Annotated in this window: 54 protein-coding genes, 1 tRNA gene and 1 pseudogene (1 of these 56 running past the window's edge); 29 read left to right on the top strand and 27 right to left on the bottom strand. The window is 70.6% G+C overall.

Annotated features, from left to right (window positions below):
* Positions 1-55, bottom strand: partial view of a DUF1972 domain-containing protein gene (locus MKL01_RS21575; RefSeq protein WP_243907229.1) — the 5' end (the start) only. The gene continues 1,133 nt to the left of window position 1, outside the view; only the first 55 of its 1,188 coding nucleotides appear in the window; the start codon lies at positions 53-55; its stop codon lies beyond the left edge, outside the window.
* 109 nt (positions 56-164) lie between these two features.
* Here MKL01_RS21575 and MKL01_RS21570 point away from each other — a divergent pair, with 109 nt between their 5' ends.
* The 3 genes from MKL01_RS21570 to MKL01_RS21560 all read left to right on the top strand — a co-directional run bounded on the left by MKL01_RS21570 (position 165) and on the right by MKL01_RS21560 (position 3,781).
* Positions 165-1,412, top strand: a complete 1,248-nt coding sequence (locus MKL01_RS21570; RefSeq protein WP_243907228.1) for a glycosyltransferase family 4 protein — start codon at positions 165-167, stop codon at positions 1,410-1,412.
* A 246-nt stretch (positions 1,413-1,658) separates the two neighbouring features.
* Positions 1,659-2,648, top strand: a complete 990-nt coding sequence (locus tag MKL01_RS21565) for a sterol desaturase family protein (RefSeq protein ID WP_243907282.1) — start codon at positions 1,659-1,661, stop codon at positions 2,646-2,648.
* Positions 2,649-2,650: 2 nt separating this feature from the next.
* Positions 2,651-3,781: a GNAT family N-acetyltransferase gene (locus MKL01_RS21560; protein ID WP_243907227.1), complete on the top strand. Its 1,131-nt coding sequence runs from the start codon at positions 2,651-2,653 to the stop codon at positions 3,779-3,781.
* 17 nt (positions 3,782-3,798) lie between these two features.
* On the opposite strand, the gene MKL01_RS21555 is transcribed toward MKL01_RS21560, so the two are convergent.
* Positions 3,799-5,136, bottom strand: coding sequence for a lipopolysaccharide biosynthesis protein (locus tag MKL01_RS21555; RefSeq protein ID WP_243907226.1), 1,338 nt, complete (start codon positions 5,134-5,136; stop codon positions 3,799-3,801).
* Positions 5,137-5,266: 130 nt separating this feature from the next.
* Complete coding sequence (locus tag MKL01_RS21550; RefSeq protein ID WP_243907225.1) at positions 5,267-6,397, bottom strand: aminotransferase class V-fold PLP-dependent enzyme; 1,131 nt, start codon at positions 6,395-6,397, stop codon at positions 5,267-5,269.
* A gap of 141 nt (positions 6,398-6,538) precedes the next feature.
* Here MKL01_RS21550 and glp point away from each other — a divergent pair, with 141 nt between their 5' ends.
* Positions 6,539-7,777 carry a gephyrin-like molybdotransferase Glp gene (gene glp / locus MKL01_RS21545; protein ID WP_243907224.1) on the top strand — a complete coding sequence of 413 codons (1,239 nt, stop codon included), beginning with the start codon at positions 6,539-6,541 and terminating at the stop codon, positions 7,775-7,777.
* 325 nt (positions 7,778-8,102) lie between these two features.
* Positions 8,103-8,975 carry a 4-(cytidine 5'-diphospho)-2-C-methyl-D-erythritol kinase gene (locus tag MKL01_RS21540; RefSeq protein WP_243907223.1) on the top strand — a complete coding sequence of 291 codons (873 nt, stop codon included), beginning with the start codon at positions 8,103-8,105 and terminating at the stop codon, positions 8,973-8,975.
* Between the two features lie 147 nt (positions 8,976-9,122).
* Here the strand turns inward: MKL01_RS21540 and MKL01_RS21535 are convergent, their stop codons facing one another.
* Complete coding sequence (locus tag MKL01_RS21535; RefSeq protein ID WP_243907222.1) at positions 9,123-10,940, bottom strand: chloride channel protein; 1,818 nt, start codon at positions 10,938-10,940, stop codon at positions 9,123-9,125.
* 136 nt (positions 10,941-11,076) lie between these two features.
* On the opposite strand from MKL01_RS21535, the gene MKL01_RS21530 reads away from it, so the two are divergent.
* Both MKL01_RS21530 and MKL01_RS21525 read left to right on the top strand, forming a co-directional pair.
* Positions 11,077-11,505 (top strand): MarR family winged helix-turn-helix transcriptional regulator, encoded by a 429-nt coding sequence (locus MKL01_RS21530; protein ID WP_243907221.1) that lies wholly within the window; start codon positions 11,077-11,079, stop codon positions 11,503-11,505.
* Positions 11,506-11,560: 55 nt separating this feature from the next.
* A pseudogene (locus MKL01_RS21525) lies at positions 11,561-12,220 on the top strand (protein-L-isoaspartate O-methyltransferase family protein); the annotation flags it as partial.
* A 219-nt stretch (positions 12,221-12,439) separates the two neighbouring features.
* On the opposite strand, the gene MKL01_RS21520 reads toward MKL01_RS21525, so the two are convergent.
* Positions 12,440-13,459 carry a polyprenyl synthetase family protein gene (locus tag MKL01_RS21520; RefSeq protein WP_243907220.1) on the bottom strand — a complete coding sequence of 340 codons (1,020 nt, stop codon included), beginning with the start codon at positions 13,457-13,459 and terminating at the stop codon, positions 12,440-12,442.
* A gap of 168 nt (positions 13,460-13,627) precedes the next feature.
* Here MKL01_RS21520 and MKL01_RS21515 point away from each other — a divergent pair, with 168 nt between their 5' ends.
* On the top strand, positions 13,628-13,852 hold the full coding sequence (locus tag MKL01_RS21515) for a DUF2007 domain-containing protein (RefSeq protein WP_243907219.1): 225 nt from the start codon (positions 13,628-13,630) through the stop codon (positions 13,850-13,852).
* Positions 13,849-14,595 carry a tRNA1(Val) (adenine(37)-N6)-methyltransferase gene (locus tag MKL01_RS21510; protein WP_243907218.1) on the top strand — a complete coding sequence of 249 codons (747 nt, stop codon included), beginning with the start codon at positions 13,849-13,851 and terminating at the stop codon, positions 14,593-14,595. The genes MKL01_RS21515 and MKL01_RS21510 overlap by 4 nt, the downstream gene beginning before the upstream one ends.
* Positions 14,596-14,604: 9 nt before the next feature.
* Here MKL01_RS21510 and MKL01_RS21505 read toward each other — a convergent pair whose 3' ends face one another.
* Positions 14,605-14,916: a hypothetical protein gene (locus MKL01_RS21505; protein ID WP_243907217.1), complete on the bottom strand. Its 312-nt coding sequence runs from the start codon at positions 14,914-14,916 to the stop codon at positions 14,605-14,607.
* 35 nt (positions 14,917-14,951) lie between these two features.
* Complete coding sequence (locus MKL01_RS21500; protein WP_243907216.1) at positions 14,952-15,638, bottom strand: trna delta -isopentenylpyrophosphate transferase; 687 nt, start codon at positions 15,636-15,638, stop codon at positions 14,952-14,954.
* A 960-nt stretch (positions 15,639-16,598) separates the two neighbouring features.
* On the opposite strand from MKL01_RS21500, the gene MKL01_RS21495 reads away from it, so the two are divergent.
* Entirely contained in the window at positions 16,599-16,997 is a 399-nt protein-coding gene (locus MKL01_RS21495; RefSeq protein ID WP_243907215.1) for a VOC family protein, read from the top strand.
* A 201-nt stretch (positions 16,998-17,198) separates the two neighbouring features.
* On the opposite strand, the gene MKL01_RS21490 is transcribed toward MKL01_RS21495, so the two are convergent.
* Positions 17,199-17,519, bottom strand: coding sequence for a hypothetical protein (locus MKL01_RS21490; RefSeq protein WP_409566299.1), 321 nt, complete (start codon positions 17,517-17,519; stop codon positions 17,199-17,201).
* 227 nt (positions 17,520-17,746) lie between these two features.
* On the opposite strand from MKL01_RS21490, the gene MKL01_RS21485 reads away from it, so the two are divergent.
* The 3 genes from MKL01_RS21485 to MKL01_RS21475 are packed head-to-tail and all read left to right on the top strand — an operon-like array spanning position 17,747 to position 19,309.
* Positions 17,747-18,544: a heme ABC transporter permease gene (locus MKL01_RS21485; RefSeq protein WP_243907214.1), complete on the top strand. Its 798-nt coding sequence runs from the start codon at positions 17,747-17,749 to the stop codon at positions 18,542-18,544.
* Positions 18,545-18,554: 10 nt separating this feature from the next.
* A complete protein-coding gene (gene ccmD, locus MKL01_RS21480) occupies positions 18,555-18,698 on the top strand; it encodes a heme exporter protein CcmD (RefSeq protein ID WP_243907213.1) in 144 nt (47 codons plus the stop codon).
* Between the two features lie 2 nt (positions 18,699-18,700).
* Positions 18,701-19,309, top strand: a complete 609-nt coding sequence (locus MKL01_RS21475; RefSeq protein ID WP_243907281.1) for a DsbE family thiol:disulfide interchange protein — start codon at positions 18,701-18,703, stop codon at positions 19,307-19,309.
* 3 nt (positions 19,310-19,312) lie between these two features.
* On the opposite strand, the gene MKL01_RS21470 is transcribed toward MKL01_RS21475, so the two are convergent.
* Positions 19,313-19,927: a septation protein A gene (locus tag MKL01_RS21470; RefSeq protein WP_243907212.1), complete on the bottom strand. Its 615-nt coding sequence runs from the start codon at positions 19,925-19,927 to the stop codon at positions 19,313-19,315.
* Positions 19,928-20,014: 87 nt separating this feature from the next.
* Between MKL01_RS21470 and MKL01_RS21465 the strand changes: the two genes are divergently transcribed.
* Together MKL01_RS21465 and MKL01_RS21460 are read left to right on the top strand one after the other, a co-directional pair.
* Positions 20,015-20,275, top strand: a complete 261-nt coding sequence (locus MKL01_RS21465) for a type II toxin-antitoxin system VapB family antitoxin (protein ID WP_243907211.1) — start codon at positions 20,015-20,017, stop codon at positions 20,273-20,275.
* Positions 20,272-20,667 (top strand): type II toxin-antitoxin system VapC family toxin, encoded by a 396-nt coding sequence (locus MKL01_RS21460; RefSeq protein WP_243907210.1) that lies wholly within the window; start codon positions 20,272-20,274, stop codon positions 20,665-20,667. Before MKL01_RS21465 ends, MKL01_RS21460 begins: the two co-directional genes overlap by 4 nt.
* On the opposite strand, the gene ftsY is transcribed toward MKL01_RS21460, so the two are convergent.
* Complete coding sequence (gene ftsY, locus MKL01_RS21455; protein ID WP_243907209.1) at positions 20,664-22,004, bottom strand: signal recognition particle-docking protein FtsY; 1,341 nt, start codon at positions 22,002-22,004, stop codon at positions 20,664-20,666. The two genes, MKL01_RS21460 and ftsY, sit on opposite strands and share 4 nt — an antisense overlap.
* 57 nt (positions 22,005-22,061) lie before the next feature.
* Here ftsY and MKL01_RS21450 point away from each other — a divergent pair, with 57 nt between their 5' ends.
* A complete protein-coding gene (locus MKL01_RS21450; protein ID WP_243907208.1) occupies positions 22,062-22,763 on the top strand; it encodes an RluA family pseudouridine synthase in 702 nt (233 codons plus the stop codon).
* Here MKL01_RS21450 and mtaB read toward each other — a convergent pair.
* Positions 22,733-23,959 carry a tRNA (N(6)-L-threonylcarbamoyladenosine(37)-C(2))-methylthiotransferase MtaB gene (mtaB, locus tag MKL01_RS21445; RefSeq protein WP_243907207.1) on the bottom strand — a complete coding sequence of 409 codons (1,227 nt, stop codon included), beginning with the start codon at positions 23,957-23,959 and terminating at the stop codon, positions 22,733-22,735. The genes MKL01_RS21450 and mtaB overlap by 31 nt on opposite strands.
* Positions 23,959-24,846, bottom strand: coding sequence for a diaminopimelate epimerase (dapF, locus tag MKL01_RS21440; protein ID WP_243907206.1), 888 nt, complete (start codon positions 24,844-24,846; stop codon positions 23,959-23,961). The genes mtaB and dapF overlap by 1 nt, the downstream gene beginning before the upstream one ends.
* Positions 24,847-25,040: 194 nt before the next feature.
* Between dapF and MKL01_RS21435 the strand changes: the two genes are divergently transcribed.
* Positions 25,041-25,796 carry a GyrI-like domain-containing protein gene (locus MKL01_RS21435; RefSeq protein ID WP_243907205.1) on the top strand — a complete coding sequence of 252 codons (756 nt, stop codon included), beginning with the start codon at positions 25,041-25,043 and terminating at the stop codon, positions 25,794-25,796.
* 119 nt (positions 25,797-25,915) lie between these two features.
* Positions 25,916-26,677, top strand: a complete 762-nt coding sequence (gene nth / locus MKL01_RS21430) for an endonuclease III domain-containing protein (protein WP_243907204.1) — start codon at positions 25,916-25,918, stop codon at positions 26,675-26,677.
* A 15-nt stretch (positions 26,678-26,692) separates the two neighbouring features.
* On the opposite strand, the gene MKL01_RS21425 is transcribed toward nth, so the two are convergent.
* Positions 26,693-28,441 carry a di-heme-cytochrome C peroxidase gene (locus MKL01_RS21425; RefSeq protein ID WP_243907203.1) on the bottom strand — a complete coding sequence of 583 codons (1,749 nt, stop codon included), beginning with the start codon at positions 28,439-28,441 and terminating at the stop codon, positions 26,693-26,695.
* 264 nt (positions 28,442-28,705) lie between these two features.
* Here MKL01_RS21425 and trpS point away from each other — a divergent pair, with 264 nt between their 5' ends.
* Genes trpS through tam form a run of 3 tightly spaced genes read left to right on the top strand, consistent with a single transcriptional unit; the run spans position 28,706 to position 31,269 of the window.
* Positions 28,706-29,770, top strand: a complete 1,065-nt coding sequence (gene trpS, locus MKL01_RS21420; RefSeq protein WP_243907202.1) for a tryptophan--tRNA ligase — start codon at positions 28,706-28,708, stop codon at positions 29,768-29,770.
* On the top strand, positions 29,767-30,468 hold the full coding sequence (locus MKL01_RS21415) for a haloacid dehalogenase type II (RefSeq protein WP_243907201.1): 702 nt from the start codon (positions 29,767-29,769) through the stop codon (positions 30,466-30,468). Before trpS ends, MKL01_RS21415 begins: the two co-directional genes overlap by 4 nt.
* Before the next feature lie 21 nt (positions 30,469-30,489).
* Positions 30,490-31,269, top strand: coding sequence for a trans-aconitate 2-methyltransferase (tam, locus tag MKL01_RS21410; protein ID WP_243907200.1), 780 nt, complete (start codon positions 30,490-30,492; stop codon positions 31,267-31,269).
* Between the two features lie 11 nt (positions 31,270-31,280).
* On the opposite strand, the gene MKL01_RS21405 is transcribed toward tam, so the two are convergent.
* The 9 genes from MKL01_RS21405 to MKL01_RS21365 form a co-directional block, all read right to left on the bottom strand.
* Complete coding sequence (locus MKL01_RS21405; RefSeq protein ID WP_243907199.1) at positions 31,281-31,934, bottom strand: pyridoxamine 5'-phosphate oxidase family protein; 654 nt, start codon at positions 31,932-31,934, stop codon at positions 31,281-31,283.
* Between the two features lie 412 nt (positions 31,935-32,346).
* Positions 32,347-33,366, bottom strand: a complete 1,020-nt coding sequence (gene ilvC, locus MKL01_RS21400; protein ID WP_147854888.1) for a ketol-acid reductoisomerase — start codon at positions 33,364-33,366, stop codon at positions 32,347-32,349.
* A 22-nt stretch (positions 33,367-33,388) separates the two neighbouring features.
* A complete protein-coding gene (locus tag MKL01_RS21395; protein WP_243907198.1) occupies positions 33,389-34,027 on the bottom strand; it encodes a TetR/AcrR family transcriptional regulator C-terminal domain-containing protein in 639 nt (212 codons plus the stop codon).
* 84 nt (positions 34,028-34,111) lie between these two features.
* Positions 34,112-34,756 carry a glutathione S-transferase family protein gene (locus tag MKL01_RS21390; RefSeq protein ID WP_243907197.1) on the bottom strand — a complete coding sequence of 215 codons (645 nt, stop codon included), beginning with the start codon at positions 34,754-34,756 and terminating at the stop codon, positions 34,112-34,114.
* A 46-nt stretch (positions 34,757-34,802) separates the two neighbouring features.
* Positions 34,803-35,162 carry a type II toxin-antitoxin system PemK/MazF family toxin gene (locus tag MKL01_RS21385; protein WP_243907196.1) on the bottom strand — a complete coding sequence of 120 codons (360 nt, stop codon included), beginning with the start codon at positions 35,160-35,162 and terminating at the stop codon, positions 34,803-34,805.
* Positions 35,140-35,436, bottom strand: coding sequence for a MazF family transcriptional regulator (locus MKL01_RS21380; protein ID WP_243907195.1), 297 nt, complete (start codon positions 35,434-35,436; stop codon positions 35,140-35,142). The genes MKL01_RS21385 and MKL01_RS21380 overlap by 23 nt, the downstream gene beginning before the upstream one ends.
* 53 nt (positions 35,437-35,489) lie before the next feature.
* Positions 35,490-36,032, bottom strand: coding sequence for an acetolactate synthase small subunit (gene ilvN, locus MKL01_RS21375; RefSeq protein ID WP_243907194.1), 543 nt, complete (start codon positions 36,030-36,032; stop codon positions 35,490-35,492).
* A gap of 80 nt (positions 36,033-36,112) precedes the next feature.
* On the bottom strand, positions 36,113-37,888 hold the full coding sequence (locus tag MKL01_RS21370) for an acetolactate synthase 3 large subunit (protein WP_243907193.1): 1,776 nt from the start codon (positions 37,886-37,888) through the stop codon (positions 36,113-36,115).
* Positions 37,889-38,473: 585 nt separating this feature from the next.
* A complete protein-coding gene (locus MKL01_RS21365; RefSeq protein ID WP_243907192.1) occupies positions 38,474-39,919 on the bottom strand; it encodes an amidase in 1,446 nt (481 codons plus the stop codon).
* Between the two features lie 654 nt (positions 39,920-40,573).
* Between MKL01_RS21365 and MKL01_RS21360 the strand changes: the two genes are divergently transcribed.
* The gene (locus MKL01_RS21360; RefSeq protein ID WP_243907191.1) at positions 40,574-41,455 is read left to right on the top strand and encodes a hypothetical protein; all 882 of its coding nucleotides are present in this window, start codon (positions 40,574-40,576) and stop codon (positions 41,453-41,455) included.
* Positions 41,456-41,618: 163 nt separating this feature from the next.
* Here MKL01_RS21360 and pyrC read toward each other — a convergent pair whose 3' ends face one another.
* The 3 genes from pyrC to aroQ all read right to left on the bottom strand — a co-directional run bounded on the left by pyrC (position 41,619) and on the right by aroQ (position 43,982).
* The gene (pyrC, locus tag MKL01_RS21355) at positions 41,619-42,665 is read right to left on the bottom strand and encodes a dihydroorotase (RefSeq protein WP_243907190.1); all 1,047 of its coding nucleotides are present in this window, start codon (positions 42,663-42,665) and stop codon (positions 41,619-41,621) included.
* A gap of 4 nt (positions 42,666-42,669) precedes the next feature.
* Positions 42,670-43,371, bottom strand: a complete 702-nt coding sequence (locus MKL01_RS21350; protein ID WP_243907189.1) for an orotate phosphoribosyltransferase — start codon at positions 43,369-43,371, stop codon at positions 42,670-42,672.
* A 143-nt stretch (positions 43,372-43,514) separates the two neighbouring features.
* Positions 43,515-43,982: a type II 3-dehydroquinate dehydratase gene (gene aroQ, locus MKL01_RS21345; protein WP_243907188.1), complete on the bottom strand. Its 468-nt coding sequence runs from the start codon at positions 43,980-43,982 to the stop codon at positions 43,515-43,517.
* A 176-nt stretch (positions 43,983-44,158) separates the two neighbouring features.
* Between aroQ and MKL01_RS21340 the strand changes: the two genes are divergently transcribed.
* The 5 genes from MKL01_RS21340 (at position 44,159) to MKL01_RS21320 (ending at position 49,487) form a co-directional block, all read left to right on the top strand.
* A complete protein-coding gene (locus tag MKL01_RS21340) occupies positions 44,159-45,001 on the top strand; it encodes a 3-keto-5-aminohexanoate cleavage protein (RefSeq protein ID WP_243907187.1) in 843 nt (280 codons plus the stop codon).
* A gap of 238 nt (positions 45,002-45,239) precedes the next feature.
* Positions 45,240-45,313 (top strand) — tRNA-Gly (locus MKL01_RS21335).
* Between the two features lie 68 nt (positions 45,314-45,381).
* Positions 45,382-45,669 carry an MTH1187 family thiamine-binding protein gene (locus MKL01_RS21330; protein WP_243907186.1) on the top strand — a complete coding sequence of 96 codons (288 nt, stop codon included), beginning with the start codon at positions 45,382-45,384 and terminating at the stop codon, positions 45,667-45,669.
* A gap of 92 nt (positions 45,670-45,761) precedes the next feature.
* Entirely contained in the window at positions 45,762-48,080 is a 2,319-nt protein-coding gene (locus MKL01_RS21325; protein WP_243907185.1) for an FdhF/YdeP family oxidoreductase, read from the top strand.
* Positions 48,081-48,125: 45 nt separating this feature from the next.
* A complete protein-coding gene (locus tag MKL01_RS21320) occupies positions 48,126-49,487 on the top strand; it encodes a pentapeptide repeat-containing protein (RefSeq protein ID WP_243907184.1) in 1,362 nt (453 codons plus the stop codon).
* Between the two features lie 9 nt (positions 49,488-49,496).
* On the opposite strand, the gene MKL01_RS21315 is transcribed toward MKL01_RS21320, so the two are convergent.
* Positions 49,497-49,967: a MarR family winged helix-turn-helix transcriptional regulator gene (locus MKL01_RS21315; RefSeq protein WP_243907183.1), complete on the bottom strand. Its 471-nt coding sequence runs from the start codon at positions 49,965-49,967 to the stop codon at positions 49,497-49,499.
* A gap of 140 nt (positions 49,968-50,107) precedes the next feature.
* Positions 50,108-51,541: an L-seryl-tRNA(Sec) selenium transferase gene (gene selA / locus MKL01_RS21310; RefSeq protein ID WP_243907182.1), complete on the bottom strand. Its 1,434-nt coding sequence runs from the start codon at positions 51,539-51,541 to the stop codon at positions 50,108-50,110.
* A gap of 194 nt (positions 51,542-51,735) precedes the next feature.
* Here selA and MKL01_RS21305 point away from each other — a divergent pair, with 194 nt between their 5' ends.
* Both MKL01_RS21305 and MKL01_RS21300 read left to right on the top strand, forming a co-directional pair.
* Positions 51,736-53,166, top strand: a complete 1,431-nt coding sequence (locus tag MKL01_RS21305) for a mannose-1-phosphate guanylyltransferase/mannose-6-phosphate isomerase (protein WP_243907181.1) — start codon at positions 51,736-51,738, stop codon at positions 53,164-53,166.
* Positions 53,167-53,303: 137 nt separating this feature from the next.
* A complete protein-coding gene (locus tag MKL01_RS21300) occupies positions 53,304-54,317 on the top strand; it encodes an SDR family oxidoreductase (RefSeq protein WP_243907180.1) in 1,014 nt (337 codons plus the stop codon).
* The last annotated feature ends 140 nt before the right edge of the window (positions 54,318-54,457 follow it).

Genomic DNA, 54,457 nt, shown 5'->3' with positions numbered 1-54,457 from the left:
CAGCGGGGATGCCCCGCGTCCCGAGAATAAGCAGGGAGGGTACACGGTCCGGCATCGTCCATCCTTCCCAATGTCCTGTTCATATTGTAAAGCGGAGCGAATAACCAATCAATGAATTCCGGTGCGCAATTTCAGGTTGCGAGAAGTTCACAGATTCAAGCCTCATGGTAGATAATTCGATACTGAGCTCGACTTACGTAGTGCCCGGGGCACCCCGTGCGAGACCCGCGGCGGCCGGTCCGTCCGATCGGGGCGCATCCGGACCGCGCATCACCTGCGTGCATCAGGGCTTCGAACTCTACGGTTCCGACCGATGCTTCGTCGAAACGGTCCGCACCATCCGGACAATCCATCCGACGGCGCAGATCGATATCGTCCTGCCCCGGGAGGGCCCGATCGTGGCGGCGCTGTCCCCCTTCGCGAGCCGCGTGGTGATCGAGCCGCTCTGGATCCTGCGGCGGAAGAACCTGGCACGCCTCGCGACCCGGGATCTCCTGCGGTTGCCCGCCGCATTGCTGCGCGCGTTCCGGCGCATCCGCGCGAGCGATCTCGTCTACATCAACACCACCGTGGTGGCCGACTATCTCCTGGCCGCGCGGCTTCGGCCGGGGCGCAGCCTCGTTCACGTCCACGAGCTTCCCGAAGGCGCCGTGCTGAAGCTCCTGCGCGCGCTGATCCGCTGGAGCGGCGCCGGCGTGGTGTTCAACTCCCGCGCCACCGAGCGGGTCTTCGCGCTGCCGGCGCACGTGCCGGCCCGGGTGGTCTACAACGGCATCGCCGGGCCGGCGGAGGCGAACCGGGCGGACTACGACGGCAGCCGCCCGCTCCGGATGCTGATGCTCGGGCGGATCAGCGGGATCAAGGGCCAGGACGTGCTGGTCGAAGCGCTGGCCTCGCTGCCGGAGGCGATGCGGCGGCGGATCGAACTCCGCATCGTCGGCGGCGCCTTCGAGGACGAGGCGCGGGAGCGTGCGCTGGCGGCGCGGATCGCCGGGGCGGGCCTGTCGGAGCACGTCAGCCTGGAGCCGTTCGTCCCCGATCCCGCGGCGCTCTACCGGTGGGCCGACGTGGTGACGATGCCCTCGCAGAAGCCCGAATCGCTCGGCCGGGTGGCGATCGAGGCCATGGCGTACGGCGTGCCGCCCCTGGTGACGGCCATCGGCGGGCTGCCGGAGGTCGTCGAGGACGGGAGGACCGGATGGATCGTGCCGCCCGGCGGTCCGAAGCCCCTCGCGGATGCCCTCGCGCGCATGATCGCCGACCCGGCCGCGTGGCGGGACTTCGGACGGGCGGCGCGGGAGCGCTACGAGCGCGTCTTCTCGGAGGCGTCCGCGGCGGACGGCATCGAAACCATGGTGCGGGCGACGCTGCGCCGCTCCCGGCCGGCGCCGGCCGCACGCCCCGCGGCGTGAGGATCCGTCGCCCGGAGGCGAATTCAGCGCGGAATCAGTTTTGCGTCTCAAGCCTGTAGTCTCAGGCACGGGTTTCTGGTCGAAAATACTTTCCGGTGGATATTTTTGATATCAAAAAGATCCGGAAAGCACGAATGGGAGAATTCGCCGGTCGTCGTGACCGGTCCCGGGTCGGCGGCGCCTGCGCCGCGCGCCTGGGGATCGGGACCGGCCCGGCGGAGGGCTTGACGAGGGGAACGCGTGTCGATGGAGATCGCCCAGTTCATCCAGCAGATCACCGAGCGGGTCTCGGCCGAGAACCTGTTCGCGGCGGGCCTGCTGTTCGCGACCGCGCTCGGCTGCGCCCTGATCGCGTATCTGCGGACGGCGGAGACCTATTCGTTCGCCGAGTTCTTCGAGTTCGCGCTCCCGCGTGAGGTGATCACGCACCCGTCCGCGCGGGCGGACCTGCTGTTCTACGTCACCCGCAAGGCGATCATGCCGTTCCTGCTGATCCCGGCGGGCGTGACCTTCGTGGTCGCGGTCGGCTACGCGACGAACCGGGTCCTGGGCGCGCTGTCGGGGATCGACCATCCGGTCCTCGGGTCGCCCGGACCCGTGACCATCGTGGTGTTCACCGCCACGATGCTGCTGGCCTACGACCTGTCCTACTACCTCTATCACACGGCCCAGCACCGGTTCCCGTTCCTGTGGGAACTCCACAAGGTGCACCACTCGGCGGAGGTCATGGTCGGCATCACCAAGGACCGGGTGCATCCGCTGGACGAGCTGATGAACCGCGCCTGGGACGGGGTGATCCCCGGAATCTGCTTCGGGATCTGGAGCCTCGTGGCCCTCGATCCGGTCGAGCTGACCGTGTTCGGGATCAATGTCTACATCATGCGCAACATCCTGATGATGGATTTCGTGCGGCACACGCACTTCAAGATCTCGTTCGGGCCGCTCAACAGCGTCGTGCTGTGCCCCCACTGGCACCAGCTCCACCACTCGACCGCCCCGCAGCACTACGACAAGAATTTCGGGCTGCTGTTCTCGTTCTGGGACCGGCTGTTCGGAACCCTGTGCGTTCCGGATCCGAACGAGGATTTCAAGTTCGGCCTGGTCGACCGGGACGTCGCCGACTACCAGTCCCTGTCGGGCCTCTACCTGCTGCCGCTGAAGAAGATGGGCCGCCGGATCACCCGGCAGGTCCGGCGCCTGCGCGGCGTGCCGGTCCAGTCCCGGCCGGGCGCGTGACCATGCCGCGCGAGCGTTTCGAGACGGTCGGCACCCCCGAGCGGCTGGCCGAGGTCGGTCCGGCCTGGACAGACCTGTGGACCCGCAGCGGCGCGCTGGTCTTCCAGAGCCACGCCTGGATCTCCGCCTGGTGGGCGAGCGCTTCCGACCGGGAGCGCCGCGCGCTCGCCATCGTGCTCGCGTGGCGGGGCGACACCCTCGTCGGCGTATTGCCCCTCGCCATCCTGCGCCGGAAGGGCTTCCGGGTGCTCGAATGGGCCGCCAAGGAGTGCTCGGATTTCGGGGACGCGCTGCTGGCTCCGGACGCCGATCGGGACCTACTGCGGCGGATGTGGCATCAGGCCGGCCGGGCCGGCGGCTTCGATCTCGCCTACCTGAACCGGCTGCTGCCGGACGCCGCGGCGCGGGCGCTGCTCGACCCCGCGGGCGGCGGGATCCGGCTGCGCCTGAACCATCGCGAGGAAGCGAACTGGCGCGTGCGCGGGCCCTGGAAGACCGGCCGGGCCTGGTTCGACGCGCAGTCGAAGAAAACCCGGCAGAACTATCGGCGCGGCCAGAAGGCCCTGGGTGAGCACGGGCCGCTGGCCTTCCGCCTGCTTGGTCCGGAGGAACCGCTCGCGCCGGTGCTCGAACGGCTGACCGCCTTCAAGCGGGCTTGGCTGGCGGCCCACGGACTCGCGTCCTCCGCGTTCTACGACGCGGGGTCCCGCGCGCTGCCCGCCATGGTGCAGGTGCTGGCCGAGACGGGGCTGCTGCACGTGTTCGTGCTGGAAAGCGGCGGCGCGGTCGTGGCGGTGTCGATCAACTTCGTCCAGGGCGGCACCATGATGGCGTTCGTCACCGCCTACGATCCGGCCGTCGAGCGCGGCTCCCCCGGCATGGTGCTGATGATGGACTACATCATGTGGTCGATCGACCGGGGGCTGCACACCGTGGACTTCCTCTGCGGCGACGAGGGCTTCAAGGGCCGCTTCGGCACGCAGAACCTGACCCTGGCCTCGATGACGGCCGCGCGCACGCCCCAGGGCGTCGCGGCGTCCGCGGTGGACCGCGCGCAGCACGCGCTGCGGCGGCGGTTCGGGCGGCATGCGGCCCCCGGGGAAGAGGCGACGGCGGCGGAGGCCCCGGCCTGACCGCAGGCCCGGGCGTCTCAGGCCGGGCGGGCGGGCCGCGCGCCGCGCGCGCTTCCGCGGAACGCCGCCACCGACCACGCCAGGGTGGCGATTTCGGAGGCGAGGAGGCCGAGGAGCGCGGTGGCGGGCGGCAGCAGCAGCAGGGCCGGCACCATGATGGCGAAGCCGAGGGCGGCGCTGGCCACCGCCCCCGCGGTGATCGTCCGGTAATCGGCCGAAGCCTCCAGGTAGGCGCGCGGGATCGCGTAGAGCAGCGAGACGGTCACCACGGCCCAGACGCCGAGCCCGATCCAGCCCATCGGCTCGCCCGCGAAACGCCCCTTGAACAGGATGGCCTCGACCAGAGGCAGGGCCGCCGCCATCGTGAGACCGTAGGCGATGCAGGCACAGCCCAGCACGGCGGCGTGCCGGATCACCAGGCGCCGCGCGGCCTGGATCTCGCCCGTTGCGAGCAGCCGGCTGATCTCCGGCAGGACCATGTTCATCAGCGCCGCCGTGGGAACGCGCAGCGGGGCGTAGAGGACGAGTGTCGCCGCGATGGGCGCGTAGGCGGCGGGGCCGGCCAGCAGGCCGAACAGCAGGGTCAGGCCCTGCCCCTGCACCGTGAGGCCGGTCACGCCGGCGAGCGACCACGCCAGCGTCCGCCAGATCGCCCGGTAGCGCGCCCGCGCCCTGGCGTGGAGCGAGAACCGGAGCCGTTCCCGGAGCGTCCCGTAGGCCACCGCGATGGCGGCGGCGTGCGCGAGGGCGATCGCCAGGAAGGCCCGGTCGAGCAGCGCCGTGCCCGCGCCGTTGAGCCCGCGCGCCAGGAAGAGGCCGCCGCAGACGGCGTAGACGAGGTCGCTCAGGAAGGCGATCCGCGGACGGCCGCGGGCCAGGAGCACGATCCGCAGGTAGCTGCGGAAGGCGAAGAGGCTCACGAAGGCCCCGGCCGCCAGGGCGCCGAGGCCGATCACCGGCACGAGCGCCGCGCAGACGCCGACGCCCATCAGGCCGGAGACCAGCACGGCGCCGGAGCCGAACATGACGTCGTAGCCCAGGGCGGCAGGCCGGCCGAGGCTGCGGGCGAGGTGGAGGGTGGCGGGGACCGCCACCAGGGCGCGGATATACGTGATGCCGACGGCACCCACGGCGAAGACGATCGCGAACAGCCCGTAATCGTGCGCGCCGAGTTCGCGCACCAGCAGGATGTTGAGCACGAAGTGGAACAGGCTCTGGATCAGCTCGCCGGAGAGGATGACGGCGAACCGTCCCGAGACGCGCGCCCGGATCGCCCGCACCAGCCGCGCACGGAACGAGCGACCGGGCTCCGGTGCGCGGAGGATCTCACCCGGAGGCTGCATCGGTCTCGACATGCCGTTTCCGATGACCTTCCTCGAACCCTGTGCCGGCGATGCCGACAATTATTCCGGGCGCGACATCAGCCTCAATGTCCGCACCCCGCCGGAACCGCTCAGCTTAAAGCTGCCGCATGTCCGCGATGTTTCATCTGCGTTCCTTGATGGCGCACCGGAGCGCCGCGATGCAGCGATCGAGATCGTCCTCGTCCACCCAGACATGGGGGCTGACACGCAGGGCGCCCGATCGTTCGCTGACGAACACGCCCCGCCGGGCCAAATCCTCCGCGAGGGCGTCGGGCAGCCCTCCAGGCAGCCGCAATCCGAGGATGTGGGGCGCCCGCAATGAACGCGGCGCGGCCGCGAGCCCCAGAGCCTCGGTCCCGGCGGCAAGCCGGTCCGTGAGCGCCCGCAGCCGAACGGTGACGGAGGGCAGGTCCCAGCCGGCGATCAGCTCCAGCCCGGCCGCTGCCATGGCCAGGGCGACGGGATCGTTCAGCTCCCCCCGGTCGTAACGGCGGGCCCCGGCGGCCGGCGGCCGATTGCCAACATTCTCCTCGATCGCAGCGCCGTCCTGCCGGTGGGGGGCCGCGTACAGGCAGGCGAACCCGTAGGGGCCGAGCGCCCATTTGTAGGTCGGAAAGGCGAGGAAGTCGGGCCGCCAGCGGGCCACGTCCACCGGGACGGCGCCCACCGCCTGCGTCGCGTCGATCACCAGGACGGCGCCCGCCGCGTGAACTGCCGGCGCGAGCCGGTCGAGGTCGATCAGGCCGCCGTCGGTCCAGTGCAGCGGCGTCAGGGTGGCGAGCGCGAGCGGCGCCGCGCCCGGACGGCCGATCGCGGCCAGCAGCGCCGCCGTCCAGTCGCCGTCGCCGGGCCGCGCGACCTCCTCGACGGTGAGGCCGTGGCGGGCCGCCAGGGCGTCGAAGGCGAAGCGCAGCGACGGGAACTCGTCGGCCACCCGCAGGAGGCGACCGCCCGGACTCGGGCGGAGGTTGCGCGCCGCGACCGCCATGGCGTGGCTCACCGAGCCGACGATCGCGACATCGTCGGCGGCCGCCCCGATGAGACCGGCGGCCGCGGCGCGGGCACGCTCGGCCAAGGCGGGAATTGCCGCCCGAGGGTGGTCCCAGGGCCGGCTCTTGACCCGGATACCGGTCTCGCCGGCGGCCCGGACGGCCCGCGGCAGCGGCGACCAGGCCGCCGCGTCGAGATAGCTGACATCCGCCGGCACCTCGAACAGGTGGCGCTGGCAGGGGAACGCGGCGGCGGTCGACATGGCAGGGCGGACCGTAGAGGATCGGGGCGGCCGGGGCCACGGTCCGGGGCTTGATCGCGCGGCTGCGATGCCGCAATCCGGCGCTCCACAGCCCGCGAGGCCGCCCGTGCCGACCCGCCTGCCCCCGATTTCGGCGCCGCCATGGGCCGTCTGAGCGCCGACTGCTTCGACGCCACGTCGACCCCGCTGCGGGTCGCCGACGCGGTGGCGCTGATCCGGGCGCGCCTGCCGGTCCTCTCCGGCATCGAGACGGTGCCGCTCGCGCGGGCGGACGGCCGCGTCCTCGCGGAGGACATCGTCGCGCCGATCGACCTGCCCCCCTTCGACAACGCGGCCGTGGACGGCTACGCCGTGCGGGCTTCGGATGTCGCGGCCTCGGGGGACACCCGCCTGGCGCTCGGCGGCCGGGTTCCGGCCGGCCAGCCGCCGGTCCCGGCGCGTCCGGGCGTGGCGGTTCGGATCTTCACCGGGGCACCGATGCCGGCGGGCACCGATGCGGTGGCCATGCAGGAGGACGTGCGGGTCGAGGGCGGGACCGTGGCGCTGCCGGCCGGTCTGGCACCCGGCGCCAACCGCCGCCGGGCCGGGGAGGACATGGCCCGCGGCAATGTCGCGCTCCGGGCCGGCACCCGGCTCGGGCCGCGCCAGCTCGCGCTGGCCGCCGCGCTCGGCCTCGCTGACCTGCGCCTGCGGACACCCCTCCGGGTGGCGCTGTTCTCCACCGGCGACGAGCTGACGCCGCCCGGACGGCCCCTGCCCCCAGCCGGCATCCACGACGCCAACCGACCGATGCTCGCCGCGCTCCTGAGGCGCCTGGGGGCCGAGCCCGTCGACCTCGGGATCCTGCGCGACACGCCGGGTCCCCTGCGCGCGCGCCTGCTCGCGGCCGCCGCGGAGCACGACCTGATCCTCACCTCCGGCGGCGTCTCGGTGGGCGAGGAGGATCACGTCCGTGCCGCCGTCGAAGCGGCCGGGGCGCTGACGCTGTGGCGTCTCGCGATCAAGCCGGGCCGGCCGGTGGCGCTGGGTCAGGTGGCCGGCACGGCCTTCGTCGGGCTGCCGGGCAACCCGGCCGCCGCCTACGTCACCGCCCTGGCGGTGCTGCGCCCCCTGGTCCTGCACCTGTCGGGCGCGCAGGATGCGACGCCGGCGCTGACCGTGCGAAGCGGCTTCGCACTGCAGAAGCGCCCGGGCCGGCGCGAGTACCTGCGCGTGTGCCTGCGACCGGCGGCCGACGGCCTGCCCGAGGCCGTTCCCGCGCCCGGGGGTGCCCTGTCGGGCCTCTCGGCGAGCGACGGGCTGGTCGAACTCGCCGAGGACCTGACGGAGGTCCGCATCGGGGACGCGCTCCCGTATGGGCCGCATGCGGCGTTCGACTGACCGCGGCTTCTCGGACGCCGGAGATCCGTGCCCGTCGACGGCACGCTCCGCCCGTATCGTCCTCCACGGACTGTACGCCGGACCGTCGACGAGGCCGTGCGGGACGGTCCACCGAGCGGCACCGCGACAGACGGCGACAGCGCTCGGTATAGTCGGGGCCGGCATCCGCATCGCCACCCGGCCCCCGACGCGGAACGCGGGCGATGACGCGCCCGTGTGCCCCGGCAAGTCACCGGGCGGCGATGGCCGACGCGCAGCGGGACTCCGCGGACGCAAGGCTGTAGAGCGTCCGCTCATCCCCGGCTCATCACCCGCCCGAGTTCCCGTGACCCGCCTCGCAGACCGCGCCCCCGCCAAGGTCAACCTGACGCTCCACATCCTCGGGCGCCGCGCGGCCGACGGTTACCACACCCTCGAGAGCCTGGTGGCCTTCGCGGGGGTCGCCGACCGGCTGACCCTCGATCCCGGCGCGCCGCTCGGTCTTACGGTCGGCGGTCCCACGGCCGGCCCGGCCGGCCCCACGGCCGACAACCTCGTCCTCCGGGCCGCCCGCGGGCTCGCAGCGCGGGTGCCGGATCTCCGCACGGGCGCCTTCCACCTCGTCAAGCGCCTGCCGGTCGCGGCCGGCATCGGCGGCGGTTCCTCCGATGCGGCCGCGGCCCTCCGGCTGCTCGCCCGCCTCAACGGGCTGCCCCTGGACCACGCGGCCGTCGTCGCCGCCGCCCGGGAGACCGGGGCCGACGTTCCGGTCTGCCTGGACCCGCGGGCCCGGATGATGCGCGGCGTCGGCGCCGAGACCGGCCCGGCGCTCGACCTCGCGCCCCTGCCGGCCGTGCTGATCAATCCCGGCGTCCCGGTGCCCACCGCGCCGGTATTCAAGGCGCTCGGCCTCGTGCCGGGCCAGAGCATCGACGGCGCCGCCCATCCGGCGATCGCCGCGGATCTCGACGGCGACACCCTGGTGGCCGCCATCGCCCCGGCCCGCAACGATCTCGAGACGCCGGCGCTGACGGTGGCGCCCGTGATCGGCGACGTCCTGGCGGCCCTGCGTGCGCAGGGATGCCGGCTCGCGCGGATGTCGGGCTCCGGCGCGACGGTGTTCGCGCTGTTCTCGGACCGGCGCGGCGCGGTGCGGGCCGCCGCGACCCTGCGCGCCGCCCATCCGGGCTGGTGGGTGGCGCCGACCTTCCTGCGCTGAGCCGTCCGGCGCGCAGCCGTCAGGCCGGCTCGGCCTCGTCGACCACGACGACGCCGGCCTGCGGGCCAAGCACGCGACCGGGCATGAGGCAGCCGGCGCCCGGCGCGAGCCGGGCGAGGGTGCGCCCCGGGACGCGACGCGCCCTGGTCAGGCGCCCGAGCCGGCGCGGCGTGCACTTCGGCGCCTCCTGAAGAACGCCCGGCGCTCGGCCTCGGCCTGCACGACCGTGGCGCGCACCTGCAACAGGTCCTTGCGGGTCAGCAGCCCGACCAGCCGGCCGCTCTGCGGATCCGTGACCGGCAGACGCCCCTGACCGGCCGCCAGCATCACGTCGATGGCGTGCGAGACCATGTCGCCCGGATGGACGATCGCGAGATCCGCGTCCGAGACGCGCTCGCCGAGGCTGCCCTCCGCTACGTCGCCGTTCCGCTCCTCGAGCGTCCAGCCGAGGGCGTCGCCGCGCGAGACCAGCCCGACGGGACGGCCGGTCCCGTCGACCACCGGGTAGGCGTGGTGCGCACCGGCCTCGATGGCGGCGAGCGCCGCGGCCAGCGGCAGGTCGGCGTCCAGGGTCTCGACCGCGCGGGTCATCACCCCCTCGACCCGGGTGAGGTCGTAGGGGTCGATGCCGTATTCGCGGGTCACGTGCTGGCCGCGCCGGGCGATCTTCTCCGTGAGGATCGAGCGCTTGAGGAGCAGCACGGTCACCGCGTAGGCCGCCATGGTGGCGGCCAGCAGCGGCGCCAGAGCGGCGACATCGCCGGTGATCTCGACGGCGAACACCACGCCGGTGAGCGGCGCCGGCAACGTGCCGCCGAGCATCGCGGCCATGCCGAGCAGGGCCCAGAAGCCGTGCGCGCCCGGGAGGACGAGACCGATCAGCCAGCCGATCGCGCCGCCGAGGATCAGCAGCGGCGCGAGCACGCCCCCCGACGTGCCCGACGACAGGGCGGCGAGCCAGATCACGGCCTTCACCACCAGGATCGTCACGACGGCGCCCGCCAGCATCCGGCCGGCGAGCAGGTCGTGGATCACGTCGTAGCCGACGCCGAGCGCCCGGGGCTCCGCGAGGCCGCCGAGCCCGACCACGACGGCGCCGAGGGCCGGCCACCACATCCAGTGCAGGGGAAGCCGGCCGAAGCCGTCCTCCAGGGCGTAGAGTGCGCGGGTGAGCGCGCCGGAGATCAATCCGCAGGCGATCCCGAGGGCCGCGCAGGCCGGCAGTCCCCACCAGGGCAGCGCCGGATTGTCGGCGAAGGGGAACAGCGGCCCGGCGCCGAACAGGGCCGGCCGCCAGCAGGCCGCCGTCACGGCCCCGACCGTCACCGGGACGAGGCTGCGCGGGCGCCACTCGAACAGCAGCACCTCGACGGCGAGCAGCACGGCCGCCACCGGCGTCCCGAAGATCGCCGTCATGCCGGCGGCGGCGCCGGCCACCAGCAGGGTCTTCCGCTCGGCGGCGCTCAGATGGAAGAACTGGGCGAAGAGCGAGCCGACCGCGCCCCCCGTGACGATGATCGGTCCCTCGGCGCCGAACGGGCCGCCGGTGCCGATCGCCACCGCCGACGACAGGGGCTTGAGCACGGCGACCTTGGGCGACATCCGGCTGCCGCCGATCAGGATCGCCTCCATCGCCTCCGGGATCCCGTGGCCGCGGATCTTCTCCGATCCGTAGCGGGCCATGACCCCGACGATCAGCGCGCCGATCGCCGGGATCGCGATCATCCGCGGTCCCGGCGTGGCACCGGCCAGCGACGTGAGGGCGGTATCGAGGCGGCCATGCCACGCGAGGTTGGTCACGAGGCCGATCAGCGTGAGCAGGATCCAGGCCGTGCCGCTCGCGGCGGTCCCGGTGACGATCGCCATGCCGCCCAGCGTCAGGACCCGCCGGTCCGCGCTGAAATCCCCCAACGCCCGGCGCAACGGTCGGTCACCCCCGCGCTCCATCCCGCTTCCGCCGCTCATCGAGGTCCTCGTCCCGCAAGTCTCCGATTTATGTCGTGATACGATATATTCCACAACAGTCCGGTCGCGGCGATCTGCCGGAGGCGCCCCGCGGGCGCAGCGTCGTTACGGCTCTGGGATCATCACGGAGGCGACCATGAAGGCCGACGCGGCGGAGACCGAAACGCTCACGCCCGAGCAATATGCGGCCCTGGCGGATTTCCGCTTCCGGCTCCGGCGCTTCCTCGCGTTCAGCGAGGCGGCGGCGGCGCGGGCGGGTCTGCCGCCGCAGCAGCATCAGGCCCTGCTGACCGTGGCCGGCCATGCCGGACGCGCGCCCGCGACCGTGGGCTTGCTGGCCGAGCAGTTGCTCATCGCACCCCACAGCGCCGCCGAGCTGGTGGCCCGCATGGTGGAGGCCGGATTGCTGTCCAAGGTCCGCGCCGCCGATGACCGGCGGCGGAGCGAGCTGTCGCTCACGCCCCGGGCCGAGGGGCTGCTGAGAACGCTGACGGCCGCCCATCTGGAGGAATTGCGCGGCCTAGCCCCTGCCCTGGCCGAGGCGCTGTCTCCCGCGGCGCATTGACGCAGGGCGGCGGCGATGGTTGGCTCGGCGGGCGAACGGTGGCGAGGACGGTGGGATGGCAGACCTTCAGGACACGGACGGCCGCAGCGCGAAGCTTCGTCGGTTCTACGCCGCGCTGGTGACCGGAGACGCGGCCGGGTCCGACGTCGCGGCCGCCTTCGCCGCTGTCCCGCGGGAACGGTTCGTCGGTCCGGGACCCTGGACGATCCGGGCGGCCGGCACGGGGCGGCCCCGGGAGACCGGCCCGTGCTACGTCGCGACGCCCGATGACGATCCCGCCTTCCTCTATCAGGACGTGCTGATCGCCCTGGATGCCGCGAAGGGCATCAATATCGGCCAGCCGAGCCTCCACGCCGTCTGCCTCGACGCCCTGGCGCCCGTGGCCGGAGAGCGGGTCGTCCAGGTCGGAGCCGGCAGCGGCTACTATACGGCCCTGCTGGCGCATCTGGTCGGGCCGGAGGGGCGGGTACAGGCCTTCGAGATCGATCCGGGCCTCGCGGCCCGAGCGGCGGCCAATCTCACGCCGTGGCCCTGGGCGCGGGTCGAGGCCCGGTCGGGCGTCGCGGAGCCGCTGCCGGAGACCGACGCGATCTACGTCAATGCCGGGACGTCGCGCCCGGCCAGGGCCTGGCTCGACGCCCTGCGGCCGGGGGGCCGGCTGCTGTTTCCGCTCCAGGGCGTCAGCCGCCGGGGCGGCATGCTGCTGATCCGCCGGGGCGCGGGTGACGCGGCGTGGCCGGCCCGGTTCGTCTCCCTGGCGAGCTTCATTCCCCTGCAGGACCTGCCGGACGAGGGGCGCGGCGAGTTATCCGAAGCCTTCGCACGGGGGATGCTCGGGGCGGTCCGCTCGATCCGCTTCGACGACCGCCGGATACGCGATGCTGGTACGACGGCGGCGACTGGTGGTTGTCGACGCAGGAGCCGTGAGACCGCCTCAGCGTGCCCGGGCCACACAGAACTCCACCGCCCCGATGAGCGCGGCCTTGACCGGCCCGTCCGGGAAGATGTCGAGGGCGGCGCGGGCCTGGGCGCCGTAATGGTGGGCGCGGGCGACCGTCTCCTCCAGGGCGCCGTGGCGCTGCAGCAGGTCGAGGGCGGTGCCGAGGTCGTCCTCGCCGATCTCGCCCTGCTGGAGCGTCCGCCGCCAGAAGCCGCGCTCGCCCTCGCTCGCGCGCCGGTGGGCCAGCACGATCGGCAGGGTGATCTTGCCCTCGCGGAAATCGTCGCCGACGTTCTTGCCGAGCTCCGCCGAGGTGCCGCCGTAGTCGAGCACGTCGTCGATCAGCTGGAAGGCGATGCCGAGGTTCATCCCGTAGGCCCGGGCGGCGGCCTGCTCGGCCTCCGGCCGGCCGGCCAGCACCGGCCCGACCTCGCAGGCGGCGGCGAACAATTCCGCGGTCTTGCCGCGGATCACCGCCAGGTAGGCGGCCTCGTCGGTATCCAGGTTCTTGGCGTTGGTGAGCTGCATCACCTCGCCCTCGGCGATCACCGTGGCGGCGGCCGACAGGATGTCGAGCGCCCGCAGGGAGCCGACCTCGACCATCATCCGGAAGGCCTGGCCGAGCAGGAAGTCGCCGACCAGAACCGAGGCCTCGTTGCCCCACTTGATCCGGGCGGCGACCCGGCCGCGGCGCATGTCGCTCTCATCGACCACGTCGTCGTGCAGGAGCGTCGCGGTGTGCATGAACTCGACGCTGGCGGCGAGCTTCACGTCGCCGTCGGTCCCGCCGGCGTAACCGCAGAGCTTCGCGCAGGCGAGCGTCAGGATCGGGCGCAGGCGCTTGCCGCCGCTGTCGATCAGGTGGTTGGCGACCTCGGGGATCATCGCCACGTCGGAGCCGGTGCGCGACAGGATCGTGGTGTTGACCCGCGCCATGCCGTCCGCCACCAGCGCGACGAGGTCGTTCAGCCCCGCCTCCGCCTCGGGCTTCGGATTCTCGATGGAGAGGGCCATACCCAAGATCCGCGACCTCCAGATCGATTGCACCGTGCGGGATGGGCGATCCCTTCGCACGCGCCCCGCGGCGCCGCAACATCGTGCCCCGGGCGATATGGGGTCTTGGCGCCGCGGATCTCACGCGACGAAACCGCCGATCGGAATCTTGGCCTGCGGAGGTCCGCGATGATCGAGCTGATCCGGGCCAACGACGTCGTGCTGATCGGGTTCGCCCGCTCGATCCTCGAGGCAGCGGAGATCCAGGTCCTCGTGGCGGACAGCCACATGAGCCTGATGGAGGGCTCGATCGGAGTCTTCGGCCAGCGGCTTCTGGTACCCCGCGACTGCGAGGCCCAGGCCCGACGCCTGCTGACCGATGCCGGGATCGCCCACGAACTGCGCCAGCCGTGACGCGGGAGGCGGATGCCTTCCTGGGGGGGCTCCTGCGCCTGCACCAGCCGCAGCGGGGGGCCCATCGGGCGGGGACCGACGCGGTGCTGCTCGCGCGGCTGCTGATGCCGGCCGTTGACGACCGTCTCTGCGATGTCGGCGCCGCGACGGGGGCCGTAGGGCTCGGATGCGCGGCGCTGGTGCCCGGGCTGCGGCCGACCCTGGTCGAGCGCGATCCCGGCCTTGCCGAGATGGCCCGGGCGAATGCCGCGCTCAACGGCATCGATGGGAGCGTGATCGAGGTCGATGTCCTGGCGTCCGCGGCCGAACGCCGCGCCGCCGGCCTGATCCCGGACGGCTTCGACGTCGTTCTGACCAACCCGCCTTTCTTCGTCGCGGGCGGCCATCGCGCCTCGCCCCACCCCGGCCGAGCCGCTGCCCATACGTTCGCGGAGGGTAGCCTCGACGGGTGGATCCGGGCCTGCACGGCGATCCTGCGGCCCGGCGGTCGGCTCGGATTGATCCACAGGGCGGACGCGCTGCCCGCCTGCCTCGACGCGCTCAGGGGCCGCTACGGCGGTCTCGCGATCCGACCCGTTCACGCCCGGGCCGAGACACCGGCGATCCGGATCCTGATCGACGCCACCAAAGGCAGCCGCGCGGTACCGAGCCTGCTGCCGCCGCTGGTGCTGCACGAGACGGACGGCAGCTTCACGCCGGAGGCCGCGGCGCTCCACGGCGGCCGGCCCTGGCCGCCGCGCTGACCTGACCGGTCACGCCGCCAGGGCGGCCGGGGCCTCGTCGCGGATGCCGAGGAAGCGCTCGACCTCCGCCAGATCCGGGAAGGCCAGGAATTCCGGCCGCAGCGGCTCTGGGAGGCCCTCGAAGTTCAGGCCGGGGAACGCGTCTGGATGCGGGTAGAGCTGCCAGGCGGCACCGGGCTCCAGGGGCGGGAACAGGATCGCCACCTTCTCGGCCCCGAGCCGCACGATCCGCGACGGGCTGTACGACAGGGTCTCGATGCTCCAGCCCCGGTGGTGATCCCGGCGGGCCTTCAGGGTACGGCGGCTCGTCGCGCGATGCATGGCGGTCTCCTGCGGGTGGGGATTGTTCGGAACGATCACGCGGCGCTGCGGCGGCCGGTGCGCTTGGGCCAGCCGAGCGCCACGAGGCGCGCCTTGGCATAGTCGCGGACCTCGTCGCGGGTGCCGGGCGGCATCGCCGCCAGGATCGCCTGGGTGGCGCCGTCGAGCATCAGGTCGGTGACCGCGTTGATGGTCTCGGCCGCGTCGATGCGGCGCTTCAGGTCGCCCTCGGCCTCGGTGACCTCGTCGAAGGCGGGCGCCTCCTCGAAATCCTCGTCGACCGCCCGGACGGCGGGCAGGTGGGCACGGAACTCGTCGGCCTCCTCCTCCGAGTAGACCAGGCCGTGAAGCTCGATCAGCTTGAGGATGACGCGGTCCTTCCCCCGCTTCTCGGCCATGGCGTAGACGTAGGCCGCCTGCTTGCCCGAGACGCGGTAGTTCACGTTGACCAGGGCTTCGCCCATCGACCACTCGACCCGGTCGGCGGCCGGCTTCGCCCCGGCCTTGGCTCCGGGCAGGCGCCCGGTCACCAGCAGCACGGCCTCGTCGCGCTCGGCCCGGATGACGGTCGGCGGCTCGAATACGATCCCGGCCTGGGCGGCGATCCGCTCCAGGGTCTTGTGGTAGATCACGGCCGTCCCCTGGACGCGCCAGACGTTGCCCCCGAAGGGCTCACCGTAGCGCACGAGGATGTCGGCGATCTGCTTGTCTGCGGTTCGCATGCGGGCTCGTTCCGGCGGGCGCGGTCAGCGTCATCCACAGGATTCTGTGGCCGCGCTGTTTGTTCCTGTTTTGTTTCATCGTATATGCGGGATCGTCGGGCCGTGCGCAAGGGTTTTGGCCGTCAGATCGCGTCGATTGCATGGGCCTGCGTCAGTGCGCGCAGGGGTATCGCATGCGCTCTGGGCGGGTTCGGTCGCGGGCGGGATCGGGGGACCGGTTTGGGTCTGCGGGCGGCGATGGAGCGGTCGTTCGGCTTTTTGCGTCCCGGTGCACGATGAGACATCGTCCGTGCCCGATCGCCCGTCCCTCCCGCCCACCCCCTCGTCCTGCGGCGCCCGCGTCAGAGGGCCTCGCAGGAGCCCTCCGCTCCGCGTCGGCAGCCCAGGATGAGGGCCACGATGTTCCCGCATCGTGTCCTGCAAGGCGCAAGACATCCTCCTCGCCCTTTCGGGGAGGAGCCGGAGGTGGGCCCGGTGCAGACGGGACCGCGATGTGGGTTCCTGCATCCCCCCGGGCCTGGACTTTCCCCGCAGAAGGAGGGGAAAGGCGCTGCGCGTTACGTGCTCGCCACCGGACAGCGCTGACTTGCGAACCCGCTGGGGATGAGGACGCGGGTGACAAAGCGGCGGATTCGCCCCTGCCCCGCCGTTATTGGGCGTGGAGCGGAGCAACCGAGGGTCTGAGCTCGATCCGCTTGTGCGGGAGGGGCCTGCTTGCGTCCCGTGTGAGCCGTCCGGGTCACCTTGCATGCACCGCCGAAGTGGACGCGCGTCATCGTTCGCGGCCCCCGAACGGACGTTGTCGTTGACAGTCAACCGCGCGCTGCCTACCCCGGCCATGGACGTGTAGAAGTCACAGCCCGGTCGGTAGTCCGGGTGGCTGAGCGCTCGTACATGGCGGCCGCCATCAGCGGCCGACTACCAGCGCGTCCTTTCCGATGAACAGGAAAGGTATGTCCGATGAAGCTCAACCACATCAATCTGACGAGCATCGACGTCCCGGCCGACGTCGCGATGTTCGAGACTTATTTCGGGCTGCGCACGTCGGTGATGCGTGGGAAGGCGCTGGCTGTCATGCAGGACGACGACGGCATGCTGCTGGTCCTGAACGACTTCGCCAAAAAACGAGGCAGCTTCGCCTACCCCGAGGACAGTGACGTCCATCACATCGGCTTCATCCAAGACAGCCGGGAGCAGGTCGATGCGCTGAACGCGCGCTTGAAGATCGACGGTTGGGACGTGCCGGAGCCGCGCGAGTACCACGGTGCCTGGACGTTCTACTTCAAGGCCAGGGGCGGCTATTTCGTCGAGGTCGCTACCCAGACCCAGCTCAGGAACGCTGATCCCACGGCTGCCTGACCGGTCCACCGCGACCCGTGGTGATCGCCCCGTACGCGACTCTCATCGAAGGTCCGCTTCCGCCTCATCGCGCGGCGGAAGCGGACCGGTGCAAACCTACACGTCCGGGACATGACCACGGCCGGATCGCCTGAACACCGCCCATAGAGCGACCGGCGCTGCCCGACCTCGGCCTAACCCCCGGGCCGCATCGACGCGCGGTCACGAAGCGGGACCGGCGGACCGCCCCGGGATCCCGATCCCGGCGAGATCGACGGACAAGGCCCACAACCGCCCAGCCTCCCCGGGATCCGCCGCATACGCCTTGACGCCCACGAACGGCTCGGCCGCCGCTTCCGCCCGCACGGCCACGTCGCAATCCTCGCAATGGAGGCCGCCGAGCCCGTCGAGCCGGGGCGAAGGCGCCGCCCACACCTGCGCGGCCGCGCCGTGGGCGGGGGTCTTGAAGGTCGGATCCGCGGGCGCCCCCTGGGCGCCGAGCCAGCCCTCCCCGATCATCTCGCGCAGATCATCCTGCTCCATGTGCTGCGGCTCTGGCTCGCCTCGGAGCGGCCGACCGGCTGCCGCGCTCCGAGGCGCACGTCGCCGAGATCGCGTATGCGGTTGGCTACGAATCCGAGGCCGCCTTCCGCACCGCCTTCCTCCGGCGGATGCTGTGCACCCCGGTGCAATAGCGGCGGACAAAGGCCGCATTGTTGCTGCACCGCACCCTGCGCTAGACCGCCGGGACGATGTCCGAGACAGACGCCATGACGCCCTCCCTCTGGACCCGCCTGTCGAACCCGAGCCACTTCATGCGGTGGTCGGGGGCGCTGGTGCCGTGGCTGGCGGCCCTGTCGCTCGGCGTTCTGGCGCTCGGCCTGTACCTGACCTTCTTCGCGGTGCCGCCGGACTATCAGCAGGGCGAGACCGTGCGGATCATGTACATCCACGTCCCGGCCGCCTGGCTCGGCGTGTTCTTCTACGGAGCCATGAGCGTGTCGGCGATCGGCACGCTGGTCTGGCGCCATCCCCTCGCCGACGTGGCCCAGCGCGCCGCAGCGCCGATCGGGGCGGCGTTCACGCTGATCTGCCTGGTCACCGGCTCGCTCTGGGGCAAGCCGATGTGGGGGACCTACTGGGTCTGGGACGCGCGGCTGACCTCGATGCTGGTGCTGCTGCTGATCTATTGCGGGATCATCGCCCTGTGGCGCACGCTGGACGATCCGAACCGGGCGGCGCGCGCGGTGGCGATCCTGACGCTGGTCGGCGCCGTGAACCTGCCGATCATCAAGTTCTCGGTGAATTGGTGGTCGACGCTGCACCAGCCGGCCTCGATCCTGCGCATGGGCGGCTCGTCCATCGACCCCTCGATGCTATACCCGCTGTTGATCATGATCGGCGCCGCGACGCTGGGCGGGACCACGCTGCACCTCTACGCGATGCGCACCGAGATCATGCGCCGCCGGGTGCGGACGCTCACGATCCGCGAAGCCGAACGCCTCGACAGGATCCAGCCCCGCCTCACGCCGCAGCCGACAGGGGTGCCGGCGGGGCAACCGGTTTAGGGGTGCCGCCATGGATCTCGGGTCTCACGGCGGCTTCATCGTGGCCGCCTACGTCTTCACCGCGGCGGTGATGGCCGCGCTCGTCGGCAACGCCGTCCGCGACCGGCGGGCGCAACTTCGAGCCCTCAAGGGCTTCGGGGAGGAGCGGCGGTGACGATGCACCCCGACGACGCGACCGGACGGCCGCCGCCGGTCCGCCGCTCGCTGCTGCTGATCGTGCCGGCGCTGGCGTTCGCGGCGCTGGCCGCGGTGCTGTTCCTGCGCCTGCGCTCGGGGGTCGACCCGGCCGCCCTGCCCTCCGCGATGATCGGCAAGCCGGTGCCGCGTTTCGACCTGCCGGCCGTGCCGGGGCTCGAGGCCGCGGGCGCCCCGGTGCCGGGGCTGTCCAGCGCCGACCTGAAGGGCCAGATCACCGTCGTCAACGTGTTCGCCTCCTGGTGCGCCCCCTGCCAGGTCGAGCACCCGATGCTGATGCGGCTCGCCCGGGAGCCCGGGATCCGGCTGGTGGGCATCGACTACAAGGAGCCGAGCCCGGAGGCGGGACAGCGGTTCCTGGCCCGGCACGGCGTCCCGTTCGGTGCGGTCGGAGCCGATGCCGACGGGCGCGCGGCGATCGATTTCGGCGTCTACGGCGTGCCCGAGACCTTCATCATCGGGCCGGACGGGGTGATCCGCGACAAGCTCGTGGGCATCCTCACGCCGGAGAACTTCGCGAGCGTGCTCGCCCGGATCCGCGCCGCCGGCAAGGTCGCGGCGGCGCAGTAGCGCCTACACGCCCGGCTGCGGGTCCTTGCGCTCGTAGCGGGTGAGGAGCGGCGTCTGCGCCAGGGCGAACAGCACGGTGATCGGCATGATGCCGAACACCTTGAAGTTGACCCAGAAATCCTCGGTCTGGGTCCGCCACACGACCTCGTTCAAGGCCGCCAGGACGAAGAAGAAGATCCCCCACCGGAAGGTGAGCTTGCGCCAGCCCTCCTCGGTGAGGCTGAACATCGAGTCGAGCACCACCGACAGGAGCGAGCGCCCGAACACGAGGCCGCCGAGCAGCACGGTGCCGAACAGCGCGTTCACGATGGTCGGCTTGACCATGATGAAGGTCTTGTCCTGCAGCGCCAGCGTCAGGCCGCCGAACACCACCACCACCACGCCCGACACCAGCGGCATGATGGGCAGGCGCCGGACCAGGACGTAGTGGATCGCCAGGGCCACCACGGTCGCCGCGATGAACAAGCCCGTGGCGACGAACAGCTTCCGGTCGGGCGCGACGCCGAAGCGTTCCGAATAGGCGTTGCCCAGGAAGAACAGGACCAGCGGCCCGAGTTCCAGCGCCAGTTTCACCAGGGGCGGAAGCTGGCGGCGCGGGGGGACGGATTCGATCTGCATGCGTGTCAGTTGGCTCGAATGCGGCGCTCGCGTTAGGCTGGGGCGCCGGACTGGATTCGTCGGGGTGTGTGTAACGCGGGGCGCGCGATGTCCATCACGATCGAGAATGCCGAGATCGAGGCGTTGCTGGCCGACCTCACGGAGACGACCCGGCGGACCGCGCCGGATCTGCTCCTCGACGTCCTGCGGCGGGAGCGCGCACGGGTGGAGGCGGATCGGGAGCGAGACCGCGCCGAAGCGGTCGCCTCGGGGCGATTGCTCCATGAGCGCACCTACGCAAGCCCGCTGGTCGATCCTCGGCCGATCAACGAGATTCTCGCTTACGACGAGAACGGACTGCCCGTGTGAGCGCCGTCGTCGTCGATAGTTCGGTCTACATCGCGATCCTAAATCAGGAATCGGATGCGGAGCGCCTCAGCTTTGCGATTCGCGACCACCGATATCCCTCGATGGCATCCGCCACGTATCTCGAGTGCGCCATCGTCATGTCGCGGTGGCGTGTCGGCCGGCTCGAACTCGACGACTGGCTCCTGCGCGAAACGATCACGGTCGTCCCCGTCGACCACGCCCTCGCGCAGGTCGCGGCCGACGTCTTTGCCCGCTACGGCAAGGGCCGGCACCCGGCCGGCCTCAACTTCGGCGATTGCTTCGCCTACGCGCTCGCCCGGTCGCTCAACGCGCCGCTCCTGTTCAAGGGCGATGACTTCGCCCGGACCGACGTGTTGCGCGCGGTCGCCTAGTCCTTGTCCAGCCCGGCGATCGCCCGGGCGAAATCGCGGGCCGCGAACGGCTCCAGATCCTCGACGCCCTCGCCGACGCCGATGAAATGCACCGGCAGGCCGAACTTCGCCGCCAGCGCCACCAGGATGCCGCCCCGGGCGGTGCCGTCGAGCTTGGTCATCACCAGCCCGGAGACCGGCGCGGCCTGCGAGAACAGCTCCACCTGCGACAGCGCGTTCTGCCCCACGGTGGCATCCAGCACGAGGATGGTGGCGTGCGGCGCCTCCGGATCCTGCTTGCGCAGCACCCGCACGATCTTCTCCAGCTCCGCCATCAGCCCGGCCTTGTTCTGGAGCCGGCCGGCGGTGTCGATCAGCAGTACGTCGGTCCCGGCGGCGCTCGCCTGTTTGAGCGCGTCGAAGGCGAGGCCGGCTGCATCCGCCCCCTGCGCGCCGCTCACCACCGGCGTGCCGGTGCGCGCACCCCAGACCTTGAGCTGGTCGATGGCCGCCGCCCGGAACGTGTCGCCGGCCGCCAGCATCACGGTGCGGCCCTCGGCCCGGAGCTTCGAGGCGAGCTTGCCGAGCGTCGTGGTCTTGCCGGCCCCGTTCACCCCGACGGTGAGGATCACGAACGGCCTCTTCGCGGCATCGACGGCGAGGGGCACCGCCACGGGTTCGAGGGCCCGCTCGACCTCGGTGGCCAGGATCGCCCGGACCTCGTCGGGCGAGATGCCCTTCTCGTAGCGGCCCTTGCCCACGGCTTCCGAGATCCGCATGGCGGTCTCCAAGCCGAAATCGGCCTGGATCAGCGCGTCCTCGAGGTCCTCCAGGGTGGTGGCGTCGAGCTTGCGCTTGGTGAACAGGCCGGTCACCCGCTCGGAGAGGGCCGAGGAGGTCCGCTTCATCCCGGAGGTGAGACGGCTCCACCAGCCCCGGGCTTCCGGCTCGCGGTCCGGCCCGGCGCCGGCGTCGTGGGCGAGCGCCGCGGCGCTGTCGAGGGGCTGGATGTCGGGGCCCGGCTCGACCACCGGCTCCCGGACCGCCTCGCCCGTATCGAGCGGGTCGGCGCCGTGCGCGGGATCGTCGCCGGCGGTGCCTGCGGGGGGGCGCTCGGGCTCACCCGCGATCGGGAGCAGATCCGCCCCCTCGACAACGTCGGCGACGGGCTCGCCGGTCTCCTCGGGCGGCAGCGGGATATGGGCGACATCCTCCGCGCCGGTGGCGAAGTCGGGCTCACCCTCGGACGGCGAGGCCGCCTCCGCGGGTCCTTCGACCTCGGGCTTGTCGCCGGCCTCGGGCTGTCCTTTCCGCCCGAACAGGCGTCCGAGCCAGCCGGGCTTCTCCTCGCTCGCCATGCAATCGCGTCCTCGACCCACCTTGCCCACCCGGCGTCGACCCTCTAGCCGATCCGGATGCCCAACGCCTTCGACATAGGCGCACGCCTGCTCTACCGCGATGCCCTGCTGCTCGTCATCGACAAGCCGGCGGGATTGCCGGTCCATCCCGGCCCCCGCGGCGGCGAGACGCTCACCGACCACCTCGACGCGCTCCGGTTCGGCCTCCCCCGGCGTCCGGAGGCCGCCCACCGTCTCGACCGGGACACCTCGGGCTGCCTCGCGCTGGGGCGCCACGCCAAGGCGCTGGCGCGGCTGGGCAAGCTCTTCGCCGGGAGCGCCGTCGACAAGACCTACTGGGCGGTCGTCGAGGGCGGCCCGTCCGAAGACGCCGGGCGCATCGATCTGCCCCTCGCCCGCCGCTCGGACGATCCGCGCTCCTGGTGGATGAAGGCCGATCCGTCCGGCGACCCGGCGCTCACCCACTGGCGGGTCCTCGGTCGCGCCGACGGGCTGAGCTGGCTGGAGCTGAAGCCGGTCACCGGCCGCACCCACCAGCTCCGGGTCCACTGCGCCGCCTCCGGCTGGCCGATCCGGGGCGACGCGATCTACGGCGGCGCCGGCCGCGGGAGCGCCCTGCACCTGCACGCGCGGAGGCTCTCGATCCCGCTCTACCCGAAGCGCGAGGCCGTCTCGGTGACGGCAGCGCCGCCGGCGCACGTCGCGGAGACGCTCGCCGCGATGGATCCTCAGGCCGCGATCAACAGCGCGCCGTCGTGAGCGGCGATGGCGACGTCGTGGAGCGTCCCGGGGGCGAGCGCGCCCGAGAGACGCACGGCGGTGAAATCCGCGCTGCGCCCGAGGCCGCCGCGCTCCGCCAGCACCGTGAGCCGCCGGCCGACCTGAGCGCCGAGGTGCCGCCGCAGGGCGTCGCCCCCGGCCTGCCGCAGCCGCGCCGCCCGCGCGCGGATCGCGCCCGGGGCGACCGGCGGCATCCGCGCGGCCGGCGTGCCGGGGCGGGGCGAGTAGGGGAAGACGTGCAGGTGCGTCAGGCCGCATTCCGCCACGAGGTCGAGGGAGCGGGAGAACTGCGCCTCCGTCTCCGTCGGGAAGCCCGCGATGAGGTCGGCGCCGAACACCATGTCGGGGCGCAGCCGCCGCACCGCGTCGCAGAACCGGATCGCGTCGGCGCGGAGGTGCCGGCGCTTCATGCGCTTGAGGATCAGGTCGTCTCCGGCCTGCAGCGACAGATGAAGATGCGGCATCAGCCGCTCCTCCTCGGCGATCGCGGCGATCAGCGCTGGGTCGGCCTCGACGGAATCGATGGACGAGAGGCGCAGCCGCGCGAGACCGGGCACGGCGCGGAGGATCGCCTGCACCAGCCCGCCGAGGGAGAGAGCCGGACCCGGGAGGTCCCGCCCATAGGCGGTGAGATCGACGCCGGTCAGCACGACCTCGCGGCCGCCATGCGCCACGATGGTCTCGATCTGTGCGATCACGTCCGCCGCCGGCACCGAGCGTGAGGCCCCGCGTCCGAACGGGATGACACAGAAGGTGCAGCGGTGATCGCAGCCGTTCTGCACCGGCACGAAGGCCCTGGTATGCCCGCCCATGCCGGCGATCCGGGTCGGCTCGGCCGTGCGCGCCGCCATCACGACGCCCGGTCCGGTCGCGGCCGCCGACCAACCCTCCGGCCGAAGCTTCTCGGCATTGCCGACGAGGCGGGACACCTCCGGCATCGCCGCGTAGGCGGCGGTCTCCACCTCGGCGCCGCAGCCGGTGACGACGATCTCGGCGCCGGGCCGTTCCCGGGCGATGCGGCGGATCGCCTTGCGGGCCTGCCGCCCGGCCTCGGCGGTTACCGCGCAGGTGTTCACCACCACGCGATCCTGCCCGTCCGCCGCGGCGTGGACCCGCAGCGCCTCGGACTCGACGGTGTTGAGGCGGCAGCCGAAGGTGACGGTCTCGACGGCCATCAGTCCGCGCCGGAGAACAGCTCCGGCGCCAGGACCCCCTCGGCGACGAGGGCGACCGGGCCGGTCATCAGGACGTGGTCGTCGGCACGCCACTCGACGAACAGCGCGCCGCCGGGCAGCGCGACCGTGGCCTGCCGGCCGATCATCCGGAGGCGCGAGGCGGCCACGACGGCGGCGCAGGCGGCGGTGCCGCAGGCCAGCGTCAGCCCGGCGCCGCGCTCCCAGACGCGCAGCTTGATCGCCTCCCGGTCCGTGACCTGCGCCACCGAGATGTTGGCGCGCTCCGGGAACAGCGGATGGTTCTCCAGCATCGGACCGATCCGGGCGAGATCGAACGCGTCCGGATCCTGCTCGACGAAGAAGACCGCGTGCGGGTTGCCCATGTTGACGACGCCCGGCGAGTGCAGCACCGGATCGTCGATCGGACCGATCTGCAGCTCGATGCGGCGCGTGTCGGGGAACGGCTCGGCCAGGGGGATCTCGTCCCAGGCGAGCCGCGGCCGGCCCATATCGACCGTGAAGGCCCGTTCGGAGATCCGGCGCACGCCGAGGAGGCCGGCAGCGGTCTCGAGGGTCAGCCGGCCGCCCTCGGCCGGACGGGCCATGGCCGGATCGTCCAGCATGGCATAGGCGACGCAGCGCGTGCCGTTCCCGCAGGCGCCGGATTCCGAGCCGTCTGTGTTGTAGATCCGCAGATAGGCGTCGGTGCCCGCGCTCACGGGATCGTGCAGGACCATCAGCTGATCGAAGGTCGAGCCCGGATCCCGCGCGATCGCCCGCGCCTCCTCCGGCCGCACCCGCACGGCGGAGCCGCGCAGGTCCAGCACCACGATCGCGTTGCCGGCGCCGTGCATCTTCAGGAAGCGTCTGTGGGCGAGTGCGCTCATGCGGTCCCGCGGCGGGAAGGGATTGGGCGCGCTATATCGCAAAAGCCCCGCAGCGACGCGAGGGGCCACGGCGTGGCAGATGCGCCGCATACGCGGATCTGATCCAGCACGGCCTCGCGGCCGCTTCCGATCGTCGCTACCTTGTCGCCGTGAGCCCCGTGGAGATCCGCCGGGCCTCGACCGGAGCGCCCGACGTGATCCGCCTTCGCCCGCTCGCCGCCCTCTCGGCCGCCCTGATGCTCGCCTCCGGCCCTCCGGTGTCCGCGCAGCAGGCCGCGCCGCCGCCCTCGACCGCACCGGCCCCGGCCCAGACCAATCCGCTGCCGACGACGACGGCGCCGAACCCGATGCCCGCCCCGGGCAAGAGCCCGGCTCCGGCACCCGAACAGTCCGTCGTGCCCCCGCCGGCGGCCCAGACCGCGGTGGGGACGCCGGCGACGGCGGCGCCAACGCGCCCGACCCTCATCGAGAAGGCGGGCGAGCCCGGCGACGTGGACGAGGTCACCTTGCCCGCCAAGCCGGCCGCGATCCTCTCCGGCAAGACCAAGTGGGAGGAGGCCGTACCGAACCTGAAGCAGGCTTTCGCGCGGATCGAAGCCGACCTCGCCAAGATCGGCGTCGCGCCGGCAGGCCGGCCCCTCGCGGTCTTCACCCGCACCGACGACGACGGTTTCGAGTTCGAGGCGATGATCCCGGTCGCGGCCGCGCCGAACCCGGCGCCCGCCGACGCGGACGGCCTGCGCTTCGGAACGACGCCCGCCGGCAAGGCCCTGCGCTTCGCCCACAGGGGCTCCTACGAGTCGATCGACAGCACCTACGAGACGCTGACCGCCTATCTGGATGCCAAGGACATCGTGGTGCAGGACCGGTTCGTCGAGGAATACGCCACCGACCTCAAGGACGGCACGGACGACAACCTCGACGTGAATATCTTTGCCCTGGTGAAGTAGCGCCACGCACCCGTCGCGGGCGACCGCGCCGCCGGCGGCGCCGGTCCGCGCGCGTCGGACAGATCGCCGCGCCCGTCCGGCGGCCGGAACACCCGCGACGGCTCGCCGATTCGCCCGGCATGCCCTCTGCTGCCGAGCGAACCCCCACAACCCGGCCCGTGCGCCGCCCGCCCAGCCCCGCCCCGGCCGATCCGGCCGTCGCCGGGAAGGCGCTCGCCGTCCATGCGCGGCTCTGCCCGGTCTACGGCTGCCCGATCCCGTATTTCCACAGCCTCGACCCGGTCAGCGAGCTGGTGTCCTCCCTGCTGTCGCACCGGACCCGCAACGCCGAGTCCGGACGGGCCTTCAAGGCCCTGCGGGCGCGGTTCGCCGACTGGGATTCGGTCATCGAGGCCGGGCTCCCGGAGATCGAAGCCGCCATCGCGGGCGTGACGTGGCCCGAGCTGAAGGCGCCCCGCATCCGCGATGTGCTCCGCGCCGTGCGCGAGCGGTGCGGCAGCCTCGATCTCGCCTTCCTGGCCCGGATGGATGTCGAGGCCGCCCGGGCGTGGCTGCAGGCGATCCCCGGCATCGGGCCGAAGACCAGCGCCGCCGTGCTGTCGTTCTCCACGCTGCGGATGCCGGCCTTGCCGGTGGACAGCCATCATCACAGGGTGGCGCAGCGCCTCGGGCTGATCGGCCCGCGGGTCGATGTCGGCCCGTCCCACGCGATCCTGCGGGCGCAGTTGCCGGCCGAGTGGAGCGCGCAGGATCTATACGACAACCACGAGATCCTGATGCTGCACGGCCAGCAGGTCTGTCACCATCGCCGGCCGGCCTGCGGGCGCTGCGTCCTGGTCGATCTGTGCCCCAGCGCGATGCAGCCGACGCGGGAGCCGTGAGCGGATGGTCCGCCCTCAGAGCGACTTCAGGTACTCGAGGAGGGCTTTCTTCTCGTCGGCGGTGAGGTCCGTGCCGTAATCGTGCCCGCACCGGCTGTTGCCGGAGTTCCGATCCGTGCAATCCGTCGTGTTCAGCGTGTAATCGAACTGCGTCTGCTCCTTGGCGAGGCCGACGGCCTCGATGTCGTAGTTCGACCCGATCTTGAAGGATGGCCGGCGTTTGTCGGGCTTCTCCAGGAGGTCAGCGAGGGTCGCGACGGACCCGTTGTGAAGATAGGGCGCGGCTGCCCAGATCCCTTCGAGGACGCGCGCCTCATACGGGTAGGGCCCGAACTCGATATTGGAGGCGCAGCTCTGATCGCCCGCCTTGGGAAATGCGTTGGCGAGGGATCGCAGCTGCTGCGGCAGCGCGCGCAGGTTGAGCTTCGGGGGAGCCATTCCGGGCGGCGCGGTCCGAAGGGGATTGAAGCTCTGGATGATCGAGCCGGCCACGGAGTTGGCGAGGATGCTGATGGCGCATTCGTTGTCGGCCTTGAGCGGGGCCGCCTGGACGAGGGGGATCTGCGCGCCGGTCAGGACACCGCTCTTCGCGCGCCACTGCATGATCCCGTGCTCGCGGGAATCGGTGCCGACATCTCTAAACGGGGTCTTCCAGGTCTCCACTTCACCGGGCCAACGGGCACCGGGGCTCGGCCAATGGCAGCCCTTGCAGCTGCCCTGCGACGTCTCCCGCTCGAAGATCGTCTTGCCCTGCTCAACCAGCGTCGTCTGCAGGCCCCAGCGCCAGCGCGGCGGCCCGATCTTCTTGACCGCGTCTTCCAGCAGCCGCAGGCCGTTGAAGTTCGCCGAATTGTCGCTGAGATAATCGTATTCAAGCAGGACCTTGAACGGGTCCGGCCGGGGATGGAACCGGCCGAACACGCCGAGCACTTGGCCGAGGTTCCGCGAAAAGGCGAGGCTATCGTTGCCGTTCTCCGCGAAACCCGGCCATTGTGTCCGGTCCTGACGCCATGCGTTCCAGAGGAAGGGATAGCGTGTCGGCGCATCCGCGACCCGGATGTTGTCCGGGATCATGGTGTTGGGCGGGTCGCCGATATCCAAACCCGTGACGCGGTTGAAGATCATCCCCACGGCGTCGAGCCGCGCCGGGCCCCAGGGGGTCTTGGGGAGCGCCCGCGTCATCAGCGTGTGATAGCGGTCGTACCAGGCCTTCACGAAGAAGGTGAGGTTCTGGACCGCATCCGTGTCGTTCGCCGCCTCGCCGAGCACCGCCTTGGCGAAGGGCTCGAAGGCGGCCTCCGACGCGAGGATCGCGCCCACGGCGGCGTCGAGGTCGCCGAGAAGGCTCTGGAAGTCGGCGATGGCGGGGCCGCCGTCGATCCGGTAGGCCGTGCCGTCGACCATGATCTGCCGGGTGTGGCAGGCGGCACAGGTCATCCCGGCGATCTCGGCCCCGGCGGGCCCGGCGAAGGTGAAGCCGACCGGCAGATCGTCGCGGCTGTCGGGATTGGGCAGATAGCCGTAGCGCGACAGGCTTCCGGCCAGGAACGGCGTCCCGTCGGGCTGCTTCAGGGCTTTGAGCCACGCGAGCGGCATCAGCTCGGAGCCCTGGCTCTGGACGTAGAACGCCCGGCGCACGGGGTCGGTCCAGTCCGAGCCCTGATCGACGTGGCCCGGCAGCGTGGATTGCGCCCGGGCGGCGGGGCCGGTCAGGATGGGAAGGAGGGCCCAGGCGGCCGCAAAGAACCCGCGCGCCAGCGACATCAGTTCCTCCCTTTATTGTATTCAAATAGATTATGGCCACGAATCAGACGGCGAGAACGGTTATAACATGTATTAAATTTGGCCATCATCCATTTGGGTGGCGCCTCGCGCGAGGCCGGCCGCGATGGCGGGGACCGCGCACCGGCCTTCCGGTGCAGTCGGAGGCCCCGCCGCGCGCCTTGACCGGTCCCGTCCGCGGGTGCGAGTAACCCGGCGCCCGGACGGCGCGGAGCCCCGGTCTTCCTCTGGTCAGGATCGGCGCCGATGGCCGCGTTCACCGAATTGGTCTTCTCGGGCGTCCAGCCCACCGGCAACCTGCACCTCGGCAACTATCTCGGAGCGGTGAAGCGCTTCGTGGAGATGCAGGATCGCGACGCGCAGTGCCTCTACTGCGTGGTCGACCTGCACGCGATCACCGTCTGGCAGGACCCGGAGGCGCTGCGCGGCCAGATCCGCGAGGTCACGGCCGCCTTCCTCGCATCCGGCATCGATCCCAGGCGGTCGATCGTGTTCAACCAGAGCCAGGTGCCGCAGCACGCCGAACTCGCCTGGGTGTTCAACTGCGTCGCCCGCCTCGGCTGGCTGAACCGCATGACGCAGTTCAAGGAGAAGGCCGGCAAGGATCGGGAAAACGCCTCCATCGGCCTCTACGATTACCCCGTGCTGATGGCGGCCGACATCCTGGCCTACCGGGCGACCCACGTCCCCGTGGGCGAGGACCAGAAGCAGCACCTGGAGCTGACCCGGGACATCGCCCAGAAGTTCAACACCGACTTCGCCGGCTCGATCGCGGCGCACGGCCACGGCGAGGCGTTCTTCCCCGTGACCGAACCGCTGATCGGCGGCCCGGCCGCCCGGGTCATGTCCCTGCGGGACGGCACCAAGAAGATGTCGAAGTCGGACCCGTCCGACAATTCCCGCATCAACCTCACCGACGAGGCCGACACGATCGCCCAGAAGATCCGCCGGGCCAAGACCGATCCGGAGCCGCTGCCCTCCGAGGTGGCGGGCCTGAAAGATCGACCGGAGGCCGACAACCTCGTGGGGATCTACGCGGCGCTCGCCGGCATCACCCGCGAGGACGTGCTCCGCGATTTCGGCGGCGCGCAGTTCTCGACCTTCAAGCCCGCGCTCGCCGACCTCGCGGTGACGAGCCTCGCGCCGATCGCCGGCGAGATGCGCCGGCTCACGGGCGACCCCGGCCACATCGACGCCGTGCTGGCCGACGGCAGTGCCCGCGCCGAGACCATCGCGGCGCAGACCCTCGACGCGGTCAAGGACATCGTCGGCTTCGTGCGCCGGGGTCCGAGCCTGCAGGCGGTGCGATGACCGTCCGGGCGCTGGTCTTCGACGTCTTCGGGACCCTGGTGGACTGGCGCTCCGGCGTCGCCCGCGAGGCCGCGCGGTTGCTGGCCCCCTTCGCGCCGAGCCTCGATGCCGGCGCCTTCGCGGATGCGTGGCGCGACCGCTACCAGCCCTCGATGGAGACCGTGCGCTCCGGGGCGCGGCCCTTCGTGGATCTCGACACGCTCCAGGCGGAGTCGCTGCCCGACGTGCTGGCGCAGTTCGGCATCGCGGGCGTACCGGAGGATGTGCAGCGGGAGCTGGTCCAGGCCTGGCACCGGCTCGACGCGTGGCCCGAGGTGCCGGACGCGCTGCGGCGCTTGCGCGAGAAGCATCTCCTGGCGCCGAACTCGAACGGGCATGTCCGGCTGATGGCCGACCTCGCCCGCCGCAACGGCCTGATCTTCGACGCGATCCTGGGCGCCGGCTATTCCCGCGACTACAAGCCGAAGCCGGCGCTCTACCGCGACGCGGTGGCGGCCTTCGGCTTCGCGGCGGGAGAGACCATGATGGTCGCCGCCCACTCGAACGACCTCGCGGCGGCCGCAGGCCACGGTCTCGCCACCGCCCACATCGCCCGCCCGCACGAGCACGGCCCGGCCGGCGGCGAGAGCGTGCCGACGGTGCCGGTCACCCACGCGGCGCGGGATCTGGCCGACCTCGCCGACCAGCTCGGCTGCTGAGAACTTTCTGCGGAGGGTACCATGGCCGACTGGAACCCCGCTCTCTACACCCGCTTCGAGGATGAGCGGACGCGCCCGGCGGCGGAGCTCCTCGCCCGCGTCCCCCTCGACGCGCCGCGGCTGGCCTACGACGTCGGTTGCGGGCCGGGCAACTCGACCGCGCTGATCGCGGCGCGCTACCCCGACGCGGAGGTGATCGGCCTCGACACGTCGCCGGCGATGCTGGAGAGCGCCCGCGGCCGGCTCCCGGGCCTGTCCTTCGCGCAGGCCGACGCCGCGACCTGGACGCCGGAGCGCGCGCCGGACCTGATCTACGCCAACGCGGTGCTGCAATGGCTGCCGGACCACGCGAGCCTGCTGCCGCGGCTGTTCGGTCTCCTCGCCCCGGGCGGCGTGCTCGCGGTGCAGATGCCCGACAACCTCGCCGAGCCCACCCACCGCCTGATGCGCGAGGTCGCGGCGTCCGGTCCCTGGGCGGTCGCGATCGGCGACCCGGCGGTGGCCGGCCGCCTCGGGCGGATGCTGGAGCCCGCGGCCTACTACGACCTGCTGGCGCCGCGCGCCGCCGCGGTCGATGTCTGGCGGACCGCCTATCACCACCGGATGGCGGACGCCGCCGCCATCGTGGAGTGGGTCAGCGCGACGGGCCTGAGGCCGTTCGTCGATCCGCTCGGCCCGGAGGAGAAGGCCGCCTTCCTGGATGCCTACCGTACCGCAATCGACGCAGGCTACCCGCGCCGCAGCGACGGGCGGCGCCTGCTCGCCTTCCCGCGGGTGTTCATCGTCGCGAAGGCCCCATAGGCGAGCCCCGCTCAGGCCTCGCCGCGGGCGACCAGCGCCTCGTACTCGGAGACCTTGAGCCTGCCTTCCCGGGCGACGCGGGCCTTGTCGGCATCGCTGATCACGTCGCCCGCGAGATCGAGGCGCTTCCAGGCAGCGAGCGGGGTCTCGCGGCCGGGCTGCGGCACGTACTTGTTCTGCTCGAGCTTCCGGTACTTGTGGATGTAGCGCGGACAGTTGACCCAGATCTTCTTCACCGCGACTTTCACCAGGTATTTGGCCTCGGTGTACGCGGCCATCAGGGCGTCGTCGCGCAGCAGCGTCGCGTGGCCCTGCACGCGGATCCGGTGCGGCGTCTCGAAATCGATGAACAGCAGGCCGACCTTCGCCTGCCCCTCGATGTTGCCCATCGAGTAGAACATGCCGTTGCCATCGAAACCCGGGAACACGAGGGTGTTCTCGTCGAGCACCTTCACGAAGCCCGTGGGGCCGCCCTTGTAGGAGACGGTCGGCATGCCGTCGGGATCGACGGTGGACAGGAAGAACATGTCCCGCGAGCCGATGAACGCGCCCTCGTCTGGCTGGATGCTCTCGTGGACCCAGTCCTCGTCGAGGCGCACGGCGAGCTTGGTGGTGCCGAACTCCTCCTGCAGCGCCCGGTGCGTGTCGGAATAGAGCGATGCCATGGTGGTCCCTCCCGGGCCGGTCCTCGTACGGGCGGGACCGCTGCGGGCTTATGGCCGGGAAGGATCGCGTTCAGCAACCTTGGATGTGGGCGGCCAAACCTACCTGCCTGCAAAAAATGTAGCGCGGTCGACCGAGCCCGCCGTGGATCCCTTGATGCGCGCCCCTTTCCCGGGCGCATGGAGCGTCAGCGGAATGTGACCCGGGATCCAGCAGGAATCGTCGCGAAGCGTCTGACTGAAATAATCTGTGCCGCTGCGCGGCCCTTCGTTTGCTGGTTCGAGGATCACCTTCCACTGCGTTCCAGGCGTCCGGGAAAGGGTGCGCCCCGGGAAAAAGAGCAAGCCCGGCCACGCCTTCGCGTGACCGGGCCCGTGACGGCCGAGCGAAGCCCGGCCGCGGGATCCGAAAAAATCAGTTGCGGGTCTTGTCGACCAGCGCCTTCTCGGAGATCCACGGCATCATGGCGCGGAGCTTGGTGCCGACCTCCTCGATCGGGTGGGTGGCGAGCTTGGCGCGGGTCGCCTTGAACGAGGTCTGGTTGACCTTGTTCTCCAGCATCCAGTTGCGGGTGAAGGTGCCCGACTGGATGTCGTTCAGCACGCGCTTCATCTCGGCCTTGGTCTCGGGCGTGACGATGCGCGGGCCGGTGACGTACTCGCCGTACTCAGCCGTGTTGGAGATCGAGTAGTTCATGTTGGCGATGCCGCCCTCGTAGATGAGGTCGACGATCAGCTTCACCTCGTGGAGGCACTCGAAATAGGCCATCTCGGGGGCGTAGCCCGCCTCGACCAGCGTCTCGAAGCCGGCCTTGATCAGCTCGACGAGGCCGCCGCAGAGCACGGCCTGCTCGCCGAACAGGTCGGTCTCGCACTCCTCCTTGAAGGTGGTCTCGATGATGCCGGCGCGGCCGCCACCGTTCGCCGAGGCGTACGACAGGCCGAGGTCGTGGGCGTTGCCCGACGCGTCCTGCGCGATGGCGATCAGGGTCGGCACGCCGCCGCCGCGGAGGTACTCGGAGCGCACGGTGTGGCCGGGGCCCTTCGGGGCGACCATCAGGACGTCGAGGTCCTTGCGCGGCTCGATCAGGTTGAAGTGGACGTTGAGGCCGTGGGCGAACAGCAGCGCGGCGCCCTGCTTCATGTTGCCCTCGAGGGACTCGCGGTAGATGTCGCCCTGCAGCTCGTCCGGGGTGAGCATCATCACCACGTCCGCCCACTTGGCGGCCTCGGCGACCGACAGGACCTTGAAGCCCTCGTGCTCGGCCTTCTTGGCGGTGGCGGAGCCCTCGCGGAGCGCGATGACGATGTCCTTCACGCCGGAATCGCGCAGGTTGAGGGCGTGGGCGTGGCCCTGGCTGCCGTAGCCGACGATGGCGACCTTCTTGCCCTTGATCAGGTTCAGGTCGGCGTCGCGATCGTAATACACCCGCATGTCGGTTTCCTCTCGGTTCGGGTTACGGTTTCGCCTGGCCGTACAGGGCCAGGAACTGCTCCACGGCGCGGTCCGCATCGCGCCGGATCTCGGCCTCGTCGAGGTCGATCGCCTCGCCGAGCAGAAGTCGGATCTGGATATCCCGGCCGACGAGGCCGAAGAAGGTCCGGAAGGCGGTCTCACTGTCGGCGAAGGCGAGGAGCCCCGCGGCGCGCCCCGCCTCCAGCACGGGCTTCACCCGCTCGCCGATGGCGAAGCGCCCGTTCGCCAGGACGATGCCGCCGAGGTTGCTCTTGTGCGACCCGGCATGCGCAATGGCGATGCGGTTCAGCGCAACCGAGGTGGGACCGGTGATGACCTCCAGCCACGTCACGGCGAAATCCTGCAGCCGCTCGCGCAGGGTCGCGCCGTCGAGCACCTGCGCGCCATCGGAGCCGGCATGGACCCGGGAGGCCTGCCAGCGCACCGTCGCGGTCAGCAGGCCGTCGCGGTCGCCGAACCACTTGTAGAGCGTCTCCTTCGAGCAGCTCGCCCGGCGGGCGACGGCGTCCATGGTGAGCTGCTCGCCGTCCTCGACCATCAGGCCGAGCACGGCGTCCAGCACCGCCTGCTGGCGGGCCGACGGCGCGTCGTGCTCTGCTGTGGCGCTGGCCTGCATCATCTCGTTGTAGCGTACCGTACCGTACGGTACGCGCTCTAGGCCGATTCGCTGGTCGCGGCAAGGGGGTATGGCGACCGCGCCGCCTCAGCGCGGCAGAGGCAGATCCTCGCGGGCGAAGACCGCCTGCACGGCCGGCCGCTCGGCGACGCGGCGGGCATGGGCGGTCCAGGCCGGGAACCGGCCGGCCATGTCGAAGCGGAGCGTCGGGCCGTTGGCCCAGAACCAGAAGACCATCAGGTAGGCGTCGACCACGCTGAACCGGTCGCCCACCGCCCAGCCGCCGTGCGACAGGCGCACTTCGGTCATGGTGGCGAGGTCGGCGTAGGTATTGGCGGCCTTGCTCTTGATGCCGGGGAACGCGCCCTCATCCTCGGTGTAGCGCTCGGGGCGGCGGACATGGGCGTAGGTCACGTGGTGGTTGCAGGCGAGCCAGCCGAGCCACTCGTCCGCGGCGGCTTGCTCGCGGAGGTCGGTGGGCCACAACGCCGTCTCCGGCACCTGTCGGGCGACGTGGCGCATGATGGCCGCGCATTCGGTGAGCACCCATCCGTCCTCGGTCAGCGCCGGCACGCGGCCGCGATCGTTGATCGCGAGGTATTCCGGCCGGCGCTGGTCGCCCGCGGCGAGGTCGAGCTTGATGCCCTCGTAGGGGAGCCCGGATTCCTCCAAGATGATGTGCGCGGCGAGCGAGCAGGCGCCGGGGGCGTAGTAGAGGGTGCGGGCGGTCATGTGAGCCTTTTCGCTTTGAAGATTTAGCGCGGATGCTGGCCTTGGCTCATGCGGTGAACCCGAGCAACGTCCTCAGCTTGCCGCGCACCTCGGCGACGATGTCATCAGGCGCGTGGCCGGGACTCCTCAGGATGCGAGCGGCCCTGTCGATCGAGCGAACCTGATCGACCAGCACGGCACCCGCGACGGGGAGCCCGGCCGGCAGGAACACCTTCGTCGGCCAGGGATGCGGGTTGCGCGTGATCGGGCACACGATGACCCGACGCGTCAACTGATTCATGTTCGGATCAGAGACGACGAGCGCGGGTCGGATACCCTTCTGTTCCGTGCCGCGGACCGGCTCAAGGTCGACGAGGAGGATCGCGCCCGGCCTCGGCTGCCAGTCAGTACGGGTCGTTGTCGTCATCGATGATCTCGGACCCGCGATCCGGGCCCCAATCCACCGTCAACGGTTCAGCTTCCGGGCCCAGGCGCCGGGCCTCGGCGACCATCTCTTCCATCGTGTAGACCGGCAGGCCATCGACGTAGCGACGGCCGGCCCATTGCTGCGGCTCGGGAGTGACAGGGCGCTTCGAGACGATCTCGACCGTCTCGCCTTCGCGGATGCCGAGTTCCTCGGCCTCCGCGCTGCTCAGCCGCACGGCGAGATCGTCACCCCAGCGAATGACCTTGGCTTCCATCGCTCCGCCTCCTGCGGGGACGGCGCATCTTAACAGATTCGGGCCGCCGGATCCTACAGCGGCTCCGCCCCGCGCCCCATGGCGCTGATGCCGGTCCGGCAGATCTCCACCAGCCCGATCACGCTCATCAGGCGCACGAACCGGTCGATCTCCTCGGTGGCGCCGGTCAATTCGAACACGAAGGAGTTGAGCGTGGCGTCCAGCGTCTTGGCGCCGAACGCCGCCGCCAGGCGGAGGGCCTCGCTGCGGTGCTCGCCCTCGCCCTTCACCTTCACGAGGCAGATCTCACGCTCCAGCGCGTTGCCCTGGAGCGTCAGGTCGACCACCCGGTGCACCGGCACCAGCCGGTCGAGCTGCGCCTTGATCTGCTCGATCACCGCGTTGGTGCCCGCGGTGACGATGGTGATGCGCGAGATGTGCCGCGCCTCCTCGGTCTCGGAGACCGTCAGGCTCTCGATGTTGTAGCCCCGGCCGGAGAACATCCCGGAGATGCGGGCCAGCACGCCCGGCTCGTTGTCGACGATCACCGCGAGCGTGTGCCGATTGATCGGCTCGACGCGGACGGGATCGGGATAGTGGGTGTTCATCGCGTTCATCGCGGCCTCGTCCTCGTCGTTCGACCCAACGCCGCGCCTGCGGCGGATCGCGGCCCGGCGGTGAGCCGGGCCGCCCTCCCTCACACCAGCATCTTGCCTTCCTCGGAGATCACGTCGCCGAGTTCGACGCCGGTCTCGCCGAGGTAATCGGACAGGAGCATCTCGTTGTGCGCCTTGCCCGAGGGGATCATCGGGAAGCAGTTCTCGGTCTTGTCGACGATGCAGTCGAAGATCACCGGCCCGTCATGGGCCAGCATCTCCGCGATGGCGCCGTCGAGGTCGCCCGGCTTGTCGCAGCGCATGCCCTTGGCGCCGTAGGCCTCCGCGAGCTTCACGAAGTCCGGCAGGCTCTCGGAATAGCTCTGCGAGTAGCGCGACCCGTGCAGCAGCTCCTGCCACTGCCGGACCATGCCCATGTACTCGTTGTTCAGGATGAACACCTTGATCGGCAACCGGTACTGAACGGCCGTCGACATCTCCTGCATGTTCATCAGGATCGAGGCCTCGCCGGCGATGTCGATCACCAGCCCCTTCGGATGGGCGAGCTGCGTGCCGATGGCGGCCGGCAGGCCGTAGCCCATCGTGCCGAGGCCGCCGGAGGTCATCCAGCGGTTCGGCTCGTCGTACTTGAAGTACTGGGCTGCCCACATCTGATGCTGGCCGACCTCCGTGGTGATGTAGGTCTCGCGGTCCTTGCAGGCCTCGTAGAGGCGCTGCACGGCGTATTGCGGCTTGATGATCGTGCCCGACGGCCAGTAGGCGAGGCAGTCGCGCGCCTTCCAGGCGCCGATCTTCTGGAACCACGGATCGAGGTTGGACTTGTCGGGCCGCGACGGCAGGGCGCGCCACGCCTCCAGCATGTCGGCGAGCACCGAGGCGCAGTCGCCGACGATGCCGACATCGACCTTGACGACCTTGTTGATCGAGGACGCGTCGACGTCGATGTGGATCTTCTTGGAGAACGGCGAGAACGCGTCGAGCCGGCCGGTGATCCGGTCGTCGAACCGGGCGCCGACGCAGATCATCACGTCACACTCGTGCATCGCGAGGTTGGCCTCGTAGGTCCCGTGCATGCCGAGCATGCCGAGGAACTTCTCGTCCGTGCCCGGATACGCACCCAGCCCCATCAGGGTCGAGGTCACCGGAAAGCCGGTCTCGGCAACCAGCGCGCGCAGAAGCCGCGAGGCCTCCGGCCCGGAGTTGATGACGCCGCCGCCGGTGTAGAAGATCGGGCGGCGCGCGGTCGCCATCAGCTCGACGGCCGCCCGGATCCGGTCGGAATCGCCCTTGACGGCCGGGCGGTAGGTCTTGTGGCTCGCGATCTCGGGCCGCGCGTAGAGCCCGGAGGCGAACTGGATGTCCTTGGGCAGATCGACCACGACGGGGCCGGGCCGGCCGTTGGCCGCGACGTAGAAGGCCTCGTGCAGGATCCGCGGCAGGTCGTCGATCGATTTGACCAGGTAGTTGTGCTTCGTGCAGTGGCGCGTGATGCCGACCGTGTCGCATTCCTGGAACGCGTCGGTGCCGATCAGATGCGTCGGGACCTGCCCGGTGATGCAGACCAGCGGGATCGAATCGAGCAGCGCGTCGGTGAGGCCGGTGACGATGTTGGTGGCGCCGGGCCCCGAGGTGACGAGCACGCAGCCGACCTTGCCGGAGGAGCGCGCGTAGCCCTCCGCGGCGTGGACCGCACCCTGCTCGTGGCGCACGAGGATGTGCTTGACGGCGTTCTGGTGGAACAGCGCGTCGTAGATCGGCAGTACCGCGCCGCCCGGATACCCGAACAGCGTGTCGACACCCTGATCCTGGAAGGCCCGGATGACCATCTCGGCCCCGGTCATGACCTCGCCGCCCATGCTCGTCTCCTCGCTCTCCGGAGCCACGGCGATCCCTGGACCGCCGCCCTGCCCCGTCCTCTCTCACGGCATCCCCGTCACGCGGGGCGGTCCCCGCCTCGCCCGAAGGTGCCTATCGCCTCGGATACCCGTCCACACCAGTCCCGCCCGCCCGGACGCGGGCAACAAAAAAGGGCCCCGAGGGACCCTGCATGCGCCACCGCCCGGATCGCGGCCCTATCTCAGGGCCGCCCCGTCGGTGACGCCAGCGCTACAATAAGGACCGTGGTCATCGGATATCCGAACCTGCCCCGCGGCGACCGCCCGATCCCCGGATGGGTCACGGCTGGCGCGCGGAGCGTCGGGCCTCATAGCGGAGAGCGCGGGGGCGGTCAACGCATCCGTGCGTCGGTTCGCGCCGGTTCGGTCGTGGAGCCGCGTTCGCGGCGCTTCCTGTGCCGGGCCCCGGATCAGGTTACGCTGTCGCTTCACCTGTCCGGGAAAGGGGGCCGACGAGGAGACAGCACGCGGCCCTCTCCCGGGCGCAGGGAGCGAGAGCGGAACGCGACCTGGGCTCCACGCAGGAACCGCGCGCAGCGGCCCCACTCAGGTCAGCGGCGGCGGCACGCGTCGGACCCAGTTGCTCGCCGCATCGTAGGCCGCGCCGAGTTGCAGGCAGGCGAGCTCGCCGTGGTTGCGGCCGACGATCTGGATGCCGGTGGGCAATCCGGCCTCGCCGAACCCGGCCGGCACGTCGAGGGCCGGCAGGCCCGCCATGGTCACGGGGATCACGGTCTGCATCCAGCGGTGATAGGTATCCATCCGCCGGCCGCCGACGGTCTCGGGCCAGCGCAGCGCCTTGTCGAAGGGGAAGACCTGCGTCGACGGCATCACGAGATAGTCGTACGCCTCCATGAACCGGCGCAGGGTCTCGTACCAGCGCGTGCGCCCCTCCAGGGCCGCGATGATCCGATCGGCGTTCAGCGCGAGCCCCCGCTCGACCTCCCAGGCGGCCTCCGGCTTGAGCAGGGCCCGATGGCGCGGCTCGTCGTAGAGCGGGCGCAGCGCCGCCGCGACGGTCAGCGCCCGCAGCACCAACCAATCCTGCCAGAGCTGCTCCATGTCGTAGCGGGGCACCGCCTCCTCGACGATGCAGCCGATCTCGACGAAGGTCCTCAGCGCCGACCGCCCGAGGTCGAGCACCCCGGCATCGAACGGGATCTGGCCGCCGCAATCGCCGAGCCACGCGATCCGGGTGGCTCGGAAGTCCCGGGCGAGCGGGCTCGCGAAGGCGGACGGATCCTGCCGGATCGCGTTCGGGCAGCGCGGGTCGTAGCCGGCCTGGACGGAGAGCATCAGGCCGATATCGGCCGGCGTCCGGCCGATCGCCCCGAGCACCGCGAGCCCGGGGCTGAACACGTCCTTGGCCTCGGCCGGGATCCGCCCCCAGGCCGGGCGCAGGCCGTAGCAGTTGTTGAAGGCCGGCGGGTTGCGCAGCGACCCGGCATGGTCGCTGCCGTCGGCGACCGGCTGCATCCGCAGGGCCACCGCCACCGCGGCGCCGCCGCTCGACCCGCCCGCACTCTTCGCCGTGTCGTAGGCGTTGGCGGTGGCGCCGTAGACCGGGTTGAAGCTGTGCGAGCCGAGGCCGAATTCGGGCACGTTGGTCTTGCCGATGAAGATCGCCCCGGCGGCGCGCAGCCGGGCCACCATGAGCGAATCCGCGTCGGCGATCCGGTCGGCGAAGATCGGGGACCCCTGCGTGAACCGCAGGCCGCGCACCGGATCGAGATCCTTCACGGCCAGCGGAAAGCCGTGCAGCGGGCCGACGGCCTCGCCGCGCGCCAGGACGGCGTCGGCGGCCTCGGCCTCCTGCAGAAGCGCCGCGTCGTCCCGCAGGGCCACGATGGCGTTCACCTGGGGGTTGAGACGGTGGATCCGTGCGAGATAGGCGCGCATCACCTCGACGCAGGAGACGATCCGGCCGCGGATGGCGGCGGAGAGGTCCACCGCACCCATGGCCGTGATGCCGTCCTGTCGCGCGTCCTGCATCGGCTTCCGTCCTTCGAAGGGATGATTACAGTCCGTGTCGGCTGCGGATACGTCGTAGGGCCGCCATTTGGCGGAGCAGCATCGGCGGCCGCCAGAACGAATTAGAATCTCCGCGGCTCATCTGCGACCTAAAAATTGAAGCCGAAACGAAATCACCGCATCTCAAGGAACTTGAGGTCGACACCCGAGCGGCGAAGGTTCAAGCGGCGATATCCGTCAGCAGCTGCGATATGCCTATGGCAAGCTCAGAACTGCACCACCAGCCGCTCTCGACGCCAACCGCGCTTCGTGCGGTATAAGCGACCGACACAGTTTATGATGCGCATCCGGGTCCTTCGTGCCTTCCGACGGCGCTTCGAAGCAACCCAATCACGTTATATTATAATGTCTTTATAAACATAATGCATATTTAAAGATTACGTATTGAAATTTCTCGATCATTCGACTGATTTTAAGTGTATATCAAAATCGTTGCATGCGCCACAAAGCTATGCTCTGTTGCCACGCAAAGTTAAAATCCTCATTCGAGTCACATATCCTTCGGCCTCGGATGCGCAACGATGCTTAGATGTACAAAAATTCACTGCGTCTCAATTTGAATATCTTCAATAGGGCGCAAGCTTAAAATCAAGGTTCCGCGAGCAAAGATTCATCATGAGCTATGATCTATATTTTGAATTTCACTCGCCAGTCAAAATGCCGACTATTATAGATTACTTTTCAACAAGAAGAAGCTATCAGATATCTGGCAACGAATTTATTTACAAAAATAAAGAAACCGGAGTCTATTTTGCATTTAGATTTACAGAAAATGGGAAAAAAATTTTCAGAAAAAGCCTCATAAACGGACATTTTAACATAAACTACTGCCGTCCAAGCTTTTTTGGGCTGGAAGCACAGCAAGAACTCTCATCTATTGTTGCAGCGCTGCCGTGCAAAATCCACGATCCGCAGATGCATGGCATGGAAAACGGGCCCTATACGAACGAGGGCTTCTTGCGAGGATGGAACTTTGGCAACCGTTTCGCCGTGCAGGCGATCCTATCCCAAAGTAAGCACAAAATCTGGAGTTTACCTACGGCACGTCTTCACGAAACTTGGCGGTGGAACTATGAACTTCCAGCGCGCTCCGCGCAATACGGGGAAAGGCAATTTCTTCCGCGCATCATGTACTTTGGCATCAGTCACGCAGCACAGACCGTAATCGTCTGGGGCGATGGATTGCCTGCATTTTTGCCTAAGGTTGATTTCGTTTTGATGGGCCGCTCAGAGAATGAAACGCCCAGCTTCAGCCTCACCGCATGGAAAACTTTGACTGATCTCCTACAAAGCATCGGCTATCGAGAAGAAATATCTGGCTTCAATCTAGACTACTCGATCACACCGGATGCGATTCTGTCTTTTATCAAAAACATGACGCCAACCGAAAAATCAGCCCTGACGCGAATTCCCGCAGATGATATCTTTGATGAGGAGCTGATTAGAGATATTCCAAATTCAGGCCGAGATCTCAGCGGCCAGACTGCCATAGAATAAACCTATAGGGTTCAAGATCCGTATTCAGAGCTTCGTCATCACCCCCATCTCCTATGATCTTGGTGCCTTAGACGGCGTATCGCCCCGGCCTCCAGCGCTTCTGATAGCACCGGAGCGTTCACCTGATTATACGCCTGCTCGACGGAGCCCCTTCCGCTGACACCTATTCCAATGCCACCGACCAGGGCATCGTCTCCTCGCCGCGGAACACCACGACGGTGGTGTCCTCCACGGAGACTGCCTCGGCGACGCGGCCCGGGCGGCGTTCCAACGTCACGGTCGCGGCATTCGGCTCCAGCCCGTGGAAGCGCGCGCCGTTGAGCGACGCGAAGGCCTCGAACTTATCCAGCGCCCCCTCCTCATCGAACACCTGCACGTAGGTCTGAAGCGCGGAGGGCCCACAGAACACGCCGGCGCAGCCGCAGGACGCCTCCTTGGCGCCGCGGACATGCGGGGCCGTATCGGTCCCCAGGAAGAAGCAGGCCTCCCCGGAGGTCGCGGCCGCGCGCAGGGCCAGACGGTGCCGCTCGCGCTTGGCCACCGGCAGGCAGTACAGGTGCGGGCGCAAGCCCCCCTGGAAGATGTGGGTCCGGTTGATCACGAGGTGATGGGGCGTGATCGTCGCCGCGACGCGCGCGCGGTTCTCCCGGACCACGTCGAGGATCTCCGCCGTGGTGGCGTGCTCCACCGTCACTTTCAGCCCCTGATGGCGGGCGAGCAGCGGGATCAGGCTGCCCTCCATGAAGGCGGCCTCGCGGTCGAAGATGTCGATCTCCGGGTCGGTGGCCTCGCCGTGGATCAGGAGCGGCATGCCGATCCGCTCCATCCGCTCCAGTACGGGGGCGATCCCGAGCAGGTCGGTGACGCCCGCGTGCGAATTCGTGGTCGCGCCGGCCGGATAGAGCTTGGCGGCGATCCAGACTTTCTCCATGAAGCCGCGCTCGATCTCGTCCGGATCGGTGTCGTCCCGCAGGTAGCAGGTCATCAGCGGCGTGAAGTCCATGCCCTCCGGCACGGCCGCCAGGATCCGCGCGCGGTAGGCCTGCGCGGCGGCCACACGGGTCACCGGCGGCACGAGGTTCGGCATGATGATGCCCCGGGCGAACTGCGCCGCCGTGTAGGGCAGCACCGCCTTCAGCATCGCGCCGTCGCGCAGGTGGATGTGCCAGTCGTCGGGACGGCGGATCGTGATCTGGTCGGCGGCGCCCATGATCTCAGGCCTGCCCGAACGAGGAAATGCCGCCATGGGCCGCCGACCACTCGGCCGGGGCGTTGAGGAAGCGCTCGACCTCGGCGAGCGTCTTCGGATCGAAGGTGCCCATCTCCTTGGCCACCGCCAGCACGTCCCACCACGTGGTGAGGTAGTGGAGCTTGATGCCGATCTCCTGCATCAGCGCGGCGCTGTCGGGGAAGATGTCGTAGTAGAATAGCACGAAGCAGTGATCGACCGTGGCGCCGGAATCGCGCAGGGCCTTGCAGAAGTTGACCTTGCTGCGCCCGTCGGTGGCGAGGTCCTCCACCAGCAGGGTGCGGGCACCCGCCACCACCTCGCCCTCGATCTGCGCGTTGCGGCCGAAGCCCTTGGGCTTCTTCCGGATGTACTGCATCGGCAGCATCAGCCGGTCGGCGATCCAGGCGGCGAAGGGGATGCCGGCGGTCTCGCCGCCCGCGATGTGGGTCAGCGACTCGTAGCCGATCTCGCGCACGATCGTGGCGGTGGCGAAATCCATCAGCGTCGCGCGCAGGCGCGGATACGAGATGATCTTCCGGCTGTCGGTGTAGACCGGGCTCGCCCAGCCGGAGGTGAACTTGAACGGCTCGTCCTTGTAGAAGAGGACCGCCCCGATCTCCAGGAACATCTTGGCCGCCTCGCGGGCGATGACCTTCCGGTCGAGGGGCAGGAAGGGGCTGGTCATGCGGCGTGCGCGCTCCGCTCGAGGCGCTCTCCGGGGACGTCAGGACCAGTCCCGCCGGGGAGCGCGCGTGAAAATGGGGCCTGACCGCCCTCCTCTCCCCTGTCTCCGCCAGCGTCAACCCTGATCGCGGCGCTATCCGCGCCTCAGGCGGTCTTGTCGGTCCGCAGGGGCTTGTCGGCCCGCAGATGCGCGAGGTGCCGGATGGCGAGGGCGTAGCCGCCCGTCCCGAAGCCCGCCAGCACGGCGGTGGCGGCGAGCGACACGTAGGACTGGTGGCGAAACGCCTCCCGCCGGTGGACGTTCGAGATATGGCACTCGATCACCGGCACCTCGCAGGTGTTAAGCGCGTCGAGGATCGCCACGGAGGTGTGGGTGTAGGCGCCGGCGTTGATGACGATCCCGGCCGAACCGACCCGGAATTCGTGGATCGCGTCGATCAGCCCGTGCTCGGCGTTGCTCTGGCGAAAATCGATCCGCAGCCCTAGGCCGGAGGCGGTCTCGCGGCACAGGGCCTCGACGTCGGCCAGCGTCTCGCGGCCGTAGATCTCCGGCTGGCGGAGGCCCAGCAGGTTCAGGTTCGGCCCGTTCAGGACCAGGACGGTGTCGTTCATCGCATCCCTCGCGGTCCGAGAGGTGCGGCAAGCGCCGGCCCAACACAAGCCCACCCTGTCACCGGCGCGCGGATGTCCCGTGTCGGGCCCGGCTGTCTCGGTTCGGGCGGTTCTGTTTCCAAGCGCGCGGCGCTATCCCGGGCGCCGGTCCGAGGGACGTGCACGGAGGATACGCGATGGCAGGATCCGGAAACGCCGCAGCCGTGGTGATCGCGGTGGCGATCACCGGCTCGGTGCCGCGCAAGAAGGACAACCCGGCCGTGCCGGTCACCGTGCCCGAGCAGATCGAGTCGACGCATCAGGCCTTCGAGGCGGGTGCCACCCTCTGCCACATCCACGTGCGCAACGACGACGAGTCGCCCTCCTCCGATCCGGAGAAGTTCGCGGCCGTTCAGGAGGGGCTGCGCAAGCACTGCCCCGGGATGATCGTCCAGTTCTCCACGGGCGGCCGCGGGCGCGATCCGTCCGCCCGGGGACTGTCGCTGAAGCACCGACCCGATATGGCCTCGCTGTCCACCGGCTCGGTCAACTTCCCCACCATCGTGTACGAGAATTCCGCGAGCCTCGTGACCGACCTCGCCGGCCAGATGAAGCAGTACGGTGTGCGGCCCGAGATCGAGGTCTTCGACCTCTCGCACCTGCACGGGGCCAAGCGGCTGGTGGAGGCGGGCCTGATCGACGCGCGCCCGCACGTGCAGTTCGTCATGGGCGTCCAGAACGCGATGCCGGCCGAGGAGCACCTGCTCGACATCCTCCTCGCCGAGACCCGACGGATCCTGCCGGAGGCGACCTGGACGGCCGCCGGGATCGGCCGCAATCAGGCCGTGGTGATGGACTGGGCGCTCGCCCGCGGCGCCGACGCGGTCCGCACCGGCCTGGAGGACAACATCCGGGTCACGAAGGACAGGCTGGCGGCGAGCAACGCCGAGCTGGTCGAGCTGGCCGCCGAGGCCGTGGCGCGCCACGGCCGCCGGGTCGCCACGCCCGCCGAGGCCCGGGCGGCGCTCGGACTCGGGTAGAGCGCTGGGCGCTGGGCACCGCGGCGGACGCCGGCTCGGCGCGGGAGGGCAACTGCGGACACCGGCTCTGGGCCGGTCCCGATCGGGTGATCCCGGCCACAGCCACTTCCAGAGGCGCGAACGGGACAGCCGATGCGAGCGGTCTCGGTCCGGTGTCGGGTCCCGTGTCGCGGGGCGATCGGACACCGTCCCGGGCCACCTTCTCAGGCGCCCACCGGCGTGCTAACGGTCCGCCCGCGCGGGTGTAGCTCAATGGTAGAGCAGCAGCCTTCCAAGCTGAATACCCGGGTTCGATTCCCGGTACCCGCTCCATCCCACGCTGCCCGCCCGCGCCGCCCGCGGCCATGGGGGGCCGGCGTCTCCCCGATCAGGCGATCATCATGAAGGTATCGGCCGACCTGTGCATCGTCCCGATGGGCGTCGGGCCGTCGGTCTCGCCCTATGTCCGCGAGATCAAGGCGATCGTCGAGGCCAGCGGGCTCACCGCCACGATGCATCCCAACGGCACCAACATCGAGGCCGAGCTGTCCGAGATCTGCGCCCTGGCCGAGCGCTGCGAGGCGCGGCTCGCGGAACTCGGCGTCCAGCGGACCTTCTTCACGCTGATCTTCTCGACGCGGCGGGACAAGGACCAGTCCATGGCCGACAAGCTCGCGGCCGTCTCCTGACAGAGGCCCCCGCGTCGACGCGGCCGTGATCCGACCCGCGGCCTCGCGCGTTCCACCTGTCCGGTCGCTTGCGTGCCGGAGTGGAGGACGGCATGGCCGAGCAGAAGACCGACGATGTGCGCATCGAGCCCTATGACGGACCGGCAGGCGGCTGGGGCTCGGCCCGGTCCCTCGTCGAGATCCTGACCCGCGAGGGCGTGCCGGTCACCGGCTCGGCGATGCTGCTGAAGCAGAACAAGCCGGACGGGTTCATGTGCGTGTCATGCGCCTGGGCGAAGCCGGCGAAGCCGCTCGCCTTCGAGTATTGCGAGAACGGCGCCAAGGCCACCGCCTGGGAGCAGACGCGTCGGCGCGCGACCCCGGACTTCTTCGCGGCCCACACCGTCACCGAATTGCTCGGCTGGAGCGACTACGCCCTGGAGGAGCAGGGCCGCCTCACGCACCCCATGCGCTACGACCCCGCCAGCGACCGCTACCGGCCGGTGTCCTGGTCGGACGCCTTCGCCGAGATCGGGCGGGAGCTGAAGGCCCTGCGCCAGGACGACCCGAGATCGGTGGTGTTCTACGCCTCCGGCCGGGCCTCCCTGGAGACCAGCTACATGTGGGCGCTGCTGGCGCGCCTCTACGGCAACAACAACCTGCCGGATTCCTCCAACATGTGCCACGAGCCGACCTCGGTGGCGCTGCCGCAATCGATCGGCGCGCCGGTCGGCACGGTGCTGCTGGAGGATTTCGAGACCACCGACCTGATCTTCTTCTTCGGCCAGAACGTCGGCTCGAACGCGCCCCGGATGCTCCACCCGCTCCAGGAGGCAAGGCGCCGGGGCGCGCAGATCATCACCTTCAATCCGCTGCGCGAGCGCGGGCTCGAGCGCTTCACCAACCCGCAATCGCCGGTGGAGATGGTGACGCGCTCGGCCACCCGGATCTCGACCCAGTACCACCAGGTGAAGGCCGGCGGCGACCTCGCCGCGCTCACCGGCCTGTGCAAGATCCTGCTCGCCCTGGACCGGGACGCCACCGCGGCCGGCAAGCCGGCCATCCTCGACCACGCCTTCATCGCCGAGCACACCCACGGCTTCGCGGAGTTCGTGGCGTTCTGCGAGCGCCAGGATTGGGCGACGATCGAGGGGCGCTCGGGCCTCACCCGCAATGCCCTCGAGGCCGCGGCGGCGGCCTATGCCCGCGCCAAGGCGGTGATCGGCATCTACGGGATGGGCCTGACCCAGCACCGCAAGGGGACCGAGACCGTGCGGATGCTGGTCAATCTCCTGCTGCTGCGCGGCAATATCGGCAAGCCCGGCGCCGGCATCTGCCCGGTGCGCGGTCACTCGAACGTTCAGGGCCAGCGGACCGTCGGCATCACCGAGAAGCCGGAGCTGGTGCCGCTCGACAAGCTGAGGGACCTCTACGCGTTCGAGCCGCCGCAGGAGAAGGGGCTCAACACGGTCGAGACCTGCGAGGGCATTCTGGACGGCCGGGTGAAGGCCTTCGTCAGCCTCGGCGGCAATTTCCTGCGCGCGATACCCGATACCGGCCGGATGGAACCGGCCTGGCGGCAGCAGCGCCTGACCGTGCAGATCTCGACCAAGCTCAACCGATCGCACCTGGTGAACGGGGCCGTGGCCTACATCCTGCCCTGCCTCGGCCGGATCGAGATCGACCGCCAGGCGGGCGGGCCGCAGGCGGTGTCGATGGAGGATTCCACCGCGCGCTTCCACGGCTCCCGGGGCGTGTCCGACCCGGTCGGGCCGCACGTGCGCTCCGAGCCCTGGATCGTGGCCGAGATCGCCAAGGCGACGGTGCCGCCGAACCCACGGATCGACTGGGACGCCTGGGTCGCCGATTACGGCCGGGTGCGCGACGCCATCGAGGCGACCTACCCGAAGGTGTTCCACGACCTGAACGGGCAGATGTTCCGGCCCGGCGGGATCACCAAGCCGCTCGGCGCCCGCGACCGGAAGTGGGAGACGGAGACCGGCAAGGCCAATTTCGCCGTGCCGGCGGGGCTCGAGGCCGACCCCGACCTGCCGCCCCGCGGCCGGGACGTGCTCGACCTGATCACCCTGCGGTCGAACGACCAGTTCAACACCACGGTCTACGGCTACGACGACCGGTTCCGCGGCGTGAAGGGCACCCGCGACATCCTGTTCATGAACCGCGCCGACATCGCCCGTCTCGGGCTCAGGGATGGCGGCTCGGTCGACGTGGAGACGGAGGCGGCCGATCAGGTCCACCGGCGCGTCGGCGGCCTGCGGGTGATCGCCTACGACATCCCGGAGGGCAATTGCGGCGGCTACTACCCGGAGCTGAACGTCCTGCTGCCCCTTTGGCACCATGACGAGCAGTCCAAGACGCCGGCCGCCAAGGCGATCGCCGTGCGGGTGACGGCCTCATCCCGCCCCGGCTGAGGAAGCCGCTGGCGCATCGGCGCGCGCTTCGGCAAGGATCCGGCCATGGATCAGGCAACCCCACCCGACGCGCGGCCGGACGCGGAGGCGGACACCCGACTGCGCGGCCTCATCGACCGGATCGCCGCCGGATCGCCCCTGCGGGAGCCGGGTGCGGATCTCGCGCACCTGAGCGCGGGCGCGGACGCCCTCGCCTCTGCGGGCGGCGGGACCGACGCCGAATCCGGCGGCCTGCCGCTCGCCGGGGCCGACCTGTCCGGAGCCCGGATCGAGGAGGCCGATTTCTCGGGCGCGAACCTGCGCCGGGCCAACCTCGCCGGGTCGGTCGGGCGCTCGACACGCTTCGCGGGCGCGATCCTCGAAGAGGCCGACCTGTCCGACGCCGACCTCTCCGGGGCGGACTTCACCGGCATCGTCGCCGGGCAGGTGAGGTTCGCCGGCGCCATGCTGGAGGATGCGCGCTTCGGGCAGGCGGCGATGCGCTTCGCCGACCTGTCCGGCGCCCTCCTCGACGGGACCGACTTCGCCGGCGCCGACCTGTGGGGTGCCGACTTCTCCGGGGCGGATGCCGACGACACCGTGTTCCGCGACGCCCGGCTCGACGAGGCCAAGCTCGCCGACGCCAACCTGACGCAGGCGGACTTCGCCGGCGCCAGCCTGGCGAAGGCGACGCTGGCGGGCTCGCGGCTGCGCGGCGCGAACTTCGCCGGGGCGAAGCTTGACGGGGCGGACCTGTCCGGCGCCGACCTGTCGGACACCGACCTCGTGCGGCTGAACCTCGCGACCTGCCGCCTGCGGCACGCCCGCTTCGCCGGCGCGTGGCTCAACGGCACGCGGATGAGCGTGGAGCAGCTCGGCGGCGCCGTCGGCGAGGAGGTCGCCGGCGCCTACGAGGCCGCCCAGGCGAGCTACCTCGCGCTGGAGCAGAACTGGAAGAGCATCGGCAGCCACGACGCGGCGAGCTGGGCCTACAAGCGCGGTCGCCGGATGGGCCGCTTCCACGCCGGGCGGCAGGCCCGCACCGCCTGGAGCGACCGGGACGGGGCCGGCATGCTGCGGCACGGCTATCGGTGGAGTGCAGACCGGTTCGTCGAATGGCTGTGCGACTACGGGGAGAGCCTGTCGCGCATCGCCCGGGCCTTCGCGCTGCTGATCGCGCTGTTCGCCGGCCTCTACGGCCTGACCGGCGGGCTGTTCATCGTGGAGGGACCGGAGGCCGGGCCGACCTACAACCCCCTGGATCTCCTGAGCTACAGCGCGCTCAACATGATGACCGCGAACCCGCCGGAGATCGGCCTCAAGCCGACCGGGCGCGTCACCAACCTGCTGGTCGGCATCGAGGGCGGGGTCGGCATCATCCTGATGGGGCTCTACGGTTTCGTCCTCGGCAACCGCCTGCGCCGGTGAGGACCGCCCTCACTCGTTGACGCTGAGCCGCTCGATGACGAGGCTCAGGTCCTTCCGCAGGGCGCGGATCTCCGGCTCGCTGAGTTCGAGCTGGCACATCACGCTCTCGCGGACCGACACCGCCTCGGAGCGGAGCGCGGCCCCCGCCGGGGTCAGCGCGATCTCGACCTCGCGCTCGTCGGACTGGCGGCGGGTCCGAAGCAGGAAACCGGCGCTCTCCAGCCGCTTCAGCACCGGCGTCAGCGTGCCGGAATCCAGGCGCAGGCGCCGGCCGATCTCCGAGACGGTGACGCCGTCCTGCTCCCAGAGGACGAGGAGGACGAGGTATTGCGGATAGGTCAGCCCGAGCCGCTCCAGCAACGGCCGGTAGGACTTGGTCATGCGATGCGCGGCGGCATAGAGGGCGTAGCAGAGCTGGTTATCCAGCAGCAGCGGATCCGCCTCCCGTTCCGGCGCCATCGTCTCGGCAGTGTACGCCATATCATTCGCCTATCGCGGTCCACGCGCCGCCATTCCGACCGCGACCGCGGGTTGATCCGTATACCACAACACGGGAAGCCGCCGCACAAGACCCGGTGCGGCAACTGGGTTTCCGGGCACACCCCCGGGTGCACGATCCGCTAACCGCGCGGTTGAAGCGCCGCTAGACTGTCGAGGAAGCCGGCCTCATCCTCCAGCGTCCGGAGATCCAGGAGGATCGCGTCGCCGCTGATGCGGCCGATCACCGGCACCGGCAGGGTCCGCAGCCGCTCGGCCAGGCGCTTGCACCGGCCCCCGGCACCGCGCCGGGGGTCCCCGGTCCCGGCGTCCGGCGTCAGCACCAGGGCGGCGCTGGGCAGGGTCTCCACCGGCAGGGCTCCGGATCCGATCTGGCTGATGCAATCCGCCACCGAGACCGTGGCCGATCCCGACAGCCGGTCCGCCACCGCGGGCGCGAGGTTGCGCGCGCGGGCCGCGATCGCCGCCCGGTCGCGGGTCAACAGGCGGAGCGTCGGCAGCTCCTCGGCAAGCCGCTCGGGGTGGAGGTACAGACGCAGCACCGCTTCGAGGGCCGCGTAGGTCATCTTGTCGACGCGCAGGGCTCGCTTCAGCGGATTCTTGCGGACCCGGGCGATCAGCGCCTTCCGGCCGGCGACGATGCCGCATTGCACGGCGCCCAGCAGCTTGTCGCCGCTGAAGGTCACGACATCCGCCCGCGCCAGGGCCGCCCGGACGGTGGGCTCGGGGGGCAGGCCGTAGGCGGCGAGATCCACGAGGCTGCCGCTGCCGAGATCGTCGGCCAGCGGCACGCCGCGCTCCCGGCAGAGGCCGTGCAGGGCGTCGGGATCCGCCGCCGCGGTGAAGCCCGCGATGGCGTAGTTGCTCGGGTGGACCTTCATCACCAGGCCGGTGCGCGGCCCGATCGCCTCCGCGAAGTCGCGCAGATGCGTGCGGTTGGTGGTTCCGACCTCGCGCAGCCGGCAACCGGCCCGCACCATCACGTCGGGGATCCGGAAGGACCCGCCGATCTCCACCAGCTCGCCGCGGGAGACGATCACCTCCTTGCGCATCGCCAGGGCGTTCAGCACCAGCAGGACGGCGGCCGCGTTGTTGTTGACGACCACCGCGGCCTCGGCGCCGGTGAGACGGCAGATCAGGCTCTCGACGTGGTCGTCGCGCTCGCCGCGGGCGCCGCTGGCGAGATCGAATTCGAGGTTGCTCGCCTGGCCCATCACGGCGGCCACCGCCTCGACGGCCGAGCGGGGCAGCAGGGCGCGGCCGAGATTGGTGTGCAGCACCGTCCCGGTGAGATTGAACACCGGCCGCAGGGAGGGGCGTCGCTCGGCGACGAGGCGCTCCGCGACGGCGGCGCGGAGCGCCGACTCGTCCGGCACGGACGCGCCCTCCGCCCGGATCCCGGCGAGCACCGCCCGGACCGCTTCGGTGATGGCCGTCCGCCCGTAGGCGGCGAGCGCCTCCGGCGCGGCACCGCCGACCAGGCGCTCGACCGAGGGCAGGCGGCGGGGGCCTTGCGCCGCAGCGGGAGGCGAGCGGGTCTGCGCGGAGGAACTCATGCGCGACCAGACATATAGACCCGCCGCGATAGGGTCAGCCCGATCGCGCGCATAAGCCGCGCCGGTTGTCCTGCCCCCGGCGCGACGTTAAGGCCAAACCCGGAAACCAGTCGCTGCCGGCGCGCCGACCCTTGCGGGACCGCCCCGGTCGCGCGACCAAGCCGACCCGCCGAGCCTCCTCGGGAGACGCCGCCATGTCCCGATCTACTGCCCTCATCCACCCGATGATCCTGTGCGGGGGGACGGGGACGCGGCTGTGGCCGGCCTCGCGCGAGAGCATGCCCAAGCAGTTCGCCAAGCTGGTGGATGCCCGCGCCTCGACGTTCCAGGCGAGCCTGGAGCGGGTCGCGGACCCGGCGGTGTTCGCCCGGCCGACCGTCATCGCCTCGGCGGAGGCCCGCTTCATCGTCGCCGAGCAGTGCGGACAGGTCGGTCTGGCCGCCGACATCCTGCTCGAGCCGCAGGGCCGCGACTCCGCCGCCGCCGTTGCGGTCGCGGCGCTGCACGCCGCCCGCCTCGACCCGGAGGCGGTGGTGCTGATCATGGCCGCCGACCACGTCGTCCCGGACACGCAGGCCTACGTGGCGGCCGTGGCCGCCGCCGCCGCCGGGGCCCGGGCCGGCTACACCATGACGCTGGGCATCGAGCCGGACCGGCCGGCCACCGATTACGGCTACATCCGCCGGGGCGAGGCCATCCAGGAGGCGCCGGGGGCCGCCCGGGTCGCCCGCTTCGTCGAGAAGCCCGACCGCGCCGGCGCCGAGGCGCTGATCGCCGAGGGCGCCCTGTGGAACTCCGGCTACTTCCTGTTCCGCGCCGACCTGATGCTGGCCGAGCTGGAGGCGTTCGTGCCCGACGTGCTCGCCGCCGCGCGGGCGGCGCTGGAGGCGGCGGTGACCGACCTCGACTTCGTGCGCCTCGACGCCGAGGCCTTCGCGCAGGCCCCCAAGATCTCGATCGACTACGCGGTGATGGAGCGGACCGCGCGCGCCGGCGTGTTGCCGGTGTCGTTCGCCTGGTCGGATGTCGGGACCTGGGACGCGGTCTGGCAGGTGCTGGATCACGACGCGGCCGGGAACGCGGTGCGGGGCCGGGTGTCGCTGATCGGGACCAAGAACAGCCTCGTGCACAGCCAGGGCGAGGGCCTGACCGCCGTGGTCGGCCTGGAGGACGTGGTGGTCGTCTCCACCCCCGACGCGGTGCTGGTCGCCTCGAAGGCGCATTCGGGGCAGGTGAAGGACCTGGTCAACGCGCTGCGCGCCGAGGGCGCGCCGGAGGCGGACGCGCACCTGCGGATGTACCGGCCCTGGGGCTGGTACCAGCGGATCGACATCGGCGAGCGGTTTCAGGTCAAGCGGATCCAGGTGGTGCCGGGGGGCCGCCTGTCCCTGCAGAAGCACTACCACCGGGCGGAGCACTGGGTGGTGGTGCGCGGCACCGCCGAGGTCACGATCGACGAGCGCGTGGTGCTGGTCCACGAGAACGAGGCGATCTACCTGCCGATCGGCTCGATGCATCGCCTCGCCAACCCCGGCAAGATCCCGCTGGAGCTGATCGAGGTGCAGGTCGGCTCCTATACCGGCGAGGACGACATCATCCGCGTCGAGGATATCTACGGGCGCTGAGCGCCCGCGCGACGCCACCCTGCGACCCGATCACCCGCGGCGCGCCAGGAACATGCGGCCGCCCCGACGGATAGCGGAGGGTGGGCCCGCCCCTTCCTCCACGAAGGCGGTCGCCCGGCAAAGCACGGGGTTACCGCATGAAGCACAAGCCGCTCAACGAGCAGGTCATCGTCATCACCGGCGCGTCGTCGGGCATCGGCCTCGCCACCGCCCGGATGGCGGCCGAGCGCGGCGCCCGGGTGGTGCTGACCGCGCGCAGCGGCGACGCCCTGGCGCGCATCCAGGCGGAGATCGAGGGCGTCGGCGGCAAGGCGATCCACGTCGTGGCCGATGTCGGCAACCGGGCGGAGGTGCAGGCGGTCGCCGACCGGGCCGTCTCGACCTTCGGCGGCTTCGACACCTGGGTGAACGTGGCCGGGGCCTCGATCTACGGCCGGCTGCGCGAGATCAGCGACGCGGACCATGAGCGCCTGATCCAGACCAACTTCTGGGGGACGGTGTTCGGATCCCTGGTGGCGACGGAGCACCTGCGCGCGGGCGGCGGGGCGCTGATCAACGTCGGCAGCATCGCCTCGGACCTCGCCTTCCCCTATCAGGGCATGTACGCGGCCTCGAAGCACGCGGTGAAGGGCTTCACCGACGCCCTGCGCATGGAGCTGATGGTCGAGAAGGCCCCGGTCTCGGTGACGCTGATCAAGCCGGCCTCGATCGACACTCCCCTGCCCCAGCGGGCGCGCAACTACATGGACCGGGAGCCGAGCCTGCCGCCGCCGATCTACCGGCCCGAGGAAGTCGCCTACGCCATCCTGCACGCCGCCGTCCATCCGCAGCGCGACATCTTCGTGGGCGGCGCCGGCAAGGCCTTCACGGCCGGCAAGGAATTCGCGCCCGGGGCCTACGACTATCTGGCCCCGGCGATCGTCGCCCTGCAGAAGCGCGCGAGCGCGCCCCGCAACCCGGTCGGCGCCCTCCACGCGCCGGTGCCGGCCAGCGAGACGCGGGGGGATCCGCCCGTGCCGGTGATGCGCACGAGCGCCTACACGCGGGCGAGCCTGCATCCGGTCACGGCGGCTGCCGGCCTCCTGGGCATCGGCGCGGCCACGGCCTTCGCCGTGCTGGGGACCGCCTCCGGCCGGGGACGGCGCCGTTAAATGGCCGTCCCGGCCGAAGCCCAGCCGGAACCATCCGACCGGGCACGCGCGGCGCGAGCCGGGCATCGGACCGCGCCGGTCGGACGGCAGGCCCGATCCGCCGCTCACGAAGCGGCCTAGAGACGGATCGCCGTTCCGTC

Source organism: Methylobacterium sp. J-070, assembly GCF_022829385.1.
Classification (GTDB): Bacteria; Pseudomonadota; Alphaproteobacteria; order Rhizobiales; family Beijerinckiaceae; genus Methylobacterium.
The sequence above is the reverse complement of the archived record's forward strand: the minus strand, read 5'-3'. Positions and strand labels throughout refer to the sequence as shown.

Excerpts from the sequence above, each read along its gene's own strand:
- MKL01_RS21385 (WP_243907196.1), bottom strand. The coding sequence starts at position 35,162 with ATGACGACAACGACCCGTACTGACTGGCAGCCGAGGCCGGGCGCGATC.
- dapF (WP_243907206.1), bottom strand. The coding sequence starts at position 24,846 with ATGAGCGCACTCGCCCACAGACGCTTCCTGAAGATGCACGGCGCCGGC.
- pyrC (WP_243907190.1), bottom strand. The coding sequence starts at position 42,665 with ATGGGCGCCGCCGACCAGATCACGATCCGCCGTCCCGACGACTGGCAC.
- MKL01_RS21405 (WP_243907199.1), bottom strand. The coding sequence starts at position 31,934 with ATGGCATCGCTCTATTCCGACACGCACCGGGCGCTGCAGGAGGAGTTC.
- MKL01_RS21560 (WP_243907227.1), top strand. The coding sequence starts at position 2,651 with ATGCCGCGCGAGCGTTTCGAGACGGTCGGCACCCCCGAGCGGCTGGCC.
- MKL01_RS21470 (WP_243907212.1), bottom strand. The coding sequence starts at position 19,927 with ATGCAGATCGAATCCGTCCCCCCGCGCCGCCAGCTTCCGCCCCTGGTG.
- MKL01_RS21320 (WP_243907184.1), top strand. The coding sequence starts at position 48,126 with ATGGATCAGGCAACCCCACCCGACGCGCGGCCGGACGCGGAGGCGGAC.
- MKL01_RS21360 (WP_243907191.1), top strand. The coding sequence starts at position 40,574 with ATGAGCTATGATCTATATTTTGAATTTCACTCGCCAGTCAAAATGCCG.
- MKL01_RS21340 (WP_243907187.1), top strand. The coding sequence starts at position 44,159 with ATGGCAGGATCCGGAAACGCCGCAGCCGTGGTGATCGCGGTGGCGATC.
- MKL01_RS21450 (WP_243907208.1), top strand. The coding sequence starts at position 22,062 with ATGCCCAACGCCTTCGACATAGGCGCACGCCTGCTCTACCGCGATGCC.
- trpS (WP_243907202.1), top strand. The coding sequence starts at position 28,706 with ATGGCCGCGTTCACCGAATTGGTCTTCTCGGGCGTCCAGCCCACCGGC.
- ilvC (WP_147854888.1), bottom strand. The coding sequence starts at position 33,366 with ATGCGGGTGTATTACGATCGCGACGCCGACCTGAACCTGATCAAGGGC.
- MKL01_RS21475 (WP_243907281.1), top strand. The coding sequence starts at position 18,701 with ATGCACCCCGACGACGCGACCGGACGGCCGCCGCCGGTCCGCCGCTCG.
- MKL01_RS21365 (WP_243907192.1), bottom strand. The coding sequence starts at position 39,919 with ATGCAGGACGCGCGACAGGACGGCATCACGGCCATGGGTGCGGTGGAC.
- mtaB (WP_243907207.1), bottom strand. The coding sequence starts at position 23,959 with ATGGCCGTCGAGACCGTCACCTTCGGCTGCCGCCTCAACACCGTCGAG.
- ccmD (WP_243907213.1), top strand. The coding sequence starts at position 18,555 with ATGGATCTCGGGTCTCACGGCGGCTTCATCGTGGCCGCCTACGTCTTC.
- nth (WP_243907204.1), top strand. The coding sequence starts at position 25,916 with ATGCCCTCTGCTGCCGAGCGAACCCCCACAACCCGGCCCGTGCGCCGC.
- MKL01_RS21350 (WP_243907189.1), bottom strand. The coding sequence starts at position 43,371 with ATGACCAGCCCCTTCCTGCCCCTCGACCGGAAGGTCATCGCCCGCGAG.
- MKL01_RS21390 (WP_243907197.1), bottom strand. The coding sequence starts at position 34,756 with ATGACCGCCCGCACCCTCTACTACGCCCCCGGCGCCTGCTCGCTCGCC.
- MKL01_RS21300 (WP_243907180.1), top strand. The coding sequence starts at position 53,304 with ATGAAGCACAAGCCGCTCAACGAGCAGGTCATCGTCATCACCGGCGCG.
- MKL01_RS21305 (WP_243907181.1), top strand. The coding sequence starts at position 51,736 with ATGTCCCGATCTACTGCCCTCATCCACCCGATGATCCTGTGCGGGGGG.
- tam (WP_243907200.1), top strand. The coding sequence starts at position 30,490 with ATGGCCGACTGGAACCCCGCTCTCTACACCCGCTTCGAGGATGAGCGG.
- ilvN (WP_243907194.1), bottom strand. The coding sequence starts at position 36,032 with ATGAACGCGATGAACACCCACTATCCCGATCCCGTCCGCGTCGAGCCG.
- MKL01_RS21490 (WP_409566299.1), bottom strand. The coding sequence starts at position 17,519 with ATGGAGCAGGATGATCTGCGCGAGATGATCGGGGAGGGCTGGCTCGGC.
- MKL01_RS21555 (WP_243907226.1), bottom strand. The coding sequence starts at position 5,136 with ATGTCGAGACCGATGCAGCCTCCGGGTGAGATCCTCCGCGCACCGGAG.
- MKL01_RS21465 (WP_243907211.1), top strand. The coding sequence starts at position 20,015 with ATGTCCATCACGATCGAGAATGCCGAGATCGAGGCGTTGCTGGCCGAC.
- ftsY (WP_243907209.1), bottom strand. The coding sequence starts at position 22,004 with ATGGCGAGCGAGGAGAAGCCCGGCTGGCTCGGACGCCTGTTCGGGCGG.
- MKL01_RS21315 (WP_243907183.1), bottom strand. The coding sequence starts at position 49,967 with ATGGCGTACACTGCCGAGACGATGGCGCCGGAACGGGAGGCGGATCCG.
- MKL01_RS21520 (WP_243907220.1), bottom strand. The coding sequence starts at position 13,459 with ATGGCCCTCTCCATCGAGAATCCGAAGCCCGAGGCGGAGGCGGGGCTG.
- MKL01_RS21370 (WP_243907193.1), bottom strand. The coding sequence starts at position 37,888 with ATGGGCGGCGAGGTCATGACCGGGGCCGAGATGGTCATCCGGGCCTTC.
- MKL01_RS21515 (WP_243907219.1), top strand. The coding sequence starts at position 13,628 with ATGATCGAGCTGATCCGGGCCAACGACGTCGTGCTGATCGGGTTCGCC.
- selA (WP_243907182.1), bottom strand. The coding sequence starts at position 51,541 with ATGAGTTCCTCCGCGCAGACCCGCTCGCCTCCCGCTGCGGCGCAAGGC.
- MKL01_RS21425 (WP_243907203.1), bottom strand. The coding sequence starts at position 28,441 with ATGTCGCTGGCGCGCGGGTTCTTTGCGGCCGCCTGGGCCCTCCTTCCC.
- MKL01_RS21415 (WP_243907201.1), top strand. The coding sequence starts at position 29,767 with ATGACCGTCCGGGCGCTGGTCTTCGACGTCTTCGGGACCCTGGTGGAC.
- MKL01_RS21500 (WP_243907216.1), bottom strand. The coding sequence starts at position 15,638 with ATGCGAACCGCAGACAAGCAGATCGCCGACATCCTCGTGCGCTACGGT.
- aroQ (WP_243907188.1), bottom strand. The coding sequence starts at position 43,982 with ATGAACGACACCGTCCTGGTCCTGAACGGGCCGAACCTGAACCTGCTG.
- MKL01_RS21570 (WP_243907228.1), top strand. The coding sequence starts at position 165 with ATGGTAGATAATTCGATACTGAGCTCGACTTACGTAGTGCCCGGGGCA.
- MKL01_RS21380 (WP_243907195.1), bottom strand. The coding sequence starts at position 35,436 with ATGGAAGCCAAGGTCATTCGCTGGGGTGACGATCTCGCCGTGCGGCTG.
- MKL01_RS21485 (WP_243907214.1), top strand. The coding sequence starts at position 17,747 with ATGACGCCCTCCCTCTGGACCCGCCTGTCGAACCCGAGCCACTTCATG.
- MKL01_RS21395 (WP_243907198.1), bottom strand. The coding sequence starts at position 34,027 with ATGATGCAGGCCAGCGCCACAGCAGAGCACGACGCGCCGTCGGCCCGC.
- MKL01_RS21550 (WP_243907225.1), bottom strand. The coding sequence starts at position 6,397 with ATGTCGACCGCCGCCGCGTTCCCCTGCCAGCGCCACCTGTTCGAGGTG.
- MKL01_RS21505 (WP_243907217.1), bottom strand. The coding sequence starts at position 14,916 with ATGCATCGCGCGACGAGCCGCCGTACCCTGAAGGCCCGCCGGGATCAC.
- MKL01_RS21535 (WP_243907222.1), bottom strand. The coding sequence starts at position 10,940 with ATGAGCGGCGGAAGCGGGATGGAGCGCGGGGGTGACCGACCGTTGCGC.
- MKL01_RS21530 (WP_243907221.1), top strand. The coding sequence starts at position 11,077 with ATGAAGGCCGACGCGGCGGAGACCGAAACGCTCACGCCCGAGCAATAT.
- MKL01_RS21565 (WP_243907282.1), top strand. The coding sequence starts at position 1,659 with ATGGAGATCGCCCAGTTCATCCAGCAGATCACCGAGCGGGTCTCGGCC.
- MKL01_RS21495 (WP_243907215.1), top strand. The coding sequence starts at position 16,599 with ATGAAGCTCAACCACATCAATCTGACGAGCATCGACGTCCCGGCCGAC.
- MKL01_RS21325 (WP_243907185.1), top strand. The coding sequence starts at position 45,762 with ATGGCCGAGCAGAAGACCGACGATGTGCGCATCGAGCCCTATGACGGA.
- glp (WP_243907224.1), top strand. The coding sequence starts at position 6,539 with ATGGGCCGTCTGAGCGCCGACTGCTTCGACGCCACGTCGACCCCGCTG.
- MKL01_RS21330 (WP_243907186.1), top strand. The coding sequence starts at position 45,382 with ATGAAGGTATCGGCCGACCTGTGCATCGTCCCGATGGGCGTCGGGCCG.